This is a genomic window from Lysinibacillus sp. SGAir0095, from assembly GCF_005491425.1.
Taxonomy (GTDB): domain Bacteria; phylum Bacillota; class Bacilli; order Bacillales_A; family Planococcaceae; genus Ureibacillus.
On sequence record NZ_CP028083.1, the window covers coordinates 3707672 to 3765342 of the forward strand.

Below are 57671 nucleotides of genomic sequence, written 5' to 3' on the forward strand. Positions count from 1 at the left end.
CGATGTCCTTCTATCAATTTTAGAAGCTCTTGTACCACTTCATCCATAGACACCCCCGCATTAGGGATAGAAGCCTTTTGAATGACACGATTATAATAATCCTCTGTGTACTGGGGCATTTCCCCTAGCGTTAGTTTGTCAGGGTCCTTTAATCCATCAATTTTCGTTAGAATTTTCTTAAAGTAGGATAGTAATTCCTCTCTTTGAAAGTCATTCCCATCCATACTAGGAAACAATTTTTGTATTTCCTTCATGTTGCAGCCTCCTTGATGTTTTTACTAGAAGTTGTTTTTTTTATTAAAATCCAATTGGTTAGTCCCTAGCTTCTTAGGGCATCTCTCTTAGTCTTGTTTCAAAAATAAGAAGTCTTCCTCTTTGAATACCCGTATAAAATTAAAGCTTCCCACAAGTTGTATTAACCTATGAGAAGCACTTTTATTTATATCAGCTAGCAAGGTGAATTTCCTTTTACTGCTTCATCAATCTTATTCTTCAGCATTTAGCTCACTTTATTTTCCACAGTTTCATCAACATAATTCCAAGTAAATAGTAATTCGTTTACATCATTTTTTAGATCTACTAGGCTCTTTGCTTCCTGAACAAGTTTTTGCATCGTGTGCAACTCATCATCACTAATTCCTATTAATTCCTCGAACATTTCAACAGATTCTCGTGAAATAGACGCTATCTCAACAATTGTTGCCATTATCTGCTGAGTAGCAGAAGATAATTCTTCCGTACTTGCAGAAGAATTTTCGTTATTTTCAGCAATGATTTTTGTAGTAGATAGAATCTTTTCGAACATGCTTCCAACTTCTACAATAGTGGTATTTGTATCACTAAATTCTTCAGTTCCCTGTTGCATTGACTTAACAACTATTTCAGTTTCTTCTTGTATATTCTTCACAATATTTGATACTTCAGAAGAGGATTGGCGTGTTTGTTCTGCCAATTTTCGAACCTCATCCGCAACAACCGCAAATCCTTTACCATGTTCACCCGCACGTGCTGCTTCTATTGCCGCATTCAATGCCAATAAATTAATCTGTTCTGAAATCTCTGTAATCACTTTTACTATAAGGCCGATTTCATGAGATTTTTCCCCAAGTTTATTTATTGCATCAAATGTTGTATTGATTGTTTGATTAAACTGCTCCATTTTTTCTAAGGAATCCTTTAGCTTCACGTTTCCTTCCTGAGTCAATTCTAATGTAGCGTTTGATTGTTCTGATATTTGATTTGATCTGATTGATAAATCCTCAATAGCGTGTGACATTTCTTCCATAGATGCAGCACTTTCTTCTGTTGCTACTAATTGCTTTTGTAAACCTCTTCCTACCTCATCAATTGCTGCTCTAACAATATCCGCCTTCTCAGAAGCATATTCCCCAATTTCCGCGAGAGTTTCACCTTTTTCATGTACATCTTTTGAAAATGAAAAGAACTTTTCTCTCACATTGCCGAAAAACTCAATTAGTTGATTAAAAACTTTATAACCAGAGCTACTTTCATCCACTTTGTCTGTGATATTACCTGCTGACATCTCTTTCATTGCATTAATAATTTCTTTATTAAATTGTGGGTGACGTTTTAGCGAAAAATATCTGTAAGCAAAAAACACCGAGATTCCCAATAAGATAACAATTATACCTAGCAAAATAACTTCCATGATAAATAAATCTCCTAACTCCTATTAATTGTTGAATTAGCAATAATGAATATTTTATAGTTCTCTTATAATGATATATGTACCATCTGCTACATTAGCAGGAATACTATTCAACTTACTATTGTTCTGGTACTTATGAACAATATAGTTGCCTTCTATATCTATATATTTTTTCATATTATGATATTTTTCCATTACTCGTAATGACTTCGCATTTGTTGCTTCACCTAATACCGCCTTCACCCCTTGTAATGATGCTTTTGCTATCAATTTACTTCCTAATTGCTGAATAATTTCATGACGGTCATGTTCAGCTATCACGCCTAACATGAATAGGTGTAATAACTCTCCATCTTCAATGTCTTTTCCGTTACGTCTTTTATAATCTTCCATAAAACGTTTATCCACATCCTCGAGAACATGCAGGATTACATTCATATCATAAAAAGAACCTTCAAATACATCTTCTCCGATAATCTCTGGTGCATTGGTATCTCCAGCAAGAACACCAACAACATTATTATCAATATCCTTAGCCACTGCACAATATCCCTGCTCCACTGTAGCCTCTAAATAATCCTTTGTGAAATCATAGAAGTCTTCATAACCTATATCTAATTGACCTACCATCGGTTCTTGAACCCATTTTCCAGAAACATCCACTCCAATAAATGTACGAGCTAGACACTCAGCAGCTTTCTGAAGTAAATCTGTTTGTTCCTTCGTAATAATTTCATATGTATACAATTCTTGTATGGTTTGCATATATTGATCTTCCTTTCAATTTATTAAATAATATTTCCCTTTGGATTGAACAAGCACTAGATGGAATTATGGGATTTATCTATAAATGTACCTGTGAAATCAATTCTTTCAAGCGCATTCCTAATTTGCACTTGAGCAATTTTAGATGAAGGTTTAATTACTAGGACATCCTTAAAACCTAAACTAGAATAAAATTGCATCGTTTGCTCCAGCTGTGGTACAACCTTTGAAGGTACAGGTGTTTGGTGAGTCCCATCGACGACAAACGTATACTCATGTCTCGATACTTTAGTAATAGTATCCTGCAAATCTACCATATAGCCTTCTGCGTCTTCCTCTCTCATTAATCCTCTTACCTGTACATGCACTTCCTTCGCAACTTCATTGATTGCCATTTTATATTTCTTTTTATCTACGACTATCATCTTATAAACTCCTTTTTTCTTATAATTTGCTTTACTTCATTGTCAACATTTGCACATCTCTTTTCGTAGAAGTGTAATAAAAAAGCTATCCCAGTTATAGATAGGGATAGCCAAATAATCATTTATTATTACTTTTGGCAACCCGACTATCATTATCCAATAGGATTTTAGACTCGTAGTTTTGCGTCCTTACCTTTCGATAAGTTTGCCTTTTTCAGTTTTATTAAATAGTACTAATCTCACGCTAATATATTACTAATTCATTATAAATTACTTGTAATTTTTTGTCGAACTAAGATTTTTTCCATCTTTTTCATGATGCCCAAAAGGGCGAATAGTCTTAATGGATTGACCTATTATACGATTATTAATTGGATTTTGGGGTAGATAGTTAGAGAGTAAACAAATTCCTTTGTATCGGGATATTATTCCTAATTGAATGCCAATATTTATAAGCAATCATAAGGAGGACAAACAAATAATGAGAAATTTTTTACTGACCTTAGTGGCATTAACTTTGTGGATTTGCTTTCCTGCAAATTCAATCGAAGCTAAGACAGACACATATACTATTACACCAAACAGCGAAACATATAACAGAAATTTCATGAACAACTCAACCTACAATAAGTATACGAAACATTATTTTTTAATTCGTTCGTATCTCGAGCAACTAGAAGAATCACGTGGAGGCACACTCGTATTAGAAAAAGGAACTTATACGGTGTCAAACGTATTATTCGTACCTTCCAATGTAACGATTAAACTAGAAGATGGCGCAAAGATTGTAAATGGACATGAAACTGGTACTTCAAGGGAGCCTAACAAATCAATTTTTCAATTGATCCGGCCCTCTCTCGGAAAAAAAGAGAGTGTCTATGGCGAATACGAGGGTGAAAAAAACATTTCGATCATTGGATCTGGTACAGCGACGATTGACTTGAATTTCGTAAAGGATGGGATTGCTATTATTGCCGGCCATAATCAAAATATCCGAATCCAAAATATTAATTTTCTAAACATGTATTCCGGCCATTTTATTGAAATTGATGCTACAAAAGATGCTGTGATAGCCAATAATAAATTTTTGAATTCAAAACCTTCTCCAACAAGAATAAAAGAAGCGATTAATCTCGATACTCCTGACAAATTAACCAATGGCTGGAGTTCTAAGTGGAGTGAGTTTGATAAAACACCCAACTCCAATATCACGATAGAAAATAATGTTTTCTACAACCTGGACCGGGCAATCGGTACACATAAATATTCCGGCGAGAAATATCATGACCAAATTCATATTAGAAATAATAGAATAGAGAAAATGCGCATGGATGCCATTCGCGTGTTGAACTGGAGCAATGCTACGATTGAAAACAATTTATTTAAAGACGTTGACCCCGGTAAATACAACGCTAACAGAGGGATACTGGCAAGTGGTGCCATCAACCCAACTTTCCGAAATAATCTGTTTGAAGATATACCCCGCGCAATGCAATTCACAGCTTGGAAAAACAGCGATTCAGGCTCTGACTATGGTGTAACATTTAATGAATTAAGTGAAGAAAATAAAGAAGCTCTCTCTACAAATTGCATTATTCATTCTGTAGAGAATTACATCCGTATTAATCGTAAATCGATAAGTGTCGATAAAGAAAATACTGACTTAATACCCGTGCAAACAGATTTCTCCTGTTTTATCAGTAGAGAGTTGATACTATCCAAAAACCTCGGATTTTAATACAAATAAAAAAACCTCTAATACATTCACCCTTTGTAAACAACTAGTAAATGCAAAGATACTAAGATAAAAACAATTCGTAAATTGATAACAAAAAAGAGGATTTCAGTAATTATTCCTTACTGAAATCCTCTTTAATAACTATTTTACTAGATTTTTGCAAGTTTGTTTCACTAAATTACATCTGATGCTCTACATTTACACGTTTAACGAACAGAGAAATGACAAAACCGATAATTGCCATAATAATCGCAAAGATGAATGCGTCCTGAACTCCTGCTGTGAACGCAAGCAGAGGATTTAGCGGATTCGCTTGATCTTCTGGCGTAAACGATTCTAAACCAGAAGACATTATAGAGATGGCGACAGCTGTCCCTATTGCTCCGGCAACCTGCTGCAACGTATTCATAATAGCTGTTCCATCAGGATACAGCTCACGCGGCAACTGATTCAGGCCATTGGTTTGCGCCGGCATCATGATCATGGAAATCCCTATCATTGTAATGATATGCATAGCAATAATAAACGCGGAGCTCGTCTCGATTGTTATAGTCGAGAATCCAAACATTGCTCCAAGTAAGATGAAAATCCCAATTCTAACGAGCCATTTCGGTCCGTACTTGTCAAACAAACCACCCATAACTGGCGACAAAACCCCATTGATAATTCCGCCTGGCAAAAGAAGAAGACCAGCTGCAAACGTAGTAAGTGCAAGTGACGTTTGTAAGTAGAGCGGTAAAAGAATCATCGTTGATAACATAACCATCATACAAACAAGAATCAATAAGAGACCAATTGTAAACATTGGATATTTAAATGCTCTTAAATTAAGCATTGGCTGCTGCATTTTCGTTTGGCGAATTGAAAACAGTATTAAGGAAGCAACACCGACGATAATGGCGATAATAACGGTTGGACTTCCCCAGCCGCCGCCTTCTCCCGCACTGCTGAATCCAAACACGATTCCGCCAAATCCAAGAGTCGATAATAATATAGAAAGAAAATCAATTTTTGGCTTGGTTGGTGTTCCAACGTTCTGCATAAAAAATAAACCAAAAATAAGTGCTCCGACTAATAGTGGAAGCGAGATCCAGAAAATCCAGTGCCATGTTAAATTATTAATAATAATGCCTGAAATAGTCGGACCAACAGCCGGTGCAAACATAATAACAAGACCTATGATCCCCATAATGCGACCGCGTTTATGTGGCGGGATAATTAATAGCATTGTATTAAACATTAACGGCAATAATAAAGCTGTTCCGATTGCCTGTACAACACGCGCAATCATTAAAACCGCAAAAGTTGGCGCAATAGCCGCTATTAACGTTCCTATAATTGACGCAATAAGTGCTGTAAAAAATAGCTGCCTTGTAGTAAACCATTGCATGATGAGTCCTGAAACAGGTACAAGAATACCTAGTGTAAGTAGGTAGCCTGTAGTTAACCACTGTGCTGTTGTTTCATGTATCCCAAAATCATTTATAAGATTTGTTAATGCCATATTTAGGGCTGTCTCACTAAACAAGCCAATAAATCCAGCAACAACAAATGAGATAATGATTGGTACAACTCGTAAATCACCAATATTTATCTCTCCAGCTTTTACTTGCTGTGTATTACTCATTTCCATTTTATTTCTCCTCTTGTCTCTCTTGACTTCTTTTTAACAATAAAGATAACGGCTTTGTAATCTTTCTCAATGGATTTCCATCCTGATATGTAATCGATAAAATGCATGCGCCTTCTATCATCGCCGCTATGGTTATTCCTAGTTCTTCCGCCTGTTCTCTTTCAAACCCATACTGAACAAGGATTTGAGCATGTAAAGACTGTAGATCCTTGAAGACCATTTCACATGAATAACGTAGATTCTCATGTGTAAATGCTGTTTCCGATGCGATTAATCCAATTGATAACCCATCTATACAACTTCTCATGTCAAATACAGCAGCTACATTATAAAGATAATATTCGAATGCTTCTGCTGCTGAATTTTTTCCTGTTAAGTCCTTTTCCGCTCCTTCCAACAGAAGCTTTCTCATCATCGAGATCGCTTCGATGGCAATTTCTTCTTTTCCGTTAGGGAAGTGATAATAAATTGAACCTTTGGGAGCACCACTTTCTTCAATGATTTGATTAAGCCCTGTTCCGTTATAACCTTGTCGTTGAAAAAGCCGTGTTGCAGTTTGCAAAATGACATCCCTTGTGTTTTGTTTTTCCTTCATCCAAAGCCCACTCCCGAAAAAAATTATAGCAACCGGTCTAGAGTATGTTAACGAATTTTTTTTTGTGAGTCAACAAGAATGACTTTAACTTTATATAATCTTTACAATGGAATTCAGCCGTATAGCATTCGAACAGATTATGGATAGGCTAGGTCATTCAGACGATCAAAACACCAAAAACGGCTAGTCCCACATTACACGAGAAATGAAAATGAAGCTTCCTAAAAGTTTTCACAACTCTTGAGAAGCCTCGATTTAATTTGCTATGTTATTTTTCATTTCTTTAACGATAAAGTATAAAGCGCTAGGGAGGTAAATTACTGCGCCGATTATTTTTCTTGCTTTAAATAGCTCAGCACCCGATGATAAGGACATTTTGATAACGAAGTATCATCATCTCTCAAAAAATATTGTCTCCACTCAAAGTTATCTTCGGCACCGTAACTTTTCAAGTCTGGATGGATAGGGACCACATCATAGTTGACCAATCTTTCACGGACTTTCGCTTTAATGTTTCGAGCAAAACTCTCCTTCCTATTAAATTCCTGCAGTACCCACCGAGGGGTGATGGCCAGCATCATTACATCAAAATGCCGACTTTGACGGTTAACGTTTGCAGGAGTTGCGCAATACATAAAGTATTTTTCCCCATTAAAACAAAACTCCCATATTGGATTGTGAGGATCCATTGGGATTTCAGCAGGCCATTCAGTTGAGTCGATTGCCGTTAAGCCACTAAGTTGCTTCCAAAATAACTGTTCATAATCCTCCACCGTATAGGTCTCCCTAAGATCCTTAGGTGTTTGATAGAAAATAATTAGCGAGGTGTAGGAACCGAAATTTCTAGATTCGCTGGTGAACAGGCTCAGTAGGTGTGCTAGCTCATTTAATGTGTCATTTCTCTGCGGGTCTCCAACAAATCCATAACGCAATTGGTTCTTAAAAAAACCAATTGTAGCCGGAATACATGGAAAAGGCCGGTTCTTATCACTCATCTTTGCAGAAAACTTCTCTAGTACCGTTCGTTCCCAATTGTTTAGCAATTGTCGATGTGAAGGGGCATCCATATATAAATCTCTCACGTTGTTCAACTCCCATTCTTTCATCAGTATATTCAAGGGCCTAAACAAATGAGAGATGTCCAGGGATAAATGGGCGACCCTCTTGTATTGGTAGATCTCCCCATGATCCAATAACCTCTATCCACGACGTAACAATAAAGAAGCTTCCCAAAAGTTTCAATACTAATGGGAAGCTTCTTTAGATTTCAGTTTTCAAGATTGTCAGGGAATTCATTACTTTTCTATAATTACATTAAAAATTGTTTAGCGAATGCCAATAAAAAATTAGAACCCATTATCCACTAACCATTTCATAAGCTCTTCTTCTCTTTGCTTATTATCTTCTTGTCTTGCATCGAATTTACGCATTTTCTTCTGCGCAATAATTTTTCCATCTACCATAAACAGGATTCTTTCTGTTTTTGCTGCCACCTTTACATCATGCGTAACAAGCATTACCGTTGTCCCATTATTATTAATCTCTGCAAGAATTGACATAATCTCTTCTGTCGATTTGGAATCTAGTGCTCCGGTCGGTTCGTCTCCAAATATGATATCCGGATCATTTATTAATGCCCTACAGATGCCTACTCTCTGCAGCTGTCCACCAGAGGCTTGCGTGATATTATGATTTGCAAGTTTTTCAATCCCTGTCATTTTCATCAGTTTTTTTGCTTTTTGATGTACGGCATTTTTATCCGCATCTTTTGATACAAGTGCAGGAAACATAACATTGTCAATCAATGACAGATTCTTTAATAAATTAATATCCTGAAAGATAAATCCCATTGATTTCAGTCGAATCTTGGCCAATTCTTCTTCTTTTAGATGATCAATTTCTCGACCATTAAATTTCACACTACCAGCAGTAATTCTATCCATACCACTAATATTATAAAGGAGTGTAGTTTTCCCGCTTCCCGATGGTCCCATAACCGAAACGAATTCTCCTTCTTCAATCTCCAGGTTAACATCCTTTAAGATATGAATCTCATGACCTTTCCCCAATACTACTTTTTTGTTCATGCTACTTGCTTCAATTATATTGGTCATCTATATTCCTCCTATGTCAAATATACCTATCAAAGTCTATTTCTTCTGAGGGTCTTGGAATGCTTCTTTAGAAAAACAATTGTTGTCTATACTTAAGGGATGTATTCCATAACAGCAGAAAATACCCTGGGTCCTCACCTTAAGTACTGTTAGCTTCTTAAAAGGACAGATAAATCCTTTTTTATGGCTACCTTACAGGACATTAATATCGTCAATCCAACCACTACAATCAACACTAACGGACAAAGCAACCAGGTCTGCCATACAATATGAACAAATTCAATTTTTGCCGCTCCCATAGAGGTCATGGCCATACTGACAAGAAATTCTCCTAGAAGATTCGAAGCCAGAACTCCAAGAATGATTCCCGCTACCAGTACCAACAGTGTACCTGCCATATATTGATGACTAATTTGCATTGAAGTTAATCCCAAACTTCGCATGATGGCAATCTGGGACATATCTTTTGAGAGTAACATTCGAAGGAATAATGCCGTGATTAATATAGCTATGATGATCGCGATTGAGATTCCGGCTATTACTACGGTACCCATCTGCGCTATGATATTTCCAAGCGTCTGCTGCGTATATTCTTTGATATCATTTACCTGTGCAGTACTATAAACATTCTGGTAATAGTCCAATTTTTCACGAATATCAACACCTTCAGCCAAATCCATACTCACAATGTACCAAAGAACGGCCTCTTCATTTATCCCAAGACTCGTATGCGCCTTTGCTGTTTTGCCCCCGTTTGTAATATCCTGATAAATACCCGTAACTGTTAATGTCCGTTCTTCCCCACCTACCTTGACGGTTACTTCATCTCCTACTCGCTTATTTAATCCGTCTTTTGCGGCATTGGCGAAGGAAAGCGAGATTTCTCCTTCCCCCTCTGGTGCTCTGCCTTCCAAATAGTTTAATGGAAATACAGTAAAATCCCCGATTTCAATATTAATATAGTTCCAGGAACCATCGTCATTCTTAACTTGGTAGGAACTTGTTACGTAGGTTGCAAACTTTTCAATATCATTATCATTTTCTAAATCTTCCTGCAGTTTTATAAAATCTTCCGCAATACGATCGGTTCTTCGAAGATCGATTCGCACATCGTGTTTTCCTATTCCCATATAGGAGGAAAACTCTGGTGAACTTAGGGTGTTATAAATATTTACTGGAAGTATGACAATGAACGTACATACAATAAAAATAACAAACAGCAGCCTATATAATTTGAAACGTTTCCACACATCCACAAGCCCCATGTAAATATTCGTGCTGAAGAATTTGTTCTTTATCAATTGGAAACTATGTTTTCTGTTCTTTCCGCTATCTATAGAGTCTCCCCTTAATGCATCCACCGCGGAAATTTTATCAATTTTTTTCAGTACTCGCTTGCAGTACATCACAATCATGAAATATACGAGTAGTGGAGCAATAAGCGATGATAAGTATTTTAAATTTCCTGATAAATCGGAAGAAATATATAGCCTAATATTTCCGTTTAACAGATTTATCGTTGCAAAGGAAAGCAGATAACCCATCGTACCGGCTACTAATGACATGGCCCGGTATTTATTAAGATATACCTTCTTTATGTCCTCTTTGGATATTCCTATTGCTTTCATAACACCGATTTCTCTTAGATCTTCATCTATCGTTGCCACAAATATAAGCCTGATACAGAGCAAAGCTATGATGATTAGCAAAATACTGATAAGAATTATGACCATTGCAACTGCAACATCTGACATAGCATTAAACAACAGAAACATCTTTCCTCCGATTGTAGGACCGTTTGCCGGAAGACCTGCCTCGATATATGCTGTCTGAACAGTATCAACATCTCCGTTTTCATTCATTTTGAATTCAATCAAGTATTCCATTCCCCCTGGTCCCATCACAAACATGTCATAAAAGTCATTATAATTAGTAACAAATCTTTTGGAGGAAGTAAGGGAAGAGTTCATTTCAAAATCTCTTGCATAATCTGAAATGACAAACTCTTTTTCATACCCATTGCTTTTCACTGTAATCGTATCACCTATTTTTAAGTCATACTGTTCCATGAAATAGATGGGCACAGCTACGAACCCTTCCTTAACATCCAGCTTTTCATTGTCCAGGTTCAATATAAAGTCAAATTTACTATTCTGAACAACAAATGAAATATCCTGTATCGTGCCGGCCAATGTTTGATTTTGACCAATATGAATATTGCTTCCATCTACATTTTGGAGAATCATCGTCTCCTGCATCGCTATATGTTCACGGTATTGAGCAGTGAATTGGTCAATTGCAGCCTGGTCATATTCTCCGGTATGCATCTGCGCGATATCAGCTGGTACTGCACGTTCCTCCAGTTTCGACATCGACTGAATCAAAGTGGTCATATTATTTACTGCACTTGTTGCCAAGGTAACTGCCATCGTTATAAACAATAGAACGGATATAGTTGAAATCTTATTCCTGATGAAATCGTTCTTTACAATTTTTAGAAACAAAATTATATCTCCTTCCAATAAGACTGTTTTTAGACTTGAACTTACCAGAACCATCATACTAAATGGAAATTATTAGAAAAACATACTTGAGCCTAATCTTTACTAAGACCACAGACCTATTTAGTAATTTGACTATGAGAGAAAATTAGAATAATTAACCAAAGTAAAAGAAGGGAAGCGAACGAGTTACAATTGCTTTTTTCGTTTAGAGAATGAGAAGATGATAATTTACTGAATCGTTATGGGGTTTTAACGTACTTTTACTACCGAGAGATGCTAGTGTATAGCGCTGAGGAAATTGGATTTGATTGGCATAGCCATGTAGATAAATAAATTCCGAAAGTAGGATTCATGTCACCAAACAAAAAAGCTTCCCACAAGTTTCAAGCTCATGGGAAGCTTCATTTAATTATTTTATTCTCAGGGGAGGCGTGGGTTATTACAACATACCACCCGTAGATTTGAAAAATCATTTATCGAAAGAAAACGAATCATTTTGTACATCCTTCACAAGTAAATATATAACAATATGCGTTGATATTTATAGACCATATTTCTATCCTCAGAGTCCTGCTGCCACTTTTACTTTTTTTCTAGTCGTTCCAATATAACTCTTCCAGTAGAAGCTGTTTTCCAAACTGGTTTGTATGTCGCACCCCACTCTTCTAACAACTCTTCATAAAAGTGTGTTCGCAGATAATTATAATAGTCTATTTTCCCATCCGATTTTCTTTTGCTATATCTCACATTGTGAAGAAAATCTTCAACATGAACCCAAGAATATTTTGAAGCCAGGCGCAGAATCATCCGAGCATCTTCGAAATACCTACCATCCCAAGGGTCATTGGTTAGCCAACCTCCAACATTTTTCACATACTCCGTACGGTAACACCTTGGATTTACCATAAAACCAAGTTTTAATAACATATCATATTTATCAGAGAAGTACGGCTGAATGATGTTATTATATAACTTTAAAAACCCGTCTTCTGTTTCCTCCCAAAGTCTATGATTTCCATAAGCGTAAGCCGCGTGTGGAGTCCTTTCCAGACTTGCGATTAATTTTTCAGCTGCATGACATTCAAGCCAATCGTCTCCATCTAGTTGAATAAAATAGGGGGTATTTATATGCTCAAGGGCTTTATTTAGAACTTTCGATATTCCCTCGTTTTCTCTCGATTCAATAATTTCAATTTTCGAACTCTTTATCATAGATTGGAGTCTTTTGATCGAATCATCTGTAGAAGCATCGTCTATAATAATAATTTTTTCCGGCTGCAGTGTCTGTTCTAATGCACTGATTAACGCACCGGGTAAGGTATCTCTATGATTAAAATTTGGAATCACAATAGTATATCTTGATTGACTCACTTGATTGTGATTTTCTTCAAGCCTATTTAAATAGTATGAACCATTAATACTTTGCCAAATAGGGATACGCTCATTTCCCCATTCACTTAGAACTTGATTAAATAATTCGTATCGATACTCCCTCGCTAAAGGACGTGATTTTTTAAAATTTTCTAAATTCTCTTTATATAGTCTTCGATGATATAAAAATTTATCTACCCAAATACAGTCATATTTACTAGCTATTCTTAAGGTAATTTGCACATCTTCCGCAATGGCATCTCCCTTTTTTTGTGCCAACCACCCTCCTACATCCCGTAAACATTTTGTACGAAATAAACGTGGAACCATTGCATAGTTCATTCTATACAGTAAATCATATTTATCTTCGTACTGCCCTATTGTAATCTCTTCTTCTTCAATAATATTATCCTCTTCATCATATAAATATTTAATATGATTACCATATATTAAGCCTGCAGTAGGATGTGAATGAGCAGCTTCTAACAGGGATTCTATTGCCTCAGGAAATAACCAGTCATCTGCATCCAACTGTAAAAAAAATTCAGTCTCAACTAAAGATAGCGCGTAATTATTAACATTGTTCAATCCAATATTATTATTTAAGGAAATACATTTAATTCTATTATCCTTTAAATAAGGATTTACAAACTCTAACGAACGATCCGTTGAATGGTCATTTATAATTAATAGCTGCCAATATTTATAAGTTTGGTTAATCACACTTTTTATGGCATCCTCAATAAATCGTTCTTTATTATATAAAGGAATCACAACGGTAACCTTTGGCTTTCGCATCTTTTTCATATCACTCCTTTTGCTTTGGAATTAGCTTGATCGATTGCCATAAGTCGGGGTGGCCAACCGTCGTGGCTTCAAATTCATCTCCCCATCGCAATAACGCTTTTTCCGTTTCTAATTTTCTTAATTGATTATATATATAGGCATTCTGATCTAAACTCAAATTTGACTGGTGATAACGAAAATTATATAAATCCTTATCTACATATAAAAAATTATATTTATCTAATAATCGAAGAAGCATGCGCCGGTCTTCCATCATTCTTCCTTGTGTAAGCGAATCTATTTCCCAACCACCAACATTTCTTACACAACTTGTTCTATAAAATCTAGGTTGGACCATGGGATCATACGTTACAAATTCGTATCGATCTTTAAACGAGCGATGTTTGACCTTCTTATGAAAATGAAGTACACCATTATTTTCATGCCAATGAATCGTATTCCCATATGCTAATGCAGTATTGGCAGGTTGATTATCCATTTCATTTAAAAGAACATTGATCGTTTCTGGTTCAATCCAATCATCTCCATCCACTTGAATAAAGAAATCGGATTGAATAAAATCAAGGGCTTCGTTTAACACATGACAAATACCTTCATTTTTCTTTCTAGAAATGATTTTAGTATTTTTAGGATCAGTAATCCTTTTGATAACTGAAAGTGTATTGTCTGTAGAACCATCATCAATAACAAGTAATTCCCAATTTTTATATGTTTGTGCATAAATTGATTCGACGGCCTTCTTGATGTACTGCTCCTTATTGTAAGTGGGAACAACAACTGTAACGAGGCTCAATCCATCTTCACGTCCCGGGTCCTGTCCCTGGTCCTGTTCCCGGGCCGGTTCCTGGTCCTGTTCCCGGGCCAGTTCCAGGTGCACCTGAAAGATTGTTGAGATTAGTAAATTGATTAGTAGCGTGTTGCTGGTTTTCAGGCATTTTGGAACTAGATTGCAATGTTAATTTATTCGGATGGCCTTCCGAATTTTTAGAGATAATGTAATTGACTCTTTTCCACCCTAAGCCGAACGTTTCCATGACGGGTTCATACTCATCGCCCCATCTTTTTAATGAATCACGTACTGTCCATTCTTCCACTTCCGCATATTTCTCAACGTTCCTAGAATGACTATCCTTGTGAAAACGTTGATTATATAACATTTGATCCATCCAATAAAATCTAAAATGCTCAATGAGTTTGTGTAAAATTCGCTTATCTTCTAAATAGCGGCCTTCATAAGGGTCATCAGTTGGCCAGCCTCCTACAAAACGTAATGAAGAAGTTCGATAAAAGCGAGGCCACACAGACGTATTCGATAATAGAAAATCATATTTATCTTTAAATTGCCTATTTTTATATACTTCAGTCAATATACGGTTTCCATTTTCATCCTCATGGGTGATTTGTATATTACCGGAAATAACTGCTACATCATTTGGTTGTTTATCTGCCTCATTTACCAAAATTTCAAGTGTATGAGGGTAAAACCAATCATCACTGTCTAATTGAATTAGATACGGTGTTTCAACAAGGTCCAATCCACTATTTAGCGCTTTGGATTGTCCAACATTTTGTCCTAATCGCTGTAATTTAACTCGGGGATCTTCTAAAAAATCTTTGATTTGACTAATATAATCATCAGTTGAACCATCATCAACTAATATTAACTTCCAATTTTCATAAGTTTGGTTAAAAACGCTCTCAATAGCTTCCTTTATATAATTTGCTCGGTTGTAAAATGGAATTACAACTGTTACTTTTGCTGTATCTAAGAGCTGAGCTTGTTGTTTTTTTTCGTTTTTCGAGATGAAATTCTGTCGCATTTTTTCAAACAAGGAAAACACACTCCATTCTTTATATCTATCTTTATATCTTTTTAATTTTTCATCACACATCCTTTAAATCTCGACACTTATACATAAAATCAAACCATAGTTTTGCAATGTTCTCCGGAGATGATTTTTTGCTTTCTTCTAAGGAGTTGCTTACAAGTTTCTTATATCCTCTTCTGTCCCTCAGTAGTTCATCTAATGCCAAACCAAAACGTTCTTTTGATTCTTCTGACCACATTAAAACTTTCGGCTCTTTTGTGGATTTTTCCCATTTTAAATCTTCTAAGAGTATTTGACTGGAAGCCACTTCAGACAGTGCAGCCACTTTTGGGGCAATAACAGGCACCCCACTAGCCATTGCTTCCTTTACGTATGTGGCTCCAGTTTCCCATTTGCTTCCGCAAATTAGAACGTGCCATGAACGCATTAATTCAGCAAGTTCATGATGGGGAACTTGATAGTACATCTTTAAATTTTTGGGGGATTCTTCTAACCATAAATGCTGATATTGTGGTCTATTACCTTGAACCATAATGAATTGAATATCTGGAAATCGTTTTGCTAAAAATGGAATCACTTCCATTCCTTTCGTGGAAAGATCAGGTTAATCTCTACCAATCCAACCCACCGTTTATATGCTTGGATTTTTCACCAACCTTAAATAGACTGTAATCAACCATATTAGGGATAACTTTTATATACTGTTCGGGGTATTGATTCCATTTATTTAGGACTATGCCTTTTTGCCACTGTGAGTACACGACTAATGGAATAGTAGTTTCAGGGCGTTGATTTAAGTAAAGATTCGGTCCTAAACTAAAATTTTTTTCTTTGGGATCGGTTTGAAAAGAGTTAAAGGAATAGTGATTCCACCAATTGGGTTCAGTTTTAGATACAATTCTAACTTTTTCGGGTTCATATAAAGGTTTTTGACCTTCGTTTGGGGCAAAAGCTAGTTCTATATCATTCGGACATAGTTTGGTTAACCATTTTGCTCGCAAACTATTTTCTATTATAGGTCCCAAAGCATCTTGAGTTCTGAAATAGTCTAGGATGAAGCGGAACTTAAACATAGATTTTTAACCTCCTTTCAATAACGGCTTCTTGTAAGTTTATGTTGGGTCAAGCATCGTTGTATATGTTTTTGTCACAGGTTAGCATAAATAAAAAATATTAATTCAGCTAAAAAATAGAAAGAGTTCTAGTGTGCTGCCTAATCACTTTCAAGTTGCTTCTCCCCGATATCTATGCTATGTACGGTTTAGCCAGTTTGTAAAAATATGACATAGAGTAGGGTCTATATCCTAACCCAATATTAGAATTTTTATAGCAACTTACATTTATCCTCACACCCCTATCTAGATGGTAAGACTAGATTGACAAAAAGTATAAATGGCTTAGACAAATACTAGAATTTTGTATAACGAATAAGCATTATTCTTGTAGAAGTTTGCATCAACAGGAAGATGAAAATATAGGATAATTTTTTCATCTGATTAAGTCTTGGGTTCACTTAGGTCATACTGACAATTAAAATACAAAAAAAATTATCCCCGCTTAACACTAGAAATAAAAAAAGAGGCTTCTCAAAAGTTCAATGAACTTTTGAGAAGCCTCGATTAAAATGTTAGCAAATCACTTTCACCTTACATACAAACCCAGTAATATCAATGGTTTGACGGCTTTATTACATCATGCCGCCCATTCCGCCCATATCTGGAAGTGCTGGAGCGTTTGGTTCTGGAATGTCTGCTACTACTGCTTCTGTTGTTAAGAATAGAGCAGCTACAGATGCAGCGTTTTGTAAAGCTGAACGAGTAACTTTCGCTGGGTCAACAACACCCGCTTCGATCATGTTTACCCATTCGCCGTTAGCTGCATTAAAGCCTACGCCAACTTCTTCGCGTTTTAAGCGGTCTACGATGATTGAACCTTCAAGACCTGCATTGTTTGCGATTTGACGTACTGGTTCTTCAAGAGCACGTAATACGATACGTACACCAGTTGCTACATCGCCATCTACTGAATCAATAACTTTTTCAACTGCAGAGTATACGTTTAGAAGTGCTGTACCACCACCTGATACGATACCTTCTTCAACAGCAGCACGAGTTGAGTTTAGAGCGTCTTCGATACGTAGTTTACGTTCTTTTAGCTCAGTTTCAGTTGCAGCACCAACTTTGATTACCGCTACTCCACCAGCTAGTTTAGCAAGACGTTCTTGTAATTTTTCTTTATCAAATTCAGAAGTAGTTTCTGCAATTTGAGCACGGATTTGGTTTACGCGAACTTCGATTTCGTCTGCATTCCCAGCACCTTCGACAATTGTTGTATTGTCTTTAGACACGACAACTTTACCAGCGCGACCTAATGTTGTTACATCAGCTGTTTTTAAATCTAAACCAAGATCTGATGTGATTACTTGACCACCAGTTAATACAGCGATATCTTCTAGCATTGCTTTACGACGGTCACCGAAGCCTGGAGCTTTAACAGCTACCACGTTAAATGTACCACGTAATTTATTTAAGATTAATGTTGTAAGAGCTTCTCCTTCAACATCCTCTGCAATGATCAGTAATGGACGGCTTTGTTGAACAACTTGTTCAAGTAAAGGTAAGATTTCTTGGATGTTTGAAATCTTTTTATCTGTAACTAAAATATAAGGGTTGTCTAATACTGCTTCCATTTTGTCAGTATCAGTTACCATGTAGTGAGATACATATCCACGGTCAAATTGCATACCTTCCACTACATCTAACTCAGTAGTAAACCCTTTAGATTCTTCAATTGTGATAACACCGTCAGTACCTACACGTTCCATAGCGTCTGCGATGAAGTCACCCACTTCTTCATCAGCAGCAGAAATTGCAGCAACTTGAGCAATTGCTTCTTTGTTTTCTACTGGACGAGAAATAGCTTGTAATTCTTCTAGTGCCGCCGCTACAGCTTTGTCCATCCCTTTACGGATACCAACAGGGTTAGCTCCTGCAGTTACGTTTTTAAGTCCTTCGCGAATCATAGCTTGTGCTAAAACTGTTGCAGTAGTCGTACCGTCACCAGCGATTTCGTTCGTTTTAGAAGCAACTTCCGCTACTAGTTTCGCACCCATATTTTCATATGCGTTTTCAAGTTCGATTTCTTTTGCGATTGTTACACCATCATTTGTAATTAATGGAGAACCGTATTTTTTTTCTAGAACTACATTACGTCCTTTTGGTCCTAAAGTTACTTTTACTGCATTCGCTAATTTATCAACACCTTGAAGCATTAAAGAACGAGCTTCTTCAGAGAATTTAATATCTTTTGCCATTTTGTCTACCTCCAAATTTATATTTTTCTATTCAAAATCAAAAGTAGCATGTGAGCGCCGTTAGGATTATGTATGGCGCCCTTATTGCTTAAGATTAACTTTTAATATAATTAGCCAATAACAGCTAATACATCACTTTCGCGAAGGATTAAGAACTCTTTGCCTTCATATTTCACTTCTGTGCCTGAGTATTTAGAGAAGATAATACGATCGCCCGTTTTTACATCAAGCTCGACGCGTGTGCCGTTATCTAGTACACGACCAGTTCCCACAGCAACTACATTACCTTCTTGTGGTTTTTCTTTTGCTGAATCTGGAAGTACAAGTCCTGATGCTGTAATTTCCTCCACCTCAACTAGTTCGATAATGATACGATCACCTAATGGTCTTAACAAGTGAAACAACCTCCTACAAATTATAGTTTATATAATCTTATTAGCACTCTCTTCTTACGAGTGCTAACACAATTATTATAATAATGAATTATTTTTACATTTGCAAGTCAGAAGCCTAAAAATTTTGTTTTCTTTCCGTATTCATCTACAATAGAAGCATAGAGTATTATTATTAAAACTTGAAACTTGCCGGTGATAGTTTAGCTACTTCTATTTCTGGATATACATTAATTTTTTTAAATTAATCTTTATCCGAAAAAAATTATAAGACTAGTTTTAGAAAGAGGGAATTTTTCTATTGAGTACTTCTATGAAAGTTCAAACACAAAAAACCGCCTTTTATGTTTTAATCACTTACATAGCCGTTCAATTATCTGGCTTCCTATTAAGAATTCCACCTATTAAGTCATTCTTCCTTCAATTTTTTTCACAAGATGGAAATGAAGAAATTGCTCTAGCTGGATGGTGGTCTACAATCTCTTTTGCAATTGCATTCTTAGTTTGTATATTCTTAATTTCTAAAAATAAGAACTTCTGGGATGTATTTAAAGGAGAAAAAGCTTCAATTCCAGTATCAATTGGCTGGGGCATTATAGGATTTTTCCTAGTATTTCTAGGTCAAGCAATAGGTGCGATTATCGAGACAGGGCTGGGCATTCAAAAAGGTTCTGAGAATACAGAAACAATTATTCTATTAACAGAGGTAGCCCCTATTATGATTCTTGCTACAGTTGTTTTAGGGCCAATTTTAGAAGAATTTGTTTTCCGACGTGTTATCTTTGGTTCGATTGTACAAACACAGAATTTTTGGGTTGCGGGTATTATCAGTTCCATCATATTTGCCCTTATTCATTTAGACTTTACACACATCATTCTATATACGATCAGTGGATTTATCTTTGCCTTCTTATACTACAAAACACGTAGATTACTTACTTCCATTATCGCACATATGCTGTTAAATGGTTTTGTGACAATTGTTCAAATGAACGCCCATCTATTTCAATAGTTTTACTCCATAAAAAAAGCCTATTTCAAAAGTAATTTTACTTTTGAAATAGGCTTTAAAAATTATTGGCGATTTGTCATTTCTTCAATTTGTCGGCGTTGTTCAGCCAACAAGTCTTCCACCTGTATTTTTTGTTCAAGTTCTTTCTCTTCTTGTATCCGCAGTGCTTCTGCCACCAAGTATTTTTTATAGCCAATTCGTGCTATCACAATACTGATCTCATATAACACAAACAAGGGTATTGAAATCAAAATATATGAAATAATATCTGGCGGTGCTACAAGTACTGCTAGTACAAATAAGACAAAATAGGAATACTTCCTAAATTTGACCATAAGCTGAGGATTTAATATCCCCAGTCTTGCTAAGAAAAGCATCACAACAGGCAATTCAAAAATAATACCGAATGGTACGACCAATTTAAACAAAAAGCCGAAATATTCATTAATCCCAATTGTTTGTTGAATATCTAAATCATCCGATAATTGCATCATGAAATTCATGACATTCGGGAATAAAATATAATAACCAAATGCTAGTCCTGCAACAAACAATAAAAATGCATATGGGATATATTTTAATGTTGCTTTTCGCTCAGTTTCATGCAGCCCTGGTGTGATAAACGCCCAAAGCTGATAAAGGATAATTGGCGAAGTAATGATAAACGCTACAATAAAAGTAACTTCCAAATACACAGTAAGTGGATCCCCAACATTGAAAGCGTTTAAAGTTAATTGCTCTGCTTGTTCGCTATACTGAATAGATTTAATAATCGGCTTTGCAAAATAAAAGCTCACAATTAAGGCGAGAACAAAGAAAATGGCACAAATGAATAATCGTTTTCTTAATTCTTCTATATGTTCAATAACAGTGAGTTGTTTTGGATTCATGGAAATAGACATCCTTAACTTACTTGTTTTCTTTATCTAGATCTTTTTGCTCGATGACACTGACGCTCTTTTTCTTGTCGTCTTCATCTTCCAATAACCCACTCGTTCCCTTTTTGAACTCACGAAGTGTTGTTCCCATCGCTCTTCCTAATTCAGGAAGTTTCTTTGGTCCAAAAATTAATAGGGCTACTACACAAATAATAACTACGGCAAATGGTGAAATTGCATTTAAATGCACGACCATTGTAGCCACCTCCTCTATTATATGTACATTTTATCGCATCTTGTCGCATTTTGCTAATGGATAAATTTAAATACTTTGTGTCAATCACTATTACGTATTAAATAGATCAACGCTTCTAGTTCGACTGATAAATCGATATTCAACATCTTCATGGAATCTGGTACATTTAACCTTACTGGCGTAAAGTTTAATATCCCTTTCGCATCAATTGCAACTAATCGGTCTGCCATCATTTGTGCAGAACGTGACGAAACCGTTAAGATGGCCAATTCTGCATTATATTCATGGTACATTTCCTCTAAACGATCTGGATGGTAAACAGGAATTCCATTTACCTCCATACCATCGTGTGGTGCTTTTGAGTCAAATGCTACGACAATCCTTGTATTGTGGTTTTTTTGGAAATTGTATTTTAAAAAGGCGTTTCCTAAGTTACCCACACCGATTAACGCAACATTTGCTCCTTCGTCTTGATCTAGCGTTTCTCTAAAAAATTCAAGCAAATGAAGAACATCATACCCATATCCCTTTTTGCCAAGAGCACCAAAATAAGAAAAATCCCGACGAATTGTAGCTGAATCAATTTTCATTGCCTCACTCAACTCTTGGGAGGAGATTCTTCTCTTTCCTTCATTGGCAAAGTTTTGCAAAAAACGATAATAGAGTGGAAGTCTTTTTGTCGTTGCTTGTGGAATTTTCAATTCATGCTTCACACATTATCCCCCAATCTATTTCCCAAACTACTTTTCACCTCATCTGTTAAAGTGATTTTTGTAGTTTACATCCCTTATTTAAATTCTTATACCTCGGAACTCTGCTATTTCTAAATGCAGAATCAATTAAACACTGTTCCTATTTATATAAATCAAAATCGTTTTCATCTTACTAAACATGCAGAAATAAGTAAAGCATCCGCATTGCGCAAGGATTCCCCATCTATTACACTAAAGATAGAACTGAGGTGTAAAAAATGATTGTTTTACAAGTAAATCAATTATATAAATCTTTTGTGACAGATGAAATACTTAGTGGCGTAAAATTAGAAGTTCAACATAGAGATCGAGTTGCATTAGTCGGGCGTAATGGAGCCGGAAAATCAACATTACTCAAAATTATCGCAGGTCAAATGTCGTATGATTCAGGCGAAATTATCATTCCTAAGGACGTCAGGATTGGCTATTTAGAGCAGCATGCCGGCATAGAGTCAAACTTGTCGATTTGGGACGAAATGATGACAATATTCGATTCCTTGCGAAGCCAGGAAAGTAAATTACGTTCACTTGAACAACGAATGGCTGATCCAGCTGTTTACGAAAATCCGGAAAGCTATGCACGGATAATGGCAGAGTATGATCAATTACAGCATGATTTTAAGGATGCTGGTGGTTATCAATACGAAGCAGATACTCGTTCAGTGCTTCACGGAATGCAGTTTTTCCCGGAGGATTACGAAAAACCTATCTTATCCCTTTCCGGTGGGCAAAGAACGCGCTTAGCATTAGCAAAGTTATTATTAAGTAAGCCCGATCTTTTAATTTTGGACGAGCCTACTAACCATCTTGATATCGAAACTTTAAGCTGGTTGGAAAATTACCTAAAGGGGTACGAGGGTGCAATCCTAATTGTTTCCCATGACCGTTACTTCTTGGACCAGGTTGTGTCGATTGTTTACGAGGTTTCCAGAACTCATGTGACAAAATATGTTGGAAACTACAGTGCATATTTAGATGAGAAGGCAAAAAACTATGAACGAGATCTAAAAATGTTCGAACGCCAGCAGGATGAAAAAGCAAAACTAGAGGCATTTATTCAAAAAAATATTGCCCGTGCTTCCACAACAAAAATGGCCCAAAGCCGCAGAAAGGTTCTTGAACGAACAGAGTGGATGGATTCACCTGATGGGGATGAGCGTTTAGCAAACTTTGGCTTTACCATTGATCGACAAAGTGGAAATGATGTACTGTCGGTTGATGACCTGATAATCGGCTATACGGAAAAAACTATCTCCAAAAACATAAATATGCGTATCTTCCGTGAAGACCGTATTGCACTTGTGGGACCAAACGGTGTTGGGAAATCCACCCTACTTAAAACCATCGTCAAAGACTTGCCTATTCAATCAGGGGGTATTCGATATGGCGCAAATGTTCAAATTGGTTATTATGACCAAGAACAAGCTAAACTAACTGGTAACAAATCCGTACTCCAAGAGCTTTGGGATGAATGGCCATTATTAAATGAAAAGGATATTCGTACGATATTGGGGCGTTTTTTATTTAGTGGTGATGATGTTTCAAAGCCAGTTAGTTCATTATCTGGTGGAGAAAAAGCTCGGGTTGCACTAGCAAAGCTCATGATGCAAAAAGCAAATTTGCTCGTATTGGATGAGCCGACCAACCATCTTGACTTAGACAGTAAAGAGGTTTTGGAGAATGCGCTTATTGATTATCCCGGTACCCTATTATTCGTTTCCCATGACCGTTATTTTATAAATCGTATCGCGACGAAGGTAGTCGAATTATCGGGAACTGGTTCTTTTGAATACTTGGGCGACTACGATTATTATCTTGAAAAAAAACAAGAACTTAAAGAATTAGCGGAAATGAAAGCTGCTGCAAATAAGACATCCATAAAAGTAACAGACTCGACACCGACGTCTAAAGCTTCTACTTCCCAAATTGATAAGGATGCAAAAAAGCGTGAACGACAGATCCGTCGTACGATTGAAGAAATTGAAAAGAATATGGTTGAAGTAAGTGAACAAATTGCAAGCATTGAAGCTAAGCTTTGTGAACCAGATATCTTTAAGGATCATGAACAAGTGATGAAGTACCAATCTGAACTTGATTCTATAAAATCAGCGCACGAGGAACTTGAATTACAATGGCTCGAGTTAAATGATGAGCTTGAGAATATTATATCCTCCTAATAGAAACTGACTGAATACCATGTGCATATGTACATGGTATTTTTATTATCCCTCAATAATTTACATATATCTTGGTCAATAGACAAATTTCGATAAAAAATCTCCACAAATTTATACACACCATAAATTTAGTAATATCAACATATCAACACACTTTTCCACATTATCCACAGTTTTATTTTTATTAATCCACAATTCATTGTGTAAAAAATGACACTATATATAGTTTTACCACACCTTATCCCCAACTTATCCACAATTTGTGCATAAGTACGAATGTTCGCCTTGACAATTTTAAAAAAATATTGTTAGTCTGTGGATAAGTTTTCTGAAAAATTATACAAAAAGTGAATAACTCAATAACTTAGGAAAAAGTCGACATAAATTAGAATGGTTTATTTTATTAAAAAAATAAAAGCTGCTTCAAATTACTTTGAAACAGCAAACTTCTTTTATATCCAACTTTTTAATTCCTTACCTGGAATCCCATTCATAGCGAGGTCGCCTCGAACTCCTGCCTCATACATATAAGATGCAGCTGCACCAATCATGGCTGCGTTATCCGTACATAGCTTTAAAGGAGGGACAATAAACGGTATGTTCTCAGCTCTAAAGGCTATTTCTAAGCTTGTTCTTAACCCTTTGTTCGCAGATACACCACCAGCGGCAATCACTTGCTTTACTTTGAATTCACGTGCAGCACGTAATGTTTTTGTTGTTAATACTTCTACTACACTGTCCTGGAAGCCTTTTGCAACTTTTTGTGGATTGATTACTTCTCCACGTTGATCCATATTATGCTTATAATTAATAACGGCTGATTTTAATCCACTAAAGCTGAAGTCGTATGAGTTCTCGTCTAGCCAAGCACGAGGAAAATCAATTCCCTCTTCTGCCTCATGTGCCAGCCTGTCAATATGTGGTCCACCTGGATAAGGCATATTTAGAACACGTGCCACTTTGTCATAGGCCTCTCCTGCCGCATCGTCTCGGGTTTCCCCTATCACTTCAAAGCTCCCATGCTCCTTCATTAGTACCAGTTCCGTATGACCTCCTGATACCACTAAGGCTAATAGAGGAAACTGCATCGGCTCAACTAATGCATTTGCATAAATATGACCTGCTATATGATGCACCGGGATGAGCGGTAAGCAATGAGCAAATGCAAAAGCTTTTGCAGCATTAATGCCTATTAATAGTGCTCCTACTAATCCAGGTCCTTCTGTTACAGCTACTGCAGTTAAATCTGACGGCTGCATGTTTGCGTTTTCTAAAGTTTCTTCTATTACTACTGTAATTTGTTCGACATGGTGTCTTGATGCTACTTCTGGAACTACACCACCAAAGCGTTTTTGACTTTCGATTTGTGAAGCTACGACGTTAGAAACAATCTCCGTACCATTTCTAATGATAGCAGCTGCTGTTTCATCACAGCTTGTCTCGATTGCTAATATATATTGATCATTCATTTAAATTCACCCACATTACTAGAGCATCTTCTTGATTATCTGTATAGTATCCCTTACGAACTCCACCATCCTGGAACCCGAGTTTTCTGTAAAGATTCTGTGCAACAAAGTTCGACAATCGAACCTCAAGACTCATAACATCTACATTACGTTCTTTTGCTATACGCATGGCTTCACGCATCAGTCCCTCACCAATACCAAGACCACGTGCCGCTTCGACTACAGCTACATTTGTAATTTGTGCTGTATCAATAACCAGCCACATTCCACAAAATCCAATAATCTTACCATCATGATTTTCTGCCACAACATAGTAAGCAAAATTATTTTCTCTCATTTCATAATGAAACGAATCCAATGTCCAAGGGGTTGGAAAGGATGCTAACTCAATTTCATGAACAACCTCTACATCCTTTGGGGTCATTTTACGATAAAGTACCATTTCTTACTGCCCCTTTTTCTGATCCTTGATCCAATTTGCTTCTGCCTCTGAAATTCGATGATATTGCGGAACAAAGCTGTGAACTTCTTCTACTATTGGCAGTGGTTGCTTTTGTGCCAATTCAATTAGCTTAGATCCTTTTGGTAAGGCTTGCGATGAAGATACAAAGCTCGCCTGATCACCTAATTGCTCCATAATCTTTTCCTTGAAGTTGTCCACATCTAATCCAACGAACAAAACTGGCTCATTCAATTGTTGTAACTGTTCTAATAAGCTCTCTATGGAATTGTGGTGTTCTTTAATGACTGGTTGTAATGTGGTAGCCTGATACACTGCAGCATATACATTCTGTCTTCTTGCATCGAACAATGAACAGATAACGCCATTAAAGTTTCCCCCATTAGCTGCTAATACTTGTAAGCTCGATACTCCTACTAAAGGTTTTTTTAACGTCCAAGCCAATGTTTTTGCAATCGTCACACCAATTCTCAGACCCGTATAGGAACCCGGACCTTCTGAGACTGCAATAGCATCAATATCAGCTGGTTTTAATTCTGCTTTTCTGAAAAGCTCTTCTATTGTGGGCATCACTGTAACAGAATGCGTAAGTTTTTCATTTTGTACAATTTCCTCTACAACTTGTCCATCCTTTACAATGGCGATGGATAGAGGTGAATTGGATGTTTCAATTCCTAACCAAATCATTTTAATAACTCCTCACACAATCGTTCATATCGACTACCGATTGGTTTTAATACAAATTTTCTTTTATCATTATCAATTCGATTAATTTCTATTGCTAATCGTTCATCAGGTAAATACTCTTCTATTAAATGTGCCCATTCCACTACACTCACTGCATCGCCATAAAAGATTTCTTCCCATCCAAGATCCTCATCACTATCCGCTAAACGATAAACATCTAAATGATTAAAAGGTAATCTACCCTCATATTGCTTCATTATTGTGAAGGTTGGACTATTTACAATTCTTGTAATTCCTAAACCCTTTGCAAGCGCTTGTGTAAATGTTGTTTTTCCCGCTCCCAAATCGCCTTCAAGCGTAATCGTATCCTGAGCCTCCAAAAGGAGTGCCAAGCTTTGTGCAAGGCTTTGTGTTTCTTCTAAGGATGCAACTTCTTTTTCATAAATCATTTTAAACTATCCTCTCACATTCACATTACCCTAAGTTTACCTAAACATAGATAAATGTTCAAAGTCTAAACTTATAACTCCAAAAGAAAGCACATTATTTTAATATGTATCAATGAAGATTGAAATTATTAGTGCGATGCTGATTTCGATTTTGTTATTTCATCGTTACTCCATTTTGGTGATTTTTATCGGGTTGAATAGCCCGACTTTTCAACTACTTTTTTCTCTATTACATTTCCATTCTGAAAATGAATTTCGTAGCTTTGAGTCATAAGTGTTTCATCATCCCAAACATATATTCCATCTTCAACTTGCTTTCCTTCTCCCTTTGCGACCTTCACTACTTCGAAATAGGACATTCCATTTTTTACTTTTTCGTATTCCTCTTCATTCATATATTGTTGCCAACGGAATGAATTCATTCCTTCAACCTCATGATATTTATTCACTGTATGATACCATTGTGAAAGAAGCACAATTATTCCAGCGATAACGATAAATAACAAGGCCAATATATTTCGTCTTAATCTTGTTTTATTCAATAAAATCACCTCAAAAAATGACTTACTACCACTATATTTTTGTGACAGTGACATCATGTGACTTTACTGAAAAAAGTAGATTTTTAGTTTTGAAAGTTAAATAAATAGAAAAAGCTCACATAAAGCGATGCTTTACATGAGCGTAAATACAATATGATGGCGGTCCCGACCGGGATCGAACCGGCGATCTCCTGCGTGACAGGCAGGCATGTTAACCGCTACACCACGGGACCAATTTCCATTCTTCAATAAAGATATCATTTTTTAGTTATTTTTACAATATTATTTTAAATTTTACCTCTTCATAATTGAAAAAGAATATCGCAGTCATTTTATTATAAATGATTTTCTCTTACCTTCACTTTGTCTTCGTGGCGAAGGCTTGAAGAACTCTAGCAGTTTGTAATACCGGTTTTATTAGTGATTTATCTTTATTTTGTCACGCTACCCCTTGTATTGGTTATCTCCGTTTTGTCACGTTACAGCTACAGCTCTTATTGAGATCTTTCTGATATCTTTTTCTTAACTGCGCTTAACATTCGATTTCTATAGTTGGGGTTTTTTGCAATAAAAAAACCACTGAATCCTCAGTGGTTTCATTTGCCTAGCGACGTCCTACTCTCACAGGGGGAAGCCCCCAACTACCATCGGCGCTAAAGAGCTTAACTTCCGTGTTCGGTATGGGAACGGGTGTGACCTCTTTGCCATCATCACTAGACTTATTTAGTTGAAAGAACTTTGTTCTCTCAAAACTGGATAAAGACATTGACTGCATTCAAGATTTGGTTAAGTCCTCGATCGATTAGTATTCGTCAGCTCCATGTGTCACCACACTTCCACCTCGAACCTATCTACCTCATCGTCTTTGAGGGATCTTACTTACTTGCGTAATGGGAAATCTCATCTTGAGGGGGGCTTCATGCTTAGATGCTTTCAGCACTTATCCCGTCCACACATAGCTACCCAGCGATGCCTTTGGCAAGACAACTGGTACACCAGCGGTATGTCCATCCCGGTCCTCTCGTACTAAGGACAGCTCCTCTCAAATTTCCTACGCCCACGACGGATAGGGACCGAACTGTCTCACGACGTTCTGAACCCAGCTCGCGTACCGCTTTAATGGGCGAACAGCCCAACCCTTGGGACCGACTACAGCCCCAGGATGCGATGAGCCGACATCGAGGTGCCAAACCTCCCCGTCGATGTGGACTCTTGGGGGAGATAAGCCTGTTATCCCCGGGGTAGCTTTTATCCGTTGAGCGATGGCCCTTCCATGCGGAACCACCGGATCACTAAGCCCGTCTTTCGACCCTGCTCGACTTGTAGGTCTCGCAGTCAAGCTCCCTTGTGCCTTTACACTCTACGAATGATTTCCAACCATTCTGAGGGAACCTTTGGGCGCCTCCGTTACCTTTTAGGAGGCGACCGCCCCAGTCAAACTGTCCACCTGACACTGTCTCCTACCCGGCTTACGGGTATGGGTTAGAATTTCAATACAACCAGGGTAGTATCCCACCGACGCCTCCCTCGAAGCTGGCGCTCCGAGTTCTCTGGCTCCTACCTATCCTGTACAAGTTGTACCAAAATTCAATATCAGGCTACAGTAAAGCTCCACGGGGTCTTTCCGTCCTGTCGCGGGTAACCTGCATCTTCACAGGTACTATAATTTCACCGAGTCTCTCGTTGAGACAGTGCCCAGATCGTTACGCCTTTCGTGCGGGTCGGAACTTACCCGACAAGGAATTTCGCTACCTTAGGACCGTTATAGTTACGGCCGCCGTTTACTGGGGCTTCAATTCAGAGCTTCGCTTGCGCTAACCCCTCCTCTTAACCTTCCAGCACCGGGCAGGCGTCAGCCCCTATACGTCACCTTACGGTTTTGCAGAGACCTGTGTTTTTGCTAAACAGTCGCCTGGGCCTATTCACTGCGGCTCTCATTGCTGAGAGCACCCCTTCTCCCGAAGTTACGGGGTCATTTTGCCGAGTTCCTTAACGAGAGTTCTCTCGCACACCTTAGGATTCTCTCCTCGACTACCTGTGTCGGTTTGCGGTACGGGCACCTCCCGCCTCGCTAGAGGCTTTTCTTGGCAGCGTGAAATCAGATACTTCGCTCTAAAGAGCTCCCCATCACAGCTCAACGTTACAGGAAGCGGATTTGCCTACTTCCACGCCTTACTGCTTGGGCGTACTCAACCAACGGTACGCTTATCTTATCCTACTGCGTCCCCCCATTACTCAAACGGCGGGGAGGTGGTACAGGAATATCAACCTGTTGTCCATCGTCTACGCCTATCGGCCTCGACTTAGGTCCCGACTAACCCTGAGCGGACGAGCCTTCCTCAGGAAACCTTAGTCATACGGTGGATGGGATTCTCACCCATCTTTCGCTACTCATACCGGCATTCTCACTTCTAAGCGCTCCACCAGTCCTTCCGGTCTGACTTCAACGCACTTAGAACGCTCTCCTACCACGGACATCTTAGATGTCCATCCACAGCTTCGGTGAATCGTTTAGCCCCGATACATTTTCGGCGCAGCGTCACTCGACCAGTGAGCTATTACGCACTCTTTAAATGATGGCTGCTTCTAAGCCAACATCCTGGTTGTCTAAGCAACGCCACATCCTTTTCCACTTAACGATTACTTTGGGACCTTAGCTGGTGGTCTGGGCTGTTTCCCTTTTGACTACGGATCTTATCACTCGCAGTCTGACTCCCGTGTATAAATATCTGGCATTCGGAGTTTGTCTGAATTCGGTAAAGCGAGATGCCCCCCTAGTCCAAACAGTGCTCTACCTCCAGTATTCTCTATCACGAGGCTAGCCCTAAAGCTATTTCGGAGAGAACCAGCTATCTCCAAGTTCGATTGGAATTTCTCCGCTACCCACACCTCATCCCCGCACTTTTCAACGTGCGTGGGTTCGGGCCTCCAGTGAGTGTTACCTCACCTTCACCCTGGACATGGGTAGATCACCTGGTTTCGGGTCTACGACCACGTACTAATTCGCCCTATTCAGACTCGCTTTCGCTACGGCTCCGCCTTCTCAGCTTAACCTTGCACGTAATCGTAACTCGCCGGTTCATTCTACAAAAGGCACGCTATCACCCATTAACGGGCTCTAACTACTTGTAGGCACACGGTTTCAGGTTCTATTTCACTCCCCTTCCGGGGTGCTTTTCACCTTTCCCTCACGGTACTGGTTCACTATCGGTCACTAGGTAGTATTTAGCCTTGGGAGATGGTCCTCCCGGATTCCGACGGAATTTCACGTGTTCCGCCGTACTCAGGATACACTCAAGAGAGAATGAACTTTCGACTACGGGGCTTTTACCCGCTATGGCAGACCTTTCCAGATCGCTTCGCCTAATTCATTCCTTTGTAACTCCATATAGAGTGTCCTACAACCCCAAGAGGCAAGCCTCTTGGTTTGGGCTCTTCCCGTTTCGCTCGCCGCTACTCAGGGAATCGAATAATTTCTTTCTCTTCCTCCAGGTACTTAGATGTTTCAGTTCCCTGGGTCTGCCTTCAAGACGCTATGTATTCACGTCAAGATACTGTTCCATTACGAACAGTGGGTTCCCCCATTCGGAAATCTCCGGATCAAAGCTTACTTACAGCTCCCCGAAGCATATCGGTGTTAGTGCCGTCCTTCTTCGGCTCCTAGTGCCAAGGCATCCACCGTGCGCCCTTAATAACTTAACCTAATTCGGCTTCCAATACACATCGTTATCCAGCGTCAACTGCACTCACTCACATCCTCATGTACCTAAGTACACTGCGGTGTTCACTCGCTTGTTTCCTTGTCTAACTCGTGTCTTGAAACCCTCAGTTTATAGTTACTGCTTTTCTTATAAAAAGAAAAGACTTAAGAACTTTACGATAAATTACTTGAATTTTGTTGCTTTCAATGTCGTTTTATCCAGTTTTCAAAGAACAAATCAGCTGACTTCAATCACATCGTGACTAAACATCAGTGAAATACTCCGTGCAGATTTGCGACGAAAGCTTTGAATTACTTCCTAGCTTTTCTTCGCGGCAGGAGCACAATTTGAAAATTCATTGCTGAACCTTCAAAACTGAACACAAAACGTTAATGTTGGTTTGACCAAAAGGTCAACCATTCCGTTAAATATCCTTAGAAAGGAGGTGATCCAGCCGCACCTTCCGATACGGCTACCTTGTTACGACTTCACCCCAATCATCTGTCCCACCTTCGACGGCTGGCTCCCAAAAGGGTTACCCCACCGGCTTCGGGTGTTACAAACTCTCGTGGTGTGACGGGCGGTGTGTACAAGGCCCGGGAACGTATTCACCGCGGCATGCTGATCCGCGATTACTAGCGATTCCGGCTTCATGTAGGCGAGTTGCAGCCTACAATCCGAACTGAGAACGGTTTTATCGGATTAGCTCCCCCTCGCGGGTTGGCAACCGTTTGTACCGTCCATTGTAGCACGTGTGTAGCCCAGGTCATAAGGGGCATGATGATTTGACGTCATCCCCACCTTCCTCCGGTTTGTCACCGGCAGTCTCCTTAGAGTGCCCAACTAAATGATGGCAACTAAGAACAAGGGTTGCGCTCGTTGCGGGACTTAACCCAACATCTCACGACACGAGCTGACGACAACCATGCACCACCTGTCACCACTGTCCCCGAAGGGAAAGCTATGTCTCCATAGCGGTCAATGGGATGTCAAGACCTGGTAAGGTTCTTCGCGTTGCTTCGAATTAAACCACATGCTCCACCGCTTGTGCGGGCCCCCGTCAATTCCTTTGAGTTTCAGTCTTGCGACCGTACTCCCCAGGCGGAGTGCTTAATGCGTTAGCTGCAGCACTAAGGGGCGGAAACCCCCTAACACTTAGCACTCATCGTTTACGGCGTGGACTACCAGGGTATCTAATCCTGTTTGCTCCCCACGCTTTCGCGCCTCAGTGTCAGTTACAGACCAGAAAGTCGCCTTCGCCACTGGTGTTCCTCCAAATCTCTACGCATTTCACCGCTACACTTGGAATTCCACTTTCCTCTTCTGCACTCAAGTCCCCCAGTTTCCAATGACCCTCCACGGTTGAGCCGTGGGCTTTCACATCAGACTTAAAGGACCACCTGCGCGCGCTTTACGCCCAATAATTCCGGACAACGCTTGCCACCTACGTATTACCGCGGCTGCTGGCACGTAGTTAGCCGTGGCTTTCTAATAAGGTACCGTCAAGGTACAGCCAGTTACTACTGTACTTGTTCTTCCCTTACAACAGAGTTTTACGATCCGAAAACCTTCTTCACTCACGCGGCGTTGCTCCATCAGGCTTTCGCCCATTGTGGAAGATTCCCTACTGCTGCCTCCCGTAGGAGTCTGGGCCGTGTCTCAGTCCCAGTGTGGCCGATCACCCTCTCAGGTCGGCTACGCATCGTCGCCTTGGTGAGCCGTTACCTCACCAACTAGCTAATGCGCCGCGGGCCCATCCTATAGCGATAGCGTAAACCATCTTTCAACATTTCAACAGGAGATGAAATGTATTATTCGGTATTAGCCCCGGTTTCCCGGAGTTATCCCCAACTATAGGGCAGGTTGCCCACGTGTTACTCACCCGTCCGCCGCTAACTTGACAGGAGCAAGCTCCCATCAAGTCCGCTCGACTTGCATGTATTAGGCACGCCGCCAGCGTTCGTCCTGAGCCAGGATCAAACTCTCCATAAAAGAGAAAATTTGATTAGCTCAAATTTTGCTGGCATCAATTTTGATGTCCAAAATTTCGTTTCCCTAAATTATATAGAAGAAACTATGTTCATTAACGTTTTGTTGTTCAGTTTTCAAGGTTCATAAATTTGGAGCGGGTGATGAGAATCGAACTCACGACATCAGCTTGGAAGGCTGAGGTTTTACCATTAAACTACACCCGCGTATTAAATTAATATGGCGCGCCCGGCAGGAGTCGAACCCACAACCTTCTGATCCGTAGTCAGACGCTCTATCCAATTGAGCTACGGGCGCGTATTTGAAATGTGCTACTTGGTGCGGCCGAGAGGACTTGAACCTCCACGGGGTTGCCCCCACTAGGCCCTCAACCTAGCGCGTCTGCCATTCCGCCACGACCGCGTTTAAATGAAGACTCCACTAATTATACACCATTCTCAAACATTGTCAAGAATAAAAACTGGTGAGCCATGAAGGACTTGAACCTTCGACCCTCTGATTAAAAGTCAGATGCTCTACCACTGAGCTAATGGCTCGTACAAATGGCTGGGGTACCAGGATTCGAACCTGGGCATGACGGAATCAAAATCCGTTGCCTTACCGCTTGGCTATACCCCAACAATGGCGGTCCCGACCGGGATCGAACCGGCGATCTCCTGCGTGACAGGCAGGCATGTTAACCGCTACACCACGGGACCAAATTGCTTTTGTACCTATATTAAATAATAAGTGGTGACCCGTACGGGATTCGAACCCGTGTTACCGCCGTGAAAGGGCGGTGTCTTAACCACTTGACCAACGGGCCATGGCTCCGAAGGTAGGACTCGAACCTACGACCAACCGGTTAACAGCCGGTTGCTCTACCACTGAGCTACTTCGGAATAATTTGTTGCGACTTATCTTGTCGACTTTTATTATTATAGAGACACTCTTCTATAAAGTCAATACTTTTACTAAAAGTTTTTTTCATCTCTTCGATATCAGACGAAAACCCTTATGTATCAAGGCTTCAAAAACTATTTAAAATGAAACAGCTCTAATATAATGTGCACTTTCACAAAAAAACATACATTTAAATTTGCTTCTCAACAACAAGTTCCAAGCTATCTTTTCTATTCTATACTTACTACATATAAAAACATTAATCTGCTTTTCTTTCTATTAACCGACCTCGACATTTACCACATCGATATTTGTTCACGTTCATTCTTCTCTTACGGGGATAACTCTGTTTACAATCAACACATTCATATATGTATGTTTTAGTACTCGTCTGTTTCTTGTTTTCTTCGATTGTAGAACAAAATCGAGGTGCCCCTACTTTTTTTAGCAACGCTCGAAAATCTGCATCGCGATGTTTATAGCCCCTACCTCTTATATGAAGATGATAATGGCACAGTTCATGAAGGATAATTCCACGCAATTCTTCTAAACCAAAAATTTCATAGAATTTTTTATTGAATTCGATATTATGGCTCTTTAGTAGGTAACGCCCTCCAGTTGTCCGTAATCTACTATTAAAATAAGCTTGATGTAAAAATGGTACAGCAAAATGCTTTAAAGATAATTCCTCTACTAACAATTGAAGATCTTGATCCGTCACCTGTATCTCCTCCAAGCAATAATCTATCCTATCATCCAAAGAATAATAAGTGTAATACATACAACAAACACTTTGGTTAATAGTCACCAAAGTGTTCGTTCGATTTATTGATTATTATTGAATTAATTCGACCTGTTTCTCAGGGGCTATCATAGTCAAAGCTATACGACCTTTGTTTACTTCTACTTTGTCAACCCATACCGTTACAATATCCCCTAAGGAGACAACCTCCAAAGGATGTTTGATACGACGTTTTTGTAGTTTCGAAATATGGACTAATCCGTCTTGTTTTACCCCTATATCCACAAATGCACCAAAATCGACTACATTCCGGACTGTTCCTTGTAGTTCCATCCCTACCTGTAAATCTTCCATCTTTAATACATCTGTTTTTAATAATGGTTGTGGGAAAGCGTCTCGTGGATCTCGTGTTGGCTTCATTAATGTATCGACAATATCCTTCACCGTTACTTCACCGACAATAAGCTGGTCACTTAAAGCTTTAACATCCATCACAGTAAGGGCTTCCTCACATTTTCTGGAACCGACATCCTTCTTGGATAAACCTACATTTGCCAATATTTCCTCAGCTAATTTGTAGCTTTCCGGATGAATTCCGGTTGCATCAAGTGGATTCTTTGCTTCCGCTATTCGCAAGAAACCAATTGCTTGTTCATATGTTTTAGCACCTAAACGAGGGATTTTCTTTAGTTGTGCTCGTGATGAGAACTTCCCACTATCACTACGAGCATTTACGATATTTTCCGCTACAGTTTTCGATAGACCAGATACATATTGAAGAAGAGAGGCTGATGCAGTATTTACGTCCACCCCTACCTGGTTAACTGCTGTTTCTACTATAAATGTTAATGACTCTGCTAATTTCTTTTGTGATACGTCATGTTGGTATTGGCCAACCCCAACTGCTTTTGGCTCTATTTTAACAAGTTCTGATAACGGATCTTGTAACCGTCGAGCGATTGAAACCGCACTTCTTTGCTCTACTTGCAAGTCTGGGAACTCGTTACGAGCAACTTCGGAAGCTGAATAAACGGATGCTCCAGCTTCATTTACGATTACATAAGCAATATCCTGCTCAACTTCTTTTAGCACGTCAGCAACAAACTGCTCCGTTTCTCGAGAAGCTGTTCCGTTTCCGATTGCAACAATTGAAATTGGATATTTGCCTAATAAAGCTTTCATGACAGCTTTCGATTTCGCTACATCTGGTTTAGGGGGATGTGGGTAAATTGCTGTTACTTCCAGCATTTTACCTGTCTCGTCTACCACTGCTAATTTACAACCTGTTCGATAAGCTGGATCGACACCTAAAACCATTTTCCCTCGCATTGGTGGCTGTAATAAAAGGCTTTTCAAATTTTCTGCGAAGATATGAATTGCCTGTTCTTCTGCTTTTTCTGTTAATTCACTACGCAATTCACGTTCGATAGAAGGTTGAATTAATCGCTTGTACCCATCTTCAATCGCTTCCCTTACTTGTGAAACGGCAGATGAAGAAGAATTATAGGGAACCCAAGCCTTTTCCATAATTTGAAGTACTCTGTCCAAAGGAACATGAATAGATACTTTCAGAATATCTTCTTTCTCACCTCGATTAAGGGCCAACGTTCTATGAGGCACAATATACTTTACAGGTTCTTCATACTCGTAGTACATTTCAAAGACTTTTTTCTCATCTTTCTCGGCATCTTTCACAGAAGCAGCAACTTTCCCTTCCCTCCAGGAAAGCTTTCTTATTTGATCACGAACTTGTGCGTCATCTGCAAATCTTTCAGCTAATATATCCTTTGCTCCAGTTAAAGCATCTTCTACTGTCTCGACACTTTTTTCTGTATCTAGGAATGAAAGAGCAACTTTTTCAATGTCTTCTTTTGCAAATTTCATTAATTCATCGGCTAGTGGTTCTAACCCTTTTTCTTTTGCAATCGTCGCTTTCGTACGTCGTTTTTGCTTATACGGTCTATATAAATCTTCTACACGCTGTAAGACTGTAGCCGCTTGAATTGATACTTGCAATTCCTCTGTTAGTTTTCCTTGTTCATCGATTAGACGAATAACCTCTTCTTTACGTTGTTCTAATTGCTGTATGTAGTGATATCGATCTTCAATCGTTTTTATTTGTACCTCATCTAACGAACCGGTTGCTTCTTTACGGTAACGCGCAATAAAGGGAACTGTATTTCCATCTTCTAATAATTTTATAACTGCTTCAACTTGATGCGGTTTAACCAATGCATCAGTTGCAATCATTTGTAGCATTTTCTTTTCTTCCATCATCCCACAGCCTTTCAATTTTTCATAAGTGAAATATCCATTAGAATATATTTTAATCTCTAAACACGTGTAGGGAACAGACGCTTAGAACACTTATTGCGCCACTTCTTTTCTACGAATTATTCTTTATTTTTATACGGTTTCCCTTTTCGTTCGAAATTTCTTAAAGTCGAATAAACCTAGTTTAACATTTATAAACCCTTTTCTTCTATTATCACCCTTTCCTAAAAAAGTTTTAAACAAATCAGGAGCTTTTTCACAATAAAAAAGTCCACCTACTCAAATAAATTGATAGGCAGACTTGTCCATTGTTATCTTAATCAGTGTAAAAGTATTACTAAATAATAAACAGGTGTAATGCTCTACACTACACCATCCGCAGTAATAACTTGCTGCAGTTTTTTAATAGCCTTTCTTTGAAGTCGTGATACATGCATCTGAGAAATCCCGAGCATTTCTCCGGCTTCCTTTTGGCTTAATTGATCATAATAAGTTAATTTGAGAATCTCTTTTTCACGTTCATCCAGGGTTTCCATTGCCTCTGACACAACGATTCGACGATTTGTCCTTTCGAATCCATCATCTTCTTTCCCAACTACATCCATCAAGGTGACGGTACCACCTTCAGAGTCAGCATCAATGGAATGATCCATTGATAGGGCATGGTAGCTCTTGCTCATTTCCATTGCCTCTAGAACATCTTCTTCTTCCACTTCCAGATACTCTGCGATTTCTTGGATTGAAGGAGAGTATTGTAGCTTGGTTGTTAGAAATTCAGCTGCCGTTTTAATTTTCGGGCCAAGCTCTTTAATCCGTCGAGGTACATGTACATCCCACGTTTTGTCACGTAAATATCGTTTGATTTCTCCCACGACAGTCGGAACAGCAAAAGCTTCAAAGCTTCTGCCCAAAGACGTATCAAAACGTCGGATTGCCCCAAGCAATCCAATCATCCCCACTTGTACTATATCCTCGTAATTTGTTTTACCATAAGAATATTTCCTAGCAATGGATTCTACTAAATTATTGTAATGAATGACTAAACGATCTAAAGCCTCTTGTGCTTCTGATTGTTGATATTCTTGTATCCACTTTAGAATTTCTTCAGCAGATTTACGATTATCTGGTGATTGACTGGACATTTTCCTTCACCTGCTCTCTCGTGACATATTTTGTCATGAAAACAGTGACTCCACCTTCATTATTGTTCACTCTGACCTCGTCCATTAATGTCTCCATTAAGTAAAGCCCAAGTCCGCCTTCTCTTAATAATTCAACACTTTCATCTTCTTGGTATGGACCAATTTGTGATTTAACCTCTTCAAAGTTAAAGCTATGTCCATAATCCGACACCATGACCTCGATTTTATCTGCATATAAAGCAACGCCAATGACAATTTCCCCATCCTCATGACTACCATAAGCATGCTGTACTACATTTGTCACTGCTTCACTAACGGCGATTTTCATATCTTCGATTTCATCATAGGAAAATCCAACGCGAGAAGCTAATCCAGAAACAGTTAATCTTATTACACTAACGTACTGTGGCTTTGCAGGAACTCGAATTTCAATGTAGTCAAATGCTCGCATTGGTTGTCCCACCTTTTTCTATTTCCATTAATTCACTAAGTCCTGTAATATCAAATAACCTTGTTAATCTCGCAGACAGGTTTACTAATTTTAAAGTAGCATTTTCTTTTACAATTTTTTTATAAAAAGCAACAAATACTCCTAACCCTGTACTGTCCATATAATTTACATTCGATAAATCCAATTCAACGACTAAGCCCTCTGACAGATGAATCATCTCTAGCTCGTCTCTTAAAATTGGCGCTGTATACGTATCAATTTCACCTTCGATAAACCCTAACAGTAAATCGCCATCTTCTCGGAATTGAACATTTACATTCATATTAGACACCTCCCACAATTACCTATTGGTCTTTTCCCCATTTTATAAGCGTTAAACCTATTTTTTTGAAAAAAATTATTTTTTTATGATCAATATTGTGAAATCATCTTCCAATTTATAATCATGAAGTTTTTGTAATTCACTATGAATTAGCTCACATACCTCTTGAGCAGTACAATGAGGAATGTTAGCCAGAGCAAGCTCTTTAATAATTTCGCGTGTGTCAAATTCCTCTTTGTTTCGGAAATCAGTTACACCATCAGTCATCACAATCACGAAATCGCCGTCTTTTAATTCAATATCCTGTTGTGTATATTTCGCTTCAGGTAAGATGCCAAGCAACAAGCCCTTTGATTCCAAATCGTAGAATTCTTGATTTTCCGCATTGTAATATAGAGATGGTTCATGACCAGCCGAACTCCATGTAAGTACGTCTGTTTTTAAGTTATAGCGTATATAGCATAATGAAACAAACATGCTATCATCTATGCTTTTTTCAATAATTCTATTTAGTACTTCAAGAACATAGGAAGGATTACTCTTTGCGTATTCCAGAGTGTCCAACCCATACTTCACCATTGACATACAAAGGGCAGCTGGAACCCCTTTACCAACTACGTCAGTAACGGCAACGCCTAAATAACGTTCATCGTCATGCATGAAATGAACATAGTCTCCATTCATTTTTCTGAGAGGAATTGATAGCATTCCGATATCAACCGAGCGTGGGTTTGGTATTTCTGTCTCTAATAATAGATTTTGAATTTTTGCTGCGATATCCATCTCAATACGCAATTCTTCTTGTTTTGCTAATAAAGCCTGGTGTTCTTGAACCTTTAATCCAAAATGCACCATTACCTCTATTAAAAAATCATAACCATGCAATACTGAATCCGGTAAATCATCATAAATTTCTTCAAGCGCTTGTTTGTGAATACTAATAACCTCTTCTGGTGTTACATTTTTTTGAATCATTCGTTTAATAAAATTTTGGCCAATATATAATTCATTTTCACTCTGGTTGCCAATATAGTCCGATAAGATTTTTTTATATTGTTTTCTTATCTGCTCCAATTAAACACACACCCTAACTTAGCCATTTCACAACTTTAACAAAAGTCCCCTTGCCTACCTCAGATTGAATATCAATTGAATCTACAAGTCTCTTAACAGCTGGAAGACCTCCACCAGTACTGCTTGTTGCATAGTCATCTTCTAGTATTTTATGGACCTCTGTCATCCCTTGTCCTTTATCAATCGATGAAATGGAAATTCCTCTCATATCATCTTCCTCTATTTCCTCAATCACAATTTTCCCAGCACGGGCATATAGTAATATATTTTTGGCGAGTTCACCAATAGCAGTTGTAATTCGGGATTGGTCCACATCACTGAACCCAATCTCCTTTGCCTCATCTCGTCCTAGCTTTCGTGCAGTTACAATATCTAACTCTGTCACTATCTCAACTATTTTCGCTTCTCTCATCACTGCACCCCCATTTTGCTATTAAATTAATCGGAACGCATACTATAATTCTAGCAAATATGTATAAAATTTAATAATTCTAATATATATTATCTTATATCGCCACATCAAATTTGTAACGAAAAATAGACAAAAGATTTCGCAAATAGAAAGTGAGTTCTAAATTTTCATTAATTAATCTAATTCAAATTTTCACTCATAGGTTGCTAATCATACCTATATGGATATACACTAAACTTTTTCTTTTAAAAAAAGAATGACCCAAAAGAATTAATCTTTTAGGTCATACCTTTACATTTTATGTATTAAAATTTCATTAATCCTAGACTTATTTCAAGTGCAACGTCCACTTTTTCCATAAGTTCATCATCTAATTGGGTTATACGATCTGTCAACCTAGATTTATCTATCGTACGCAATTGTTCAAGCAAAATTACCGAATTTCTTTCGAAACCATACTTTTTAGCATCAATTTCGACATGAGTCGGCAATTTTGCTTTTTGAATTTGCGCAGTAATCGCAGCGATGATTACAGTTGGACTAAACCGATTACCTATATCGTTTTGAAGGATTAATACGGGCCTCGTACCGCCTTGTTCAGATCCCACAACTGGTGAGAGATCTGCAAAAAACACGTCCCCTCGTTTCACAATCAAAATGTCATCCCCCGCTTACGAGACGCTCTACCATATGTTCCGCTTCATACTCTGCATGTAGACATTCGCTACAAATGTTCAGGTTGATTTGCGACATTTCCACATAGCCTTTCATTAAAGCTTCCCGTATTTGATTTGGTTGCTTGTGCGTAGACAATCTACGAGATGAAATATAAACAAAACTTTCACTTTCTCGTGATTTTTGCTCAAGTGTATTAAATGCCATTAACATTTCTTGAGGAAGTTCTAATACTTCCTTTACTTCTTCTACTTTTTTCGCGTACAAAACAAGCACCTCCACAAAAACCGTACCATTTCAATTCTTTTCTCATTCTATCATCGAAATGATATGTTGAAAAGATAATTATTAAAAAATATGGCTATCCATGTAGTTTTATCGGTTTTTGTTGAAGTTTTTGTCGCATTTTACTATTTTTTGTAGTAGATTCTAGGCACTCTCGAAGTAATGATACAAGGAACTTCGTAGTTAATTGTATCTCCTTTTAATGCCCATTCATCAATTGTAATTTCTTCGTCTTCTTGTTCTCCAATTAAAGTTACTTTTTTACCTATATTATATGCAGTTGGTAATAATAACATACATTGATCCATACAAATTCTTCCGATGATTGGTACACGTACGCCATCTATTAATACATGTTGACCACTATATTTACGAATTAACCCGTCCGCATATCCAATGGGAATTGTCCCAATGTACGACGGTTCCGATGCTGTAAAGGTTGCTCCATAGCCAATCGATTGACCAGCTTGGACTTTTTTTACTTCAATAAGTTCAGTTTCTAATGAGAAAGCGGGTTGTAATGGAAACGGCAATTTTGTTTTTACATAGGCAGAGGGTGCTAATCCATACATTGAAATTCCAAACCTTACCGCATCATATTGAAGAGCTTGATCTTTTGTAAGCATTGTCGCGGTATTGGCAGCATGAACAAGGCGTGGTTTTTCAGGTAAAGAACTTATAAACTCTTCAAATTTAGCAACTTGATGATTAAAATAAGCAACATCCTCTTCATCTGCAGTAGCAAAATGTGTGAAAATTCCATCCACAAGTAACTTTTCAGATGAAACTATGGCGTTATAAAGGTTCTGAAGATCTTCAATTCGAGTGACACCTATTCTACCCATTCCTGTATCAATTTTAATATGTAACTTTAAAGGATGAGAAAGCGTTAACTCTCTTACTTGCTGCACCCAATCAAATGAAAAAACAGTTAAAGTAATATTTTCATTTGCTGCTAAAGTCGCGAATGATGCAGGGGTATAACCCAATATTAAAATATCAATATTTGGGAAGGCTTTCCGGATACGGAGTGCTTCATCTGGGGTCGCTACCGCTAGTATTGTTGCACCAGATTCAATTGCTACCGCAGCAACTTCAACATCCCCATGTCCGTAAGCATTCGCCTTCACTACAGCCATAATTTGAACTCCAGTTTGTAAATATTCTTTTAAGTGACTAACATTTTCTTTTATAGCATCTAAATTAATGATGGCTTTGGTTGGACGGAAGTGCTCTATGTTTTGCATTATTGATATACCCTCTTTTAGTATTTACAAACTTCAATTATTTGTAATATTTATTATATTTTAAATTTCGATACTAGTTCTTGTCCACCACTTTTATTTGTTGAAGAAATTAAGAGAGAGTTAGCCCTAAGAGCGTCCGTTTGTCCACTTTTAAAGACTAACCTCTCGAAATTGTATGTTTATGTGGAAAATCTCTTACCCACTGTTAATTGATTTTATTTTAATCCACCAGTTGTTACCGAAGCCGCAACTTGTACCATTTCTTCTTGCGTTAAATTATTTGATGCAATGAAGAATGACACGCCATCGCGTTCCCAGCTAATTGATTTTTCGGTAATTGCCCCGATAGTAAATCCTAAATCTGCCGGATCACCAGGAGCGTAAACTGGTAGTGTAGCTGACTCTCCATATTCCACAGGTTGTTGAACCAGGGTAAAGGATTTCTCACCTTCGAATGTTAGAATCGCACGTTCTGTTCCATTTTCCGTGACAATTTTTTCATCTACTAATTTCGTATTTTCCCAATTCAATTCCGGATAATATGTTTGGAACTCAGTTGGTATTTGTGCACTCGCACTAGCTGTCTCTTCTTCTTTAGACTCAGAGAAGTTCTCTACTGCATATTCACTTTCTTTATGCTGCATTCCTAGATCGATATTTTTAAATGTAATCACCATTTGTTCTTCTTGCGCTTCATTTACTACCGAAACAGAAGTTGGTAGCATCGTTTTCTTGTCCACTACAATTTTTTGCGTCGGCATAATACTCTTATGATTATTTCGAGTCGCTGCTGTGAAGATGTAATTCTTCTCATCTTCCTCCATCGTCACCTTATCATCAGCTAACAAGTCTTCCGCTAAAGCACCAATTAGGTAGGCTTGGCTATTTTGTTTTGGCCACTCACTTTGGAACTTGTACGTCTTTCTAAGCGAAGGTGTTACTACAAATACCCCTTCATCATTACGGATAATCATTTGTGTTACGTCTTCACCTTGCTGAGTTACTTTCACACGGTAAAATTCTGGTTCAGTATGCCATACGTTTACATCATAAACTCTTGGTTCAGTACCTGTTTTAATTTCCATTGTGGCATCTAGTTCATAACCTTTTACATCGTTCCACTTATCGTTAAGATTTTGTAGAACATCCTCCTGTGAATCCTCCCCACAAGCTGCAAGCATTAGTACTCCTAACAACATGACAAAAAATAAGGTTAATTTGTGTCGCAAAACTCCATCCTTTCTTCTACTTTCAGCTCCGATACGTCAAATATATGAGTGGATGAATAACTTTATGCTATCATTTTTGGACAACTTAACAAATTATTAATCAATTTTTTTTATAGATAAGATTTACAGTTTAAGATTGCATTAGTATCACTTGCGCCGCTGCATACTCTTTTGTATGTGTGATGCTGACATGTCCACTCACTAATTCTCCGTTGAAAAATAAAGTTGGTTTTCCTAAATCATCTTTCAATACTTCAATCTGACGAAACTCACAACCCTTACCTATCCCAGTACCATTTGCTTTAGAAAATGCCTCCTTTGCTGCAAACCTCCCCGCTAAAAATTCAACTTTTCTTAGTTCAGATAGTTGGTAAAATATATTCAATTCCCGTTCAGATAGAATTCGTTGCTGAAATTTTTCTGAACGATCCATAGCTTTCTGTATTCTTGGGATTTCTGCTATATCTAGTCCAATTCCTTTTATCATATGGAAGTTCTCCTTTTATTATTAATAAAATACAATGTATAATAATTTTAACTCCATTCAGTTTAAGTGTCCCACTTCATTCAAATGGGATAAAGAATAAAGGGTAAATAGATTCAATTCAGGTCAAGCCCCAACTGAATGAAGTGAAAACCTCCGGCGGTTGCCACAGATTTTTAAAGAAAATTTTAAGAGGAAGCTAGCTTAAGACCCGACCACTTCCCAACCATCGGCTCGCTGACCTGCAGCCTGTGTTCAATAAAATCTGGCAACAATTGCGCCAAGGTGTATTTGATATGAGGTGTATACATGTTTATTCGTAGAGAAAATTTTAAACAATTTTTAAAGCTATATCCTGTTGTATCAACAATTATCGCCATAAATTTTATCGTCTATATTATAACAATGGTTCCGAATTTTGGTGATGAAGTTTTTTATACAGGAATGAGTGTGAATTCTTTAATTGGCGATGGACAATGGTGGCGTATTATCACGTCGATGTTTCTTCACGCTGGCTTCATGCATGTGTTATTTAATATGTTCTCGTTATTCTTATTTGGTCCAGAGCTAGAGAAAATTGCTGGAAAAATGCGATTTTTAACGATTTATTTTTTAGCTGGCATTTTTGGTAATATGGCTACATTTGTATTACAGGATGGGATGTATGCATCAGTTGGTGCTAGCGGTGCTATATATGGTATTTTTGGTGCCTTTGCAGCGCTTGTCTACTATACACGTCGTACTATGCCGCAGCTAAAGCAGGTGATCATGCCCCTTATTATTATTAGTGTGATTATTACGTTTATATCACCTAATATCAATGTTACAGGACATATTGGTGGATTGATTACCGGTTTCTTATTAGGATTATCCTATTTTTCACCAAAGAATATCATTCGTTGGAGACAAAAATAATGAAAACTTGGCTAATCACGAATACCTAAGGTCAATTGCACAACAACAGATAGAAAAGGCAATCTCTTTTGAACTAATCGAGATTGCCTTTTTGTATCTATTCATCTAGATTAAGTGCTTGTTTTTTCAAACCAGCTCATCACTTCTTCGACATCCCCGTTTTCAAGATTTGGCGCTTTCGCTTTGGCACCTGTAAGTCCCGACATAACAGTTACCTCGACAGAGCTGATCTCTCTTCTCTTCTGAAAATATGTCTGCCTGCTTTCGAGTGCTTGAATTCTTTTTTTCTCCACAATAAATGTTACACGACTAAGAATTCGATAACATAGTGTTAATTGGTTACCATTGATGGCAAACCCTGTCGTTTTAAATTGCCACAATCCAAGCAAAAGTACTGGTATAACAATTAGCACTGACAACATTCCGTAAGGGAACCAAAAGTATGTACAAAGCCCAATTACCGGTAAGAGCCACATAAAGTCGATTCGATAAAAGAAAGGCTTTGCTTTTTTAGGAGGTTTCGTCAAAGTTTGCTGCCATTCAAAATCAGGAAATAAATCTTGAAGTGGTTCATATAAGCGATTTTTCTTTATAAGTGGAAAAATCGTAATTTTCTTTTCCTCTCCACCAAATCCACCACTTGCACTTTCAACAGCCACAGCTGCAAAGCCAAATAGCTGCCTTAATGGATTTTCAACAATTTTGATTGCTTGAATTCGATTTAAAGGAATCGTTACTTTCTTCTTTTCCAGTAAGCCTCTTGTAATGGTTAAGCGATCATTTTCCTCAATGACCTTAAAATCGTAGTAATTTATAAACGTTATTATAACGGCAATTATCCATGTGAACAAAAAGGATGCAAAAACAGCAAGTGCTACGATGACAAATCCAAATCGAATAAAGTCCGAAACCTCTTCGAATATCCACTCAAAAGGTATAAACTCTGCAAATTGAGATAAAACCGCCGCAACTCCGGCAATCACAACTCCCATGCTACTAGAAGTAGTCGCTAAGACGAATAGATCTTTAGTAGTCATTTTATGAATCACTCTTGTAGCTGGATTCGTCTTCTCAACTAAAACTGCCGTCTCATCCTGCAGCTCATTTTCCTCGATTTTTTCTTCTTTTGTTTGTTGAGTAATACGTTCAATCTTGTTCGCAGCATCTTTTGTTATGGCCGTCAGGATTACTTCTGGCTTCCCGTTTGTACTACCTGCTGTTTCAACCATTACTTGGACTAGCCCAAATATTCGATGAAAAATGCCTTCTTTATAATTAAAGCTTTGAATTCGGTCAAAGGGAATATAGCGTTTTTTCTTGACCAAAAGACCATACTCCACCCTTAACTCCTTTTCCTCAAACCAATACACATACGTCCACCATTTAATAATTCCATTTATTAAACGCACTATTATAATCAGTATAAAGATTCCTATAGGAATGAGGCTAGACCAAAAGCTTCCATCCCCCGGGTTAAAGGTTACATTAAAACCGTTTGCAAAGAAGAGTATTAAAAAGGGCAATATTAATTCCTTTAACCCTTTTACAAAATCAACTACCGCTGAAACTGGATGTAATTTAAAACGTCCCTCAGACATCATCTTCAGCCACCCTCGCTAGTATTGATATACGGGACCGCAAGCTATCCGCATCACCTGTGACTAACATCGGAATGATATGTGTTGTTGCTGCTGTTGAAATTGAAATATTCGCTAAATCATATTTCTTTAAGATTGGTCCTTGTGAAGTATCAACATGCTGTACTCGTACCATCGGAATTAACGTACGCTTTACTATAAAAAGACCGCTTTGAATTTCAATCTCATGTTCTCGTACTTCATATCTCCAATGATCCCAACGAATATTTGGAAATAGCCAAATGGATGTGAGCCCAACAATTAGTACAAGTACTATTGCTATGTAAACTATAAATGATGGCCATTCAAAATAATACGTCAAAAAACAAGCAACACCCGCTAGAATAGCCATGACTAACGTATTAAAAAAACCATATAGCCGCCATACGGTTAAACCTTTTCTCGGTATTTGATACATCAATTGTTTTCGCACAAAATACACCCCTTCTTCTCTTTCCTTTAATACGAATGAAGCTGTTAATTGTTTCAATATATTCAAAAATTATGAAAGTATTTATTTAACATCAGTCACCTGTTCTATTGTACTAAAAAAATGACGATTTTTTACTAATGAATTTTCTAATCTCACTGACACCGATTCATTTTGACACCCAATTGAAATTGAATAGGGAAATAACAAAAAAAGTGCCCCCGAAAGGACACTTTTTGTTTATTCAACTAGTCTTCACGACGACGTGGTGTGCTTGAAGAGCGTCTGCGATCTCCGCCTTCTTTGCGACCACCTTCACGACGGCCATCTCTACGGCCTCCGTCACGACGTGCACCGCCGCCACCGCTGCGTCCGCCACGACCAAAGTCACGACGACCTCCGCGAGAGTCTCCTCCGCGACCACGACCACCACCTGAACGTTCTTTACGAGCTGGTAATGGACGCTCTTCAGAAATTGTTACTGGTGTCTCATCAGGCTCTTTCGTCATTGATTTAATAGCTGCAGCAACTAAATCAACTGCATTATGTTCTTCTAATAATTCATTAGCTAAAATACGATAGTCATTTAAATCATTTGCTTGAACGATTTCAACTAATTTCTCCATAGCTACTTTTTGTTGGCCAATTAAAGCCTCCGATTCACTAGGTGGACGAAGTGGTGTCATACGTTTTTTCGTCGTTTCCTCAACAATACGTAAATAACCCATTTCACGTGGAGTTACAAAAGTAACAGCAAGTCCCGATTTACCAGCACGTCCTGTACGACCAATACGGTGAACATAGCTTTCTGGATCTTGTGGAATGTCAAAGTTATAAACGTGAGTAACACCTGAAATATCAAGACCACGCGCTGCAACGTCTGTTGCTACAAGGATGTCAATTTTATTTTCTTTAAATTGACGTAGTACAGACATACGTTTCGCCTGGCTTAAGTCACCGTGAATTCCTTCTGCAACATAACCACGAATACTTAAAGCTTGCGATAATTCATCAACACGACGTTTTGTACGACCAAAGATAATCGCTAACTCTGGTTGGTGTACATTTAAAATTCGAGTTAATACATCGAATTTTTCGCGTTCTTGAGCTTTCACGAAAAATTGCTCGATGTTTTCAACTGTCATTTCTTTTGATTTAATTTTCACTTCTTCAGGGTTTTTCATGAAGTTAGTTGCAATTTTACGAATTGCAGGTGGCATTGTTGCCGAGAATAATAATGTTTGGCGATCTTCTGGAACATTTTCTAGAATCGCATTAATATCATCGATAAAGCCCATGTTTAACATTTCGTCCGCTTCGTCAAGAACAAGCGTTTGAACTTGATCTAGCTTTAATGTATGACGGTTAATATGGTCCTGAATACGACCTGGAGTACCTACAATAATTTGTGGTTTATTTTTTAACGCACGAATTTGGCGTCCAATTTCTTGTCCACCATATACAGATAATAATTTCACGCGTTTATCATAACCAATTTTATATAATTCTTCTGAAACTTGGATTGCTAATTCACGAGTAGGAGCAATAATCAATGCTTGAATGTTTGGGTTTTTAGGGTCGATTTTCTCAATAAGTGGTATCCCGAATGCTGCAGTTTTACCAGTACCAGTTTGCGCTTGACCTAATACGTCACGACCTTCTAATGCAAACTTAATTGTGCCTTCTTGGATTGGTGTAGCTTCTTCAAATCCCATACGTTTCAATGAACGTAATGTTGATTCGCTAATATTTAATTCTGAAAAATTTGTCAAACTCTTCAATCTCCTTTTTTCCTTTAAGTTGACAAATGGTTACATTTTCAGATGAAATGCGGCAAACTTCGAGCCTAAGTTTGGAACGTTTCCGATACTTAATAATTCTCTGCGTCACAGAGAGCGATTTTATATGAAAGGGAAAGCCCGGTCTTTGCCGAGCGGTTCATTCTACCCATCTTCTTAGTTTAAAGCTTAATAAAAATAGAATAAAACCGTTAAATTCAAAAAAAAGCACTCTTCATCAAGTTTTGTGAAGAGCCTTCGCACAAAATGTATCCATTGCTTCTCATAGTCTATCACGGCTCTTAACTGCATTGCAACGAAATTGCTCTTGTTATAATATTCTTAATTTTCGTTTTCCGTAGAGAAAATTAAGGAAACCATAGTCACACAATATTACCTAACTAGATGGAATTTCATTATTACTTAAGTGAATCATTAAAATAACTTCACAAAAATCAACAGTTCATAAATTGCACTTCTAGTCGTTGGATTCAGCAATCAATTACTAACTGGTACAGTCCTTATATTGCTCTTGTGAGGTTTAAATAATTCGCAAACTTTTAATTGTCCATGTATTGCCTCTTCTACCATTCACATACCCACAAAAAAAGTTGTTTAAGCTTCTTTTCAGAAAATTTATTACAAAAAAGCACTTTTAAGTCAGCAATTGACTTAAAAGCACCTTTTGTTTTACTCAAATGATTTTAGAATTGTTTCTAGCTTCATTCCTCGAGAGCCTTTTAATAAAATTAATGTTTCTTCATGTGCATGATGATTTATATAATCTATAATTTCACCATAATTATTCTCTGTATAAATTAATTTATCATTAGCATACTTAAGTTTTAATTGATCATATAGCCACTTCATTCTTGAGCCATATAAGCAAACTCTAGAAATTTCCTTTTCATCAATAACATTGGCAATTTGCTCATGGAATTCTTGTTCCTCATCACCTAGCTCAAGCATGTCACCTAGAATTAACCATTTGTCTTTACGCAATGAAGTTGATTGAACAAATTGGATAGCTGCCTTCATAGAGGTAGGCGCCGCATTATAGGCATCATTTATAAATAAGATCCCTTTTTCGGTTGGAACCAATTGCATACGCATATCAGTCAAGGACACTTGGGATAGACCTTCTCGAATTTGGTCCTCAGATAAACCAAGATTTTTTCCTAATAATATCGCATTTAAGCTATTTTTCACTTGGTGCTTTCCTAGTACAGGGATAAAGAATTCACCATTTACCTCGCCACTAACAGTAAAGCGACTTCCTTTTTCAGTAGTTTCAATTGCTGTTGCAACTAAATCATTAGTTGGGGCGAAGCCAAATCCTTTAGAAAAAAGCTCTGGCTGTTCTTCTACTAAATTTTGCAGTAAAGGCTCATCCCCATCAAAGAACAGAATTCCATCTTGACCTAAGCCAAGGATAATCTCGAATTTCGCTTTTGCAATCCCTTCACGAGAACCAAGATCTTGCATATGGGCTTCTCCGATATTTGTAATCACTGCGTAATGAGGCTTCGCAAGTTTTGTTAAAAATTCAATCTCGCCAAAACCGCTCATTCCCATTTCTAATACAGCAATTTCAGTATCTTCATCAAGATTTAATATGGTAATAGGTAATCCTAATTGATTATTAAAATTGCCTATTGTTTTTTGTACTTTAAAAAATGGGGATAGCATACTTGCTAATATATCTTTAGAAGATGTTTTACCATTTGAGCCTGTAACACCAATAAACTTAGCTTGGTGTTCATGACGAAATGCCCGCGCCATTCCCTGCAAGGCAAGCTCCGCATCTTCAACAAATAGAACAGGTTTATCTTGTGGAGGGTTCGGTTCATCTTTTAACCAAAGAGTTGCAGATGCGCCTTTTTCAAATGCTTGCTCTACGTATTTATGCCCATTTACCGCTTCTCCACGAAAAGGAATAAATAAATCCCCATTTGAAATTGTTCGAGTATCAATGGAGACTCCCGTTACAATTGTGTCTTGGTGGTCAGCAAGATCAAGATTTAACCAGTCGGCAATTTCTTTAAGTGTTCTTTTCATGTCAATTCACTCTAATCTCGGTTATATTGTAATTGTTGTTTTTCTGTATGACGTTCCATCGCCAACTCAATTAAATTATCGATTAATTGTGGATAACTAACATTCGTATGTTGCCATAATAAAGGATACATACTCACAGGTGTGAACCCAGGCATTGTATTTACTTCATTAATATAGACCTCATCATTCTCCGTTACAAAGAAATCTGAACGAACAATTCCTGAGCAATCTAAAATTTTGAATGCACGAATGGCCATGTCTCTCATTGTACTCTCCACATCTGAAGAAATTTCAGCAGGGATAATAAGCGCTGTTGAACCATCCTTATATTTTGAATCATAATCATAAAAATCAGTCATCGGTTTGATTTCACCCGCAACAGATACTTTGGGATCATCATTGCCTAATACACCCATTTCGATTTCGCGTGCTACAATCCCATGTTCCACGATTACTTTTCGGTCGTATTGGAAAGCAAACTCAATTGCTCTAACTAGATCTTCAATATTTGTTGCCTTACTAATTCCCACACTTGAACCTAAATTAGCAGGTTTTACAAACATCGGCCAGCCTAACTCATTTTCACATTTTCCGATGATTTCCTCAGAGCGTTGATTCCAATCTTTTCGAATAAAATGTACATAAGGAACTTGTTTTAGCCCTGCCACACCGAATAGCTGCTTCATCGTTACTTTATCCATACCAGCTGCTGAAGCTAATACGCCATTTCCTACATAAGGGAAATTTAGTACTTCTAATAATCCTTGTACTGTGCCATCTTCTCCATTTGTTCCGTGCAATAAAGGAAAGACGACATCAAATTGAGCCTGTGCATTGTTATCTAAGATAAATTCCGTAATATTATTTGGTGAGATTTCTTTACTTTTAAATTGTAATTCTTCAATTGATACAACTGGTTTTGTTAACTGAGGACCTCTGAGCCATTGCCCATCCAAAGTTATAAAGATTGGATGCACTTCATATTTGTCATAATCAATAGCCTTTGAAACGGCTGTAGCTGTAGATAATGATACCTCATGCTCAGCTGACTTCCCTCCATATAATAAACCAACGCGCTTTTTCATTTTTAGACCTCCAAATATTGAGTAATTCTAGTTTAACACGAAAAACTTATTTCAAATAATTCAATTTCATCTCATTAAATTGTGCTTTTGTATTTTTCACTGACAACTTACACAAGGTACTTAATAATTAGGAAAAAAAGCGAAAAAACTCCCTGTCAAAAATAGGCTATGACAGAAAGTTTTAAGTAATTTTGATTAGTTCATCGTAGTTTTGCTTTAATATAACATCTAAATCATCCCAAACCTCATCGGGATAATCATAGTCAGAAAGAGTGCGTATTTCAACACCATAACTGTTATTTTGTTTCTCCATTTTGTATAGAGATAACAAGGCACCTTCTTTTACAAAAGGTCTATATGCCTTTAATACTACCGGATCTAAAGCGGGAATCGTTTCTTTTGATTTTCTGCGCCAAAAACTACCGTTACCTTCTTTTTCTTTAATCAATAAATTAAACAAATTAGAAATGAGATATTCCGAATCATTTAAGTATCGGTAATACACCTTTGTTAATTTGTCATTTTCCGATGAATAGTACACATACCGATTTTGCAGCTTCGTATAAAACGGAGAATGGATTGGTTCTTTTTTATGGCTCATGTAAAGCAGTTCTGCCTGTTCAATTGCCGTTAGCTGATTTACGTTTTTCTCACTAGCAAAATCGATCCAACATAAATCGCCGTCAGTATCATCCATTTTCTTAACAAATTTTGATAATTCATCAATTGATACAAAATCAAACTGAGTATGCATATTAAATGATCCGTCATCGTAGCCATGCTTTAGTAATAATAAATTTGGTATTGGGTCGACCGAGCTAATAAACTGCTTTAATGTCAGGCCACTATAGATTACAAAATGATCGACATCATTCATATGTACAAATAAATGATGCATAAAATCATCCGCAGTTTTTTGTTTTCTTGCCATAGGCTCACTCCCAATTCATTCAATACATTAGTTATTATATGATGTAACTCACAAATTTGAAACATTTTCATTTCCTTTTCGTCGTAACTTTACGCACTCCGAGTTTTTGAGAAAAACAGATCAGAAAATAAGATGTTTACAACGAGTTCTTCTTCCAATATCTTACACCTTTTTAACATAGAAACGATAGTCCCCTTTTAATCATTTCTATGTTAAAGTTAAATGTACAAGTTCTAAAATATTTCTAAAATCTTTAAGATTAATTAGGTGAAATAAAATGGAAAATAACCAAAACTTTGCAAGCCGTTTTGATTGGAAGCTTGCTTTAATTATTTTTATATTTCTTATAGTGAGTTTGTTAGCTATTTCATCCGCACAGACGACAGGGCAATATGGTACAACAAACTTTGTGTTGCAGCAATTGATCAATTATGTGATATTTGCCATTATTGTAGCATTTGTCATTTATTTTGACCCCGATCAGTATAAAAAGATGTCTTGGTACTTATACGGCTTTGGTATCTTATTGTTGATTATTCTAGCAGCTTTACCAGCAGGTGGAATTGTCATCGAACGTAACGGAGCAAAAAGCTGGTTCTCCACACCAGTAGGGAGTATACAGCCCACTGAGTTTATGAAGACTTTCTATATTCTCGCTACGGCATGGCTCATTAGTAAACATCACGAAAAATATTCCATTAAAAGTATTAAATCGGACTTTATTTTGTTAGGCAAAATTGGGATAACATTAATTATTCCATTAGCATTTATCATGATGCAGCCCGACCTAGGTTCCTCACTAGTATTTCTAGCGATTACTGCTGCCCTAATTATTGTAGCAGGCATCTCATGGAAAATTATTTTACCTGTATTCACTGTGGGTGTAACACTGGGTGGTTCCTTACTTTGGATGGCGTTGTATATGCAGGATTTCCTTGAGGAGAAATTTGGATTTAGTCCTTATCAGTTTGCCCGAATCTATTCCTGGTTAGATCCTTATTCTTATTCATCGGGTTCCGGATATCATTTAATCACTTCTTTAAATGCAATCGGCTCTGGTGAAATCTTCGGTAAAGGATATTTGGATCGTGAAGTCTATGTTGCTGAAAGTCACACGGATTTTATCTTTACAGTAATAGGAGAAGAATGGGGTTTCATTGGCGCTAGCTTTGTTATTTGCCTTTACTTCTTATTAATTTATCATTTAACAAAAATGACTTTAACTTTAAAGGATCCGTTCTGTACGTACGTTTGTGCTGGAATTATTGCTATGATCACTTTCCACGTATTCGAAAATATCGGCATGACTATCCAACTTTTACCTATCACAGGTATCCCGCTACCATTTATAAGTTACGGCGGTAGTTCCTTAATGGGTAATGCCTTAGCATTAGGCCTAGTGTTTAGCATGAAATTCCACTACAAATCTTATATGTTCGCTAGTAATGATGACGAGGAGTAGGAAGAAGTATCTGTGAAAACCTATTATTCAATTATCGAAAAAATCCCGACTATTTCTAGTCGGGATTTTTTTATGCTAATTCTGATTATTTTATACTTGTGGAGTTTGAGTTGGTGGTGTTAAAACTTTTAGTAATTCAAGACGGGATTTTGTAACTGTTGCAGTAACACCTAATTTAGATAAATTCGAAACGATTTTCTTTAAGTCTACTTCCTTCGTCATGCTTTTCCACCTAACCTTTTTTATATATTATAAATAACGTATTAACTGCCTAAAAAGTTTCAAAATAAATATCTTTGACTTAAATAATTCTTAAGTCCATCATAACATGCTTCTCTTGTGTTATATTTTTCAATTTTGTTACAACTTTCAAAAAGTCAACTAAATAGCTTTCCATTTTTTTATTATTACAAAAAAAAATTGTCATTTTCTTTGATTCTAAAGGAATTATAACCTTAAATTGAATAAATCAAACACCAAAATCAAAAGACACAATTTATTCACATTTCAAGATTTTCAATCAACTTTTCTTTAATTGTAAAGAAGATGGCCATTTTAGAAATAATATTTCAATTTCTATTTAATGGGTACATGAACAGCAAAAGCATTGCGTATATTAAAGTGCTTTATATTTTCGTTTTTGGTTATTTATACATTAATATTAATTTGTAAAATTGTGAAGTCCTAAAGCTATTGGAGGTAAAAGAGTGCGTACAGAAAAATCAATCTACATACCGAGAGAATTAGAAAGTTTTCGAAACCAAATTGAATCTTCACTCGTAGACTCTATATGGATTACCCCTACTGAAGGGTACCTCTCTTTAACCGATAGCAAGTTTGCAGGATACCCCTATTTGCCTAAATCACATTTGTATCCTAAAGATTCGAATGATGAATATATGCCACTATTGGCTCAAATCAATTTTTCAGACTTACCTATTAATCCTTTGTTTCCAAGCAAAGGCTTATTACAATTTTTTGTGTCAAATAAGTTTAGTTACCCAATTGGGAAGAAAGAAGAATTACTCTTTCAACAAGATTTTAAAGTCCGTTATTTTACGACTATTCTAGAAAAAAATCAACTTACCGAAGATTTTTCCCATTTAATGATGAATAGAGGTTTCCCGATACAAAAAGAAATGAAGCTGGAATTTCACAAAATGTCTGAACCCGTTTCTGCAACTGATTATAGAAGAGAAAAATTTTTACATCCTGAAGAACTTAAAGATGAGTTCCATAGCGATGTCGGGCAAACTTTTGAGGGACTTTACTTGGAAAATTATTTGGCTGCTGAGCATAAATTAGGTGGCTATCCATATTTTGTTGACTGTGACACAAGAAAGAACTCAGCTTTTCTTAAAAAATTCGATCTATTACTATTCCAAATCGTTTCGAACGACGAACAAGGAATTATGTATGGTGATTCAGGAATTATTAAATTCTTTATAAATCAACATGCCCTTAGAAGCCTGGATTTTTCTTCTGTTTATTTTATCGCTGAACAGTTCTGATAAGTAAGTGCGTTATTACATTTCATTCACTTGTTAAGTTATAATTATTTTAATAAAAACAAAGTAGGTGCAGTCATATGAGTATTTTCTTTAATACCATATCTGTTATTCCGATAGTTCTCATAGTAAATATCATTCTTGCTATTATGGTCATCTTTTTAGAAAGAAAAGATCCTTCTTCTACTTGGGCGTGGACACTCGTACTTTTCTTCCTACCGTTAGCTGGATTTATATTGTATTTATTACTTGGTAGACCCATGCGTAAAAAGCATTTATTTAGGTGGGAAGGTCAAAAGGATATCGGGATTGATAAACTAATCAGCTATCAAATAGAGGCCCTTGAGGAAAATTCACTTGATTTCCGTTTCGACGAGGTTGGTAAATATAAAACTTTAATTCATATGAATCTAAAAACAAGTGATTCCGTTTTAACACAAGATAACCATATCCAGCTTTATGATGATGGGGCTGAAAAGTTCGAGGCTTTACTCGAAGATATCGAGCATGCAAAGGATCATATCCACGTACAATACTATATATTTAAATTAGATAATCTAGGAAAACGCATTTATACTGCACTTTTAAAGAAAGCGCAACAAGGTGTGAAGGTTCGAATTCTTTATGACGAAATGGGTTCGCGAGGGTTGAAAAAGAGACATTTCAAACCACTACTTAAACTTGGTGGGGAGGTAGAAGTATTCTTCCCTTCTATTTTCCCACTCATCAATCCGCGCTTAAACTTTAGAAACCACCGTAAAATTGTCATCGTTGATGGGCGCATAGGTTATATCGGTGGGTTCAACGTTGGCGATGAATACTTAGGCTTAAATAAGAGATTTGGTTATTGGCGCGATACGCATTTAAGGATTGAAGGGAGCTCTGTCCATCCCCTTCAAACTCGCTTTTTATTAGATTGGAACCAGGCCAGCGATAATAATATCAACTATTCCGAAAGGTACTTCCCTGCCATTCCTAAAAAAGGCGACATTGCAATGCAAATTGTTTCAAGTGGGCCCGATACAGAATTCCCAGCAATCAAAAATGGGTATTTGAAACTACTCATGAGCGCTAAGCGTTATATTTACATCCAGACACCTTATTTCATACCAGATAATAGT

The 57671-nt window shown here is 37.7% G+C and carries 50 protein-coding genes, 9 tRNA genes, 3 rRNA genes and 1 riboswitch (2 of these 63 running past the window's edge); of the genes, 7 read left to right on the top strand and 55 right to left on the bottom strand.

The window, feature by feature from the left end:
• From C1N55_RS18175 to C1N55_RS18190, 4 genes are all read right to left on the bottom strand, one after another.
• Nucleotides 1-254, bottom strand: the beginning of a protein-coding gene (locus tag C1N55_RS18175; RefSeq protein WP_137730108.1) for a pyridoxal phosphate-dependent decarboxylase family protein. 1396 nt of this gene lie to the left of the window's left edge; 254 of the gene's 1650 nt are visible here — the first part of the coding sequence; the start codon lies at nt 252-254; its stop codon lies off the left edge, out of view.
• Nucleotides 255-499: 245 nt separating this feature from the next.
• A complete protein-coding gene (locus tag C1N55_RS18180) occupies nt 500-1669 on the bottom strand; it encodes a methyl-accepting chemotaxis protein (RefSeq protein WP_137730109.1) in 1170 nt (389 codons plus the stop codon).
• Nucleotides 1670-1723: 54 nt separating this feature from the next.
• On the bottom strand, nt 1724-2434 hold the full coding sequence (locus C1N55_RS18185; protein ID WP_137730110.1) for a hypothetical protein: 711 nt from the start codon (nt 2432-2434) through the stop codon (nt 1724-1726).
• Nucleotides 2435-2490: 56 nt separating this feature from the next.
• Complete coding sequence (locus C1N55_RS18190; protein WP_137730111.1) at nt 2491-2859, bottom strand: hypothetical protein; 369 nt, start codon at nt 2857-2859, stop codon at nt 2491-2493.
• A gap of 133 nt (nt 2860-2992) precedes the next feature.
• A riboswitch (cyclic di-GMP riboswitch) is annotated at nt 2993-3079 on the bottom strand.
• A 261-nt stretch (nt 3080-3340) separates the two neighbouring features.
• On the opposite strand from C1N55_RS18190, the gene C1N55_RS18195 reads away from it, so the two are divergent.
• Nucleotides 3341-4597, top strand: a complete 1257-nt coding sequence (locus tag C1N55_RS18195; RefSeq protein WP_137730112.1) for a right-handed parallel beta-helix repeat-containing protein — start codon at nt 3341-3343, stop codon at nt 4595-4597.
• Nucleotides 4598-4775: 178 nt separating this feature from the next.
• Here C1N55_RS18195 and C1N55_RS18200 read toward each other — a convergent pair whose 3' ends face one another.
• The 12 genes from C1N55_RS18200 to groES all read right to left on the bottom strand — a co-directional run bounded on the left by C1N55_RS18200 (nt 4776) and on the right by groES (nt 19158).
• On the bottom strand, nt 4776-6224 hold the full coding sequence (locus C1N55_RS18200; protein ID WP_137730689.1) for a DHA2 family efflux MFS transporter permease subunit: 1449 nt from the start codon (nt 6222-6224) through the stop codon (nt 4776-4778).
• 7 nt (nt 6225-6231) lie between these two features.
• Nucleotides 6232-6825 (bottom strand): TetR/AcrR family transcriptional regulator, encoded by a 594-nt coding sequence (locus C1N55_RS18205; RefSeq protein ID WP_137730113.1) that lies wholly within the window; start codon nt 6823-6825, stop codon nt 6232-6234.
• Between the two features lie 329 nt (nt 6826-7154).
• Nucleotides 7155-7892: a YqcI/YcgG family protein gene (locus C1N55_RS18210; RefSeq protein WP_137730690.1), complete on the bottom strand. Its 738-nt coding sequence runs from the start codon at nt 7890-7892 to the stop codon at nt 7155-7157.
• A 279-nt stretch (nt 7893-8171) separates the two neighbouring features.
• The gene (locus tag C1N55_RS18215) at nt 8172-8939 is read right to left on the bottom strand and encodes an ABC transporter ATP-binding protein (RefSeq protein WP_137730114.1); all 768 of its coding nucleotides are present in this window, start codon (nt 8937-8939) and stop codon (nt 8172-8174) included.
• A gap of 149 nt (nt 8940-9088) precedes the next feature.
• Nucleotides 9089-11443 carry an FtsX-like permease family protein gene (locus C1N55_RS18220; protein ID WP_137730115.1) on the bottom strand — a complete coding sequence of 785 codons (2355 nt, stop codon included), beginning with the start codon at nt 11441-11443 and terminating at the stop codon, nt 9089-9091.
• A 582-nt stretch (nt 11444-12025) separates the two neighbouring features.
• Nucleotides 12026-13612 (bottom strand): glycosyltransferase family 2 protein, encoded by a 1587-nt coding sequence (locus C1N55_RS18225; protein ID WP_168193899.1) that lies wholly within the window; start codon nt 13610-13612, stop codon nt 12026-12028.
• Between the two features lie 10 nt (nt 13613-13622).
• Nucleotides 13623-14414: a glycosyltransferase family 2 protein gene (locus tag C1N55_RS18230; protein ID WP_137730117.1), complete on the bottom strand. Its 792-nt coding sequence runs from the start codon at nt 14412-14414 to the stop codon at nt 13623-13625.
• Nucleotides 14415-14421: 7 nt separating this feature from the next.
• A complete protein-coding gene (locus tag C1N55_RS18235) occupies nt 14422-15453 on the bottom strand; it encodes a glycosyltransferase family 2 protein (protein ID WP_240758331.1) in 1032 nt (343 codons plus the stop codon).
• Between the two features lie 52 nt (nt 15454-15505).
• Entirely contained in the window at nt 15506-16027 is a 522-nt protein-coding gene (locus tag C1N55_RS18240; RefSeq protein WP_168193901.1) for a glycosyltransferase, read from the bottom strand.
• Nucleotides 16028-16061: 34 nt separating this feature from the next.
• A complete protein-coding gene (locus C1N55_RS18245) occupies nt 16062-16523 on the bottom strand; it encodes a hypothetical protein (RefSeq protein ID WP_137730120.1) in 462 nt (153 codons plus the stop codon).
• A gap of 614 nt (nt 16524-17137) precedes the next feature.
• Nucleotides 17138-18763, bottom strand: coding sequence for a chaperonin GroEL (gene groL / locus C1N55_RS18250; RefSeq protein ID WP_137730121.1), 1626 nt, complete (start codon nt 18761-18763; stop codon nt 17138-17140).
• Between the two features lie 110 nt (nt 18764-18873).
• Nucleotides 18874-19158 (bottom strand): co-chaperone GroES, encoded by a 285-nt coding sequence (gene groES / locus C1N55_RS18255; protein WP_137730122.1) that lies wholly within the window; start codon nt 19156-19158, stop codon nt 18874-18876.
• A 310-nt stretch (nt 19159-19468) separates the two neighbouring features.
• On the opposite strand from groES, the gene C1N55_RS18260 reads away from it, so the two are divergent.
• A complete protein-coding gene (locus tag C1N55_RS18260; RefSeq protein WP_137730123.1) occupies nt 19469-20167 on the top strand; it encodes a CPBP family intramembrane glutamic endopeptidase in 699 nt (232 codons plus the stop codon).
• A 62-nt stretch (nt 20168-20229) separates the two neighbouring features.
• Here the strand turns inward: C1N55_RS18260 and tatC are convergent, their stop codons facing one another.
• From tatC to C1N55_RS18275, 3 genes are all read right to left on the bottom strand, one after another.
• The gene (gene tatC, locus C1N55_RS18265; RefSeq protein WP_137730124.1) at nt 20230-21057 is read right to left on the bottom strand and encodes a twin-arginine translocase subunit TatC; all 828 of its coding nucleotides are present in this window, start codon (nt 21055-21057) and stop codon (nt 20230-20232) included.
• A gap of 19 nt (nt 21058-21076) precedes the next feature.
• Nucleotides 21077-21301 carry a twin-arginine translocase TatA/TatE family subunit gene (locus C1N55_RS18270; RefSeq protein WP_137730125.1) on the bottom strand — a complete coding sequence of 75 codons (225 nt, stop codon included), beginning with the start codon at nt 21299-21301 and terminating at the stop codon, nt 21077-21079.
• An 80-nt stretch (nt 21302-21381) separates the two neighbouring features.
• Entirely contained in the window at nt 21382-22014 is a 633-nt protein-coding gene (locus tag C1N55_RS18275; RefSeq protein ID WP_137730126.1) for a redox-sensing transcriptional repressor Rex, read from the bottom strand.
• Between the two features lie 257 nt (nt 22015-22271).
• On the opposite strand from C1N55_RS18275, the gene C1N55_RS18280 reads away from it, so the two are divergent.
• On the top strand, nt 22272-24230 hold the full coding sequence (locus C1N55_RS18280) for an ABC-F family ATP-binding cassette domain-containing protein (RefSeq protein ID WP_137730127.1): 1959 nt from the start codon (nt 22272-22274) through the stop codon (nt 24228-24230).
• Between the two features lie 452 nt (nt 24231-24682).
• Here C1N55_RS18280 and tsaD read toward each other — a convergent pair whose 3' ends face one another.
• From tsaD to acpS, 29 genes are all read right to left on the bottom strand, one after another.
• Nucleotides 24683-25699, bottom strand: a complete 1017-nt coding sequence (gene tsaD, locus C1N55_RS18285) for a tRNA (adenosine(37)-N6)-threonylcarbamoyltransferase complex transferase subunit TsaD (RefSeq protein ID WP_137730128.1) — start codon at nt 25697-25699, stop codon at nt 24683-24685.
• The gene (gene rimI, locus C1N55_RS18290) at nt 25692-26141 is read right to left on the bottom strand and encodes a ribosomal protein S18-alanine N-acetyltransferase (protein WP_137730129.1); all 450 of its coding nucleotides are present in this window, start codon (nt 26139-26141) and stop codon (nt 25692-25694) included. Before rimI ends, tsaD begins: the two co-directional genes overlap by 8 nt.
• Nucleotides 26142-26144: 3 nt before the next feature.
• A complete protein-coding gene (tsaB, locus tag C1N55_RS18295; RefSeq protein WP_137730130.1) occupies nt 26145-26846 on the bottom strand; it encodes a tRNA (adenosine(37)-N6)-threonylcarbamoyltransferase complex dimerization subunit type 1 TsaB in 702 nt (233 codons plus the stop codon).
• Entirely contained in the window at nt 26843-27295 is a 453-nt protein-coding gene (gene tsaE, locus C1N55_RS18300; RefSeq protein WP_137730131.1) for a tRNA (adenosine(37)-N6)-threonylcarbamoyltransferase complex ATPase subunit type 1 TsaE, read from the bottom strand. Before tsaE ends, tsaB begins: the two co-directional genes overlap by 4 nt.
• Nucleotides 27296-27480: 185 nt before the next feature.
• Complete coding sequence (locus tag C1N55_RS18305) at nt 27481-27837, bottom strand: hypothetical protein (RefSeq protein WP_168193902.1); 357 nt, start codon at nt 27835-27837, stop codon at nt 27481-27483.
• Between the two features lie 157 nt (nt 27838-27994).
• Nucleotides 27995-28070: transfer RNA gene (locus C1N55_RS18310), tRNA-Asp, on the bottom strand.
• 369 nt (nt 28071-28439) lie between these two features.
• A 5S ribosomal RNA gene (rrf, locus tag C1N55_RS18315) occupies nt 28440-28555 on the bottom strand.
• A gap of 64 nt (nt 28556-28619) precedes the next feature.
• Nucleotides 28620-31539: ribosomal RNA gene (locus tag C1N55_RS18320) — 23S ribosomal RNA — on the bottom strand.
• Nucleotides 31540-31976: 437 nt separating this feature from the next.
• A 16S ribosomal RNA gene (locus C1N55_RS18325) occupies nt 31977-33530 on the bottom strand.
• Together the 16S, 23S and 5S rRNA genes with 9 tRNA genes alongside form the textbook arrangement of a ribosomal RNA operon.
• A gap of 129 nt (nt 33531-33659) precedes the next feature.
• Nucleotides 33660-33733 (bottom strand) — tRNA-Gly (locus C1N55_RS18330).
• A gap of 14 nt (nt 33734-33747) precedes the next feature.
• Nucleotides 33748-33824: transfer RNA gene (locus C1N55_RS18335), tRNA-Arg, on the bottom strand.
• A 19-nt stretch (nt 33825-33843) separates the two neighbouring features.
• A tRNA-Leu gene (locus tag C1N55_RS18340) sits at nt 33844-33929 on the bottom strand.
• 59 nt (nt 33930-33988) lie between these two features.
• Nucleotides 33989-34063 (bottom strand) — tRNA-Lys (locus tag C1N55_RS18345).
• Between the two features lie 7 nt (nt 34064-34070).
• Nucleotides 34071-34145 (bottom strand) — tRNA-Gln (locus tag C1N55_RS18350).
• Between the two features lie 4 nt (nt 34146-34149).
• Nucleotides 34150-34225, bottom strand: a tRNA-Asp gene (locus C1N55_RS18355).
• A gap of 32 nt (nt 34226-34257) precedes the next feature.
• Nucleotides 34258-34332 (bottom strand) — tRNA-Glu (locus C1N55_RS18360).
• 1 nt (nt 34333) lies between these two features.
• Nucleotides 34334-34408 (bottom strand) — tRNA-Asn (locus tag C1N55_RS18365).
• A gap of 260 nt (nt 34409-34668) precedes the next feature.
• Nucleotides 34669-35130 (bottom strand): SprT family protein, encoded by a 462-nt coding sequence (locus tag C1N55_RS18370; protein WP_137730133.1) that lies wholly within the window; start codon nt 35128-35130, stop codon nt 34669-34671.
• 114 nt (nt 35131-35244) lie between these two features.
• Nucleotides 35245-37401 (bottom strand): Tex family protein, encoded by a 2157-nt coding sequence (locus C1N55_RS18375; RefSeq protein WP_370452628.1) that lies wholly within the window; start codon nt 37399-37401, stop codon nt 35245-35247.
• A gap of 386 nt (nt 37402-37787) precedes the next feature.
• Nucleotides 37788-38567, bottom strand: a complete 780-nt coding sequence (gene sigB, locus C1N55_RS18380; RefSeq protein WP_137730134.1) for an RNA polymerase sigma factor SigB — start codon at nt 38565-38567, stop codon at nt 37788-37790.
• Entirely contained in the window at nt 38545-39018 is a 474-nt protein-coding gene (gene rsbW, locus C1N55_RS18385; protein WP_137730135.1) for an anti-sigma B factor RsbW, read from the bottom strand. Before rsbW ends, sigB begins: the two co-directional genes overlap by 23 nt.
• Nucleotides 39005-39340 (bottom strand): STAS domain-containing protein, encoded by a 336-nt coding sequence (locus tag C1N55_RS18390; protein WP_137730136.1) that lies wholly within the window; start codon nt 39338-39340, stop codon nt 39005-39007. The genes rsbW and C1N55_RS18390 overlap by 14 nt, the downstream gene beginning before the upstream one ends.
• 75 nt (nt 39341-39415) lie before the next feature.
• Nucleotides 39416-40414: a PP2C family protein-serine/threonine phosphatase gene (locus C1N55_RS18395; RefSeq protein WP_137730137.1), complete on the bottom strand. Its 999-nt coding sequence runs from the start codon at nt 40412-40414 to the stop codon at nt 39416-39418.
• A 13-nt stretch (nt 40415-40427) separates the two neighbouring features.
• On the bottom strand, nt 40428-40826 hold the full coding sequence (locus tag C1N55_RS18400) for an anti-sigma regulatory factor (RefSeq protein WP_137730138.1): 399 nt from the start codon (nt 40824-40826) through the stop codon (nt 40428-40430).
• A gap of 305 nt (nt 40827-41131) precedes the next feature.
• Entirely contained in the window at nt 41132-41482 is a 351-nt protein-coding gene (locus C1N55_RS18405; protein ID WP_107937700.1) for a type II toxin-antitoxin system PemK/MazF family toxin, read from the bottom strand.
• A gap of 4 nt (nt 41483-41486) precedes the next feature.
• The gene (locus tag C1N55_RS18410; protein WP_370452630.1) at nt 41487-41714 is read right to left on the bottom strand and encodes a hypothetical protein; all 228 of its coding nucleotides are present in this window, start codon (nt 41712-41714) and stop codon (nt 41487-41489) included.
• A 197-nt stretch (nt 41715-41911) separates the two neighbouring features.
• Nucleotides 41912-43033 (bottom strand): alanine racemase, encoded by a 1122-nt coding sequence (gene alr / locus C1N55_RS18415; protein ID WP_137730140.1) that lies wholly within the window; start codon nt 43031-43033, stop codon nt 41912-41914.
• Nucleotides 43034-43248: 215 nt separating this feature from the next.
• A complete protein-coding gene (locus C1N55_RS18420; protein ID WP_137730141.1) occupies nt 43249-44262 on the bottom strand; it encodes a LolA family protein in 1014 nt (337 codons plus the stop codon).
• Nucleotides 44263-44392: 130 nt separating this feature from the next.
• Nucleotides 44393-44749 (bottom strand): holo-ACP synthase, encoded by a 357-nt coding sequence (gene acpS / locus C1N55_RS18425; protein ID WP_137730142.1) that lies wholly within the window; start codon nt 44747-44749, stop codon nt 44393-44395.
• 306 nt (nt 44750-45055) lie between these two features.
• Here acpS and C1N55_RS18430 point away from each other — a divergent pair, with 306 nt between their 5' ends.
• Nucleotides 45056-45661 (top strand): rhomboid family intramembrane serine protease, encoded by a 606-nt coding sequence (locus C1N55_RS18430; RefSeq protein ID WP_137730143.1) that lies wholly within the window; start codon nt 45056-45058, stop codon nt 45659-45661.
• Between the two features lie 110 nt (nt 45662-45771).
• Here the strand turns inward: C1N55_RS18430 and C1N55_RS18435 are convergent, their stop codons facing one another.
• The 6 genes from C1N55_RS18435 to C1N55_RS18460 all read right to left on the bottom strand — a co-directional run bounded on the left by C1N55_RS18435 (nt 45772) and on the right by C1N55_RS18460 (nt 53580).
• Nucleotides 45772-47262: a PH domain-containing protein gene (locus C1N55_RS18435; RefSeq protein WP_370452549.1), complete on the bottom strand. Its 1491-nt coding sequence runs from the start codon at nt 47260-47262 to the stop codon at nt 45772-45774.
• Nucleotides 47252-47731 carry a PH domain-containing protein gene (locus C1N55_RS18440; protein WP_205758489.1) on the bottom strand — a complete coding sequence of 160 codons (480 nt, stop codon included), beginning with the start codon at nt 47729-47731 and terminating at the stop codon, nt 47252-47254. The genes C1N55_RS18435 and C1N55_RS18440 overlap by 11 nt, the downstream gene beginning before the upstream one ends.
• Nucleotides 47732-47976: 245 nt before the next feature.
• Nucleotides 47977-49500 carry a degradosome RNA helicase CshA gene (locus C1N55_RS18445; RefSeq protein ID WP_137730144.1) on the bottom strand — a complete coding sequence of 508 codons (1524 nt, stop codon included), beginning with the start codon at nt 49498-49500 and terminating at the stop codon, nt 47977-47979.
• Between the two features lie 696 nt (nt 49501-50196).
• Nucleotides 50197-51564 (bottom strand): UDP-N-acetylmuramoyl-tripeptide--D-alanyl-D-alanine ligase, encoded by a 1368-nt coding sequence (gene murF, locus C1N55_RS18450; protein WP_137730145.1) that lies wholly within the window; start codon nt 51562-51564, stop codon nt 50197-50199.
• An 11-nt stretch (nt 51565-51575) separates the two neighbouring features.
• Complete coding sequence (locus C1N55_RS18455) at nt 51576-52649, bottom strand: D-alanine--D-alanine ligase (RefSeq protein WP_137730146.1); 1074 nt, start codon at nt 52647-52649, stop codon at nt 51576-51578.
• A gap of 181 nt (nt 52650-52830) precedes the next feature.
• Entirely contained in the window at nt 52831-53580 is a 750-nt protein-coding gene (locus C1N55_RS18460) for a hypothetical protein (protein ID WP_137730147.1), read from the bottom strand.
• A gap of 277 nt (nt 53581-53857) precedes the next feature.
• On the opposite strand from C1N55_RS18460, the gene C1N55_RS18465 reads away from it, so the two are divergent.
• Nucleotides 53858-55042, top strand: coding sequence for an FtsW/RodA/SpoVE family cell cycle protein (locus C1N55_RS18465; RefSeq protein WP_137730148.1), 1185 nt, complete (start codon nt 53858-53860; stop codon nt 55040-55042).
• A gap of 90 nt (nt 55043-55132) precedes the next feature.
• On the opposite strand, the gene C1N55_RS20935 is transcribed toward C1N55_RS18465, so the two are convergent.
• Complete coding sequence (locus C1N55_RS20935) at nt 55133-55264, bottom strand: Lmo0850 family protein (RefSeq protein WP_255502424.1); 132 nt, start codon at nt 55262-55264, stop codon at nt 55133-55135.
• A 485-nt stretch (nt 55265-55749) separates the two neighbouring features.
• Here C1N55_RS20935 and C1N55_RS18470 point away from each other — a divergent pair, with 485 nt between their 5' ends.
• Both C1N55_RS18470 and cls read left to right on the top strand, forming a co-directional pair.
• Nucleotides 55750-56553 carry a YwqG family protein gene (locus C1N55_RS18470; protein WP_168193903.1) on the top strand — a complete coding sequence of 268 codons (804 nt, stop codon included), beginning with the start codon at nt 55750-55752 and terminating at the stop codon, nt 56551-56553.
• A 77-nt stretch (nt 56554-56630) separates the two neighbouring features.
• A protein-coding gene (gene cls / locus C1N55_RS18475) for a cardiolipin synthase (RefSeq protein WP_137730150.1) crosses the window boundary here: on the top strand, nt 56631-57671 show its 5' portion. 414 nt of this gene lie beyond the right edge of the window; 1041 of the gene's 1455 nt are visible here — the first part of the coding sequence; it begins with the start codon at nt 56631-56633; its stop codon lies off the right edge, out of view.

Bases quoted from the DNA above. Each gene is read 5' to 3' on its own strand.
- rsbW (WP_137730135.1), bottom strand. From the start codon at position 39,018: ATGCGAGCATTTGACTACATTGAAATTCGAGTTCCTGCAAAGCCACAG.
- tsaB (WP_137730130.1), bottom strand. From the start codon at position 26,846: ATGATTTGGTTAGGAATTGAAACATCCAATTCACCTCTATCCATCGCC.
- alr (WP_137730140.1), bottom strand. From the start codon at position 43,033: ATGCAAAACATAGAGCACTTCCGTCCAACCAAAGCCATCATTAATTTA.
- C1N55_RS18375 (WP_370452628.1), bottom strand. From the start codon at position 37,401: ATGATTGCAACTGATGCATTGGTTAAACCGCATCAAGTTGAAGCAGTT.
- C1N55_RS18465 (WP_137730148.1), top strand. From the start codon at position 53,858: ATGGAAAATAACCAAAACTTTGCAAGCCGTTTTGATTGGAAGCTTGCT.
- C1N55_RS18460 (WP_137730147.1), bottom strand. From the start codon at position 53,580: ATGGCAAGAAAACAAAAAACTGCGGATGATTTTATGCATCATTTATTT.
- C1N55_RS18195 (WP_137730112.1), top strand. From the start codon at position 3,341: ATGAGAAATTTTTTACTGACCTTAGTGGCATTAACTTTGTGGATTTGC.
- C1N55_RS18435 (WP_370452549.1), bottom strand. From the start codon at position 47,262: ATGATGTCTGAGGGACGTTTTAAATTACATCCAGTTTCAGCGGTAGTT.
- C1N55_RS18185 (WP_137730110.1), bottom strand. From the start codon at position 2,434: ATGCAAACCATACAAGAATTGTATACATATGAAATTATTACGAAGGAA.
- C1N55_RS18225 (WP_168193899.1), bottom strand. From the start codon at position 13,612: ATGCGAAAGCCAAAGGTTACCGTTGTGATTCCTTTATATAATAAAGAA.
- C1N55_RS18430 (WP_137730143.1), top strand. From the start codon at position 45,056: ATGTTTATTCGTAGAGAAAATTTTAAACAATTTTTAAAGCTATATCCT.
- C1N55_RS18205 (WP_137730113.1), bottom strand. From the start codon at position 6,825: ATGAAGGAAAAACAAAACACAAGGGATGTCATTTTGCAAACTGCAACA.
- C1N55_RS18245 (WP_137730120.1), bottom strand. From the start codon at position 16,523: ATGTTTAAGTTCCGCTTCATCCTAGACTATTTCAGAACTCAAGATGCT.
- sigB (WP_137730134.1), bottom strand. From the start codon at position 38,567: ATGTCCAGTCAATCACCAGATAATCGTAAATCTGCTGAAGAAATTCTA.
- C1N55_RS18215 (WP_137730114.1), bottom strand. From the start codon at position 8,939: ATGACCAATATAATTGAAGCAAGTAGCATGAACAAAAAAGTAGTATTG.
- C1N55_RS18260 (WP_137730123.1), top strand. From the start codon at position 19,469: ATGAAAGTTCAAACACAAAAAACCGCCTTTTATGTTTTAATCACTTAC.
- C1N55_RS18210 (WP_137730690.1), bottom strand. From the start codon at position 7,892: ATGGATGCCCCTTCACATCGACAATTGCTAAACAATTGGGAACGAACG.
- rimI (WP_137730129.1), bottom strand. From the start codon at position 26,141: ATGGTACTTTATCGTAAAATGACCCCAAAGGATGTAGAGGTTGTTCAT.
- C1N55_RS20935 (WP_255502424.1), bottom strand. From the start codon at position 55,264: ATGACGAAGGAAGTAGACTTAAAGAAAATCGTTTCGAATTTATCTAAA.
- C1N55_RS18190 (WP_137730111.1), bottom strand. From the start codon at position 2,859: ATGATAGTCGTAGATAAAAAGAAATATAAAATGGCAATCAATGAAGTT.
- C1N55_RS18180 (WP_137730109.1), bottom strand. From the start codon at position 1,669: ATGGAAGTTATTTTGCTAGGTATAATTGTTATCTTATTGGGAATCTCG.
- C1N55_RS18390 (WP_137730136.1), bottom strand. From the start codon at position 39,340: ATGAATGTAAATGTTCAATTCCGAGAAGATGGCGATTTACTGTTAGGG.
- C1N55_RS18455 (WP_137730146.1), bottom strand. From the start codon at position 52,649: ATGAAAAAGCGCGTTGGTTTATTATATGGAGGGAAGTCAGCTGAGCAT.
- groL (WP_137730121.1), bottom strand. From the start codon at position 18,763: ATGGCAAAAGATATTAAATTCTCTGAAGAAGCTCGTTCTTTAATGCTT.
- tatC (WP_137730124.1), bottom strand. From the start codon at position 21,057: ATGAATCCAAAACAACTCACTGTTATTGAACATATAGAAGAATTAAGA.
- C1N55_RS18270 (WP_137730125.1), bottom strand. From the start codon at position 21,301: ATGGTCGTGCATTTAAATGCAATTTCACCATTTGCCGTAGTTATTATT.
- acpS (WP_137730142.1), bottom strand. From the start codon at position 44,749: ATGATAAAAGGAATTGGACTAGATATAGCAGAAATCCCAAGAATACAG.
- murF (WP_137730145.1), bottom strand. From the start codon at position 51,564: ATGAAAAGAACACTTAAAGAAATTGCCGACTGGTTAAATCTTGATCTT.
- C1N55_RS18410 (WP_370452630.1), bottom strand. From the start codon at position 41,714: ATGTTAATGGCATTTAATACACTTGAGCAAAAATCACGAGAAAGTGAA.
- tsaD (WP_137730128.1), bottom strand. From the start codon at position 25,699: ATGAATGATCAATATATATTAGCAATCGAGACAAGCTGTGATGAAACA.
- C1N55_RS18200 (WP_137730689.1), bottom strand. From the start codon at position 6,224: ATGAGTAATACACAGCAAGTAAAAGCTGGAGAGATAAATATTGGTGAT.
- tsaE (WP_137730131.1), bottom strand. From the start codon at position 27,295: ATGATTTATGAAAAAGAAGTTGCATCCTTAGAAGAAACACAAAGCCTT.
- C1N55_RS18400 (WP_137730138.1), bottom strand. From the start codon at position 40,826: ATGAGAGAAGCGAAAATAGTTGAGATAGTGACAGAGTTAGATATTGTA.
- C1N55_RS18280 (WP_137730127.1), top strand. From the start codon at position 22,272: ATGATTGTTTTACAAGTAAATCAATTATATAAATCTTTTGTGACAGAT.